Here is a 57,671-nt window from a genome sequence, read left to right as displayed (position 1 = left end):
CCTGTGGCTGCTACGGCCGCTACGCCCGCACGGCGAACCGGCGCACCCCCGCCACCCACTCCCTGTCCAGCACCCCGGTCTCCGCCAGTACGTCCAGGTGGGCGTCAACCTCCAGGATCGCCAGCATCCGGTGCAGCTCGGGCAGTTCGTCGAGCCTGCGCCTGCGGCGGGTCCACGGCAGGGCCTCGGCCACGGCGAGCGCGGTACCGGCCCCCGCACGCACTTCCCCGGCCACCGCGTCCAGCCGCTCCTCGTGATGGGCGAGGAGTTCGTCGACCCGGGTGTGCACCCCGTTCGTCACCCGGCCGTGCGCGGGAAGCAGGAGCGCGTCCGGCAACTCCCGTACCAGCCGCAGGGATTCCAGGTACGAGCGCAGCGGGAACTTCTCCGGTACGCACTCGAAGCCGATGGACGGAGTGATGTGCGGCAGTACGTGGTCCCCGGCGAACAGCAGTCCGGCCGCCGGATCCCCGAACACCACGTGGCCCCGGGTGTGCCCGGGAGTGGCGAGCGTGGTCAGCCGCCGGTCCGTGAGCGCGACGTGCTCGCCGTCGTCCAGCCAGGCATCCGGCGGGCCGACCGGCATCGCCCACTCCTCCTCAGAAACCGGCAGAGCGTCGATGCGGTCGCCCAACTCCCCTGCCCCGCAGGCCCGCAGCAGCGCCGCCTGGTGCGGGAAGGGACCGCGCGACAGGTCGAAGCCCTCGATGGAGTGCCGCTCGCCGCGCCCGATGCGGACGCGCGCGCCCATCAACTCGCGCAGCGCGAGCGCCTGGGTGTAGTGGTCCCAGTGGGCGTGCGTCACCAGGATCTGGGAGAGGTCGCCCAGCCCGTGCCCCAGGGTGTGCAGCGCCTCGTCGAGGGCCTTCTGCGTCTTGGGTCCCGCCCAGCCGGAGTCGACGAGGACCGGGCCCTGCGGGTCCTCGATCAGGTAGACGTTGACGGCGTGCAGCGCGGGATCGGGCAGCGGCAGCGGGATCCGGTGGACCCCCTCGCTCACCCGGTGGGCACCGGGCTCCGTCCAGTCCTCGGGCTGGTCCGGGAGGGCTGCCAGGGCCGGCTGGGACGGCTGGTCCGACGGAGGCTTCACCACGACGCCCACCCCGTTTCTTTCCATGGTTGCTACAGGGACTTTCGAGCGTAGTGACGATCCGCCGAAGTGGGGGATTTCCCGGGCGCGTTGAGCATCACACTGCGCAGGGCTGGACGCGGGACGGGTCGCGGCACAGTGCCCGGGAGTGGCCGGTTCCCGCACTGTGTTCGGCTGTTGAACGTTCCTGCCACGGCATCAGTCCGTCGATCTCTTGCGTGGACGCGGGAGGGAGGCGTACCGCATGCCGCGCGAGGTGGCGTACGGGAACGCTGAGTTACCGGCGGCTGTCGCCGAAGGGGCGATGGTCCACTCGTGGTCTGCGCAGAGGTGGGTAGCCGGTGTCGACGTCGGGGCGGGCGTCGGGCTTGGAGGTCAGCGCGCCACCGCCGGGGAATGAGGTCAGACACACCGGGCATCTTCGGGCGACGGGCGTCGCGCGCGGCCGTTCTCACAAATTGTTCTGGGAGACTTCGCGGTCGGACCTCACGCCCGTTCGGTGTCGGTTCCCGGTGTCGGTTGCGCTGATGCCCGAAGTCTCCTGCGCACGAGCGTAGGAGACCGGACCGGCGGTCGAGCCCGGCTGTTTGGCTGACGGTCGTGCGGTACATCGTCCACATCGCCTGAGGGCAGCTGTGCACCCCTTCCGCCCTCAGTAGCAGCACGACTGTTTGCAGGTACATCCCCCCCGCCCCCACCGTCCGGGCGCCACCCGCCGGTCGAGGTGGCAGAACAGGACGACCGCTGCCCCATAGGCCTCAGAGTTCAAGGCGGCGATCTTCACGGGCCTGTCACACCGACCTCATCGGCGTCGCCGCACAACTTGCCGACCGTCACCACAATCCCGCGCTGCGGCAGACGGCCGGCAAGGCTGGCCTGGAACGCACCGCACACCATCCGGCGATCAGATGATCCGAATGAAGTGGTCTAGTGCATTAGCTCGATGTGGGGATGCTCCGGTGCGGCCGGGCAGACGTAGAGCTGTTGGTCGTAGCCGCTGCCGATCTGGACCGCCGTGGGCGTCACGGGGTCGAAGTCGGCAGGTGGGTTGTCCGGTTCTCGGTGTGCGAACCAGGGGCAGTCCTTCCCGTTCCTTTCGAATGAGGCGATGGTCAGCAACGCGTCCATCTCGGTACCGCATTCGGGGCAAGGGCGCGGGTGCGGGTCGGTGGCATTCCAGCGGGGCCGGCCGCCGAGCTTCCAGCCGGGTGCGGCGGACAGGGCGTCGTCGTAGAACCCTTGCGGGGACGCCTCGTGGTCCGAGCCTTCCTCGGTGATCTCCCACGGGCTCCAGTTCTCGATCTGTCCCTGGAGTTCCTTGCTCAGTTCCCGGTGGTCCGGGTACTCGGTGACCTGCTCCGGGTTGAGCAGGCACGGTTTCGGCAGGTAGCCGTCGAACTGCGTCGCGGGCGGGTCGGGCGGTGTCGGTCACCGTAGGCGGCAAGACCTACACCGGTCTGTACGGTTCCACCGACCAGTCCGAACGCCTCTTCTACGGCGACACCACCATGCACAACGGCCCCCTCGGCCTGTCCGCAAAGACCGATCCCAGCGGGGACATGGGATTCAACCGGGAGCCCGGGGGCACCCTGACCTCCATGACGACCGGAGGCAAGGCGTACTACTACCTCACCGACGCACTCGGCTCCGTCATCGCGACGGCAGACGAGACCGGCGCAAAGGTCAACGAGTACCGCTACAGCCCCGCGGCGTCGACGGCACCTTCCCCCAACAAGCCCCGCAGCCCTACCGCTACGCGGGCGGCTACCAGGACCCGACCGGGCTGTACCACTACGGGGCCCGCTACTACGACCCGCGCATCGGGCGCTTCACCAGTCCCGATCCGTCCGGCCAGGAGAAAAACCCCTACCTCTACGCCGAAGGCGACCCCGTCAACCGGATCGACCCCAAGGGAACATTGAGCATAGCGGGGGCACTCAAGGGTGCCACGAAAGCTGTGGGCCTCTATTGCGCAGAAGCTGTCGGTGCCCTCGCGAACGGCCAATACGGGAAAGCTGCCGCCATTGGGGCAGGAATGGCCGCTGGTGCACTCACGGAATCCGCTTGCGTAACTGTTGCCGTTGCCGCTGGAGCGCCCACGGGCGGGATCGGTGGTGCCGCAGTGGGAGCTGCGTGTTTCAAGGTGGGGGACTATGTGGGTGACAAGGCCGAGGAAGAAGGAATGGACGCCTGGGGCTAAATAATTGGGCCGGGGGAGCGCGATTTCGCGCTTCCCCGGCCAACCAGCCGCCCCAGTCGGAGAATCTAATACTCGGAGGGTGACATGGAAAGCAATACTCTTGCGGCGTTGACCGGGGCGTCCGGTGCAATTATCGCCACAATTGTCGTGGTTATAGGCATCGCGGCGGCTTTATATGTTCGACTTAAGAAGTAAGGGGTGGGATATTGCGAATTTCGATCTTGTCGGGCTTGCTTACACTGCCACCAGAAGACCTTTCTGGTGGCAGTTTCGCAACGCCCCACTGGAGAGGATAAGCCATGATCATTGGAAGTGGAATCAACAGTGCGGGCCCTTACGGGACGGCAGTGTTCATTGGATGCATCATCATTCTGATTGTTCTCATTCTTTGGAACAGGTCACGAAAGAAATGAAACTAACCTGTGGGGGAAGTCAGAAGGTTTCCCCACAGGCCCCACAGGCCGGAAGCGAATAAATCGGAGAATGTGGCAGCGAGAAGAAGCGAGGATTGGAGGAGCAAGTGGACTCAACAATAATCATTGTTGCCGTATTCGTCGTGATCGCGCTGCTCGGTTTTCGATACTGGGTTAGGTCGGCGTACGTAGAGAAGCGCCGTCGCGGACGGAACAGGTAGGCGGTCCACACTGGGTGCCATCGCGCATGCCGGTCACCGATTCCACCCCAGGCTCGGTGAGCGGTATGCAGAAGCGCATGGGCTTGGTGCTCGGCAGGAGTGAGTCCCAAGCGGCACGGTCTGCTCCCGAGCTGGGCGACGGCCGGAAGTTCGGGAGGTCAGCTTCCGATGGCTGCCACGACGGACGTTCCTACTACGACCCGCGCATCGGACGCTTCACCAGCCCCGATCCCTCCGGCCAGGAGAAGAATTCCTACCGCCCGAACGCGACCCGGTCATCCGGATCGACCTGACGGGGCTGGTTCCCTGGGCCAAATTCGGCGAGGCCTGCCTGAAAGGCGGAACACGGGCTCTGGTTGTTGGCATACTTACAGGAACTGCGGAAACGGGTATCGGTGCGGTGGCCGAATTCGAGGGAGGATGCGCCCTCGGTGCCGGAATCGAAGCAATCGGAGAATGCGGCGGCGAGGAAAATGGGAAAAGCCTCAGTGATACTTCTGACATCATGGCCATGGTGAAAGTTGCAAAGTCTCTCTTCTGAGGTTCTCTAATTTCTGGTGGGGCGATTTCCTATGCCGTGGCGGCGCGAGGTCGACGCGATCCTGCACGCCGGATACGTCGGCCAGGAGGGCCGCTGGTCCACCGCCGCCCTCCTCACGGCCGGGGGGAGTCGCGCCGCGTCACGGTGCGGGTCGCCGAACGGCAGCTGTCGTACTGGGACACCGGTCGCGGTCGGTGGACCCGGGCCGGGGGCCGCCGGAAGGTGTACGTCGGCGCCTCGTCCCGCGACATTCGGCTGACGGCGCACGTGGACTGCTGAGGCCGCGCGTACCCGGGTACCCGCACCACCGCGTTCCCGCCCGAAACGCCACGGGTCCCGGCGCACCACTGACGTGCCGGGGCCCGTGGTTCCTTCTCGGGGGGGGGGGGGAGCGGTACGGGCTCGGGGGAGGAGTACGGGGGGCAGGTCGGGTCCCTTCGCGCCGTACGCTTCCGTGCTCCCGTATGTACGTTTCGTGCGGGTCCTCCGTGTCGACGTTCAGGCGCCGCGAGCACTCCCGCGACTGATCGCACCGGCCCACCGGCCCACCGAAGGCCCACGGATGGCCTACCGTGTGGGCCGTGAACAGGCAGCACCGGGAGCACGTCCCCAGCCGCACCCCCGGCACCCCACGCACCCCCGGCACCCCGCTGAGCACCGGCGACCTCGGCCCGCCCCGGATACTCATGGCCGTGGCCACCCTGGTCGCGGTCACGCTGGCCGCCGTGGGCAGCTGGGCGTACCTGCGGGCGGGCGGCAGCGCCACCGACGTGGTGCGCGACCTCGCCGTCGGACTCGCGTACGCGGGCGGCGGTCTCGTCGCCTGGTGGCACCGGCCCGCCAACCGCACCGGCCCCCTGATGGTCGCCGAGGGCATCGCCTGGTTCCTCGGCAACCTCCAGGGCACCGGAGTGCCCGCCCTGTTCGCGCTCGGCGCCTGGTGGGAGGCGCTCAACATGGCCGTCCTCCTCCACCTCGTCCTCAGCTTCCCCGACGGCCGCCTCGGCTCCACCCTCGCCCGTCGCCTCACCTGGTTCTCGTACGGACTCGTCGCCGTCGGCGGCCTGCTGCGCACCCTGACCTACGACCCGGCGCGCGTCGCCGTCGAAGCGACGTACCTCTCCTGCACCGGCTGCGGCCCCAACCTCCTGCACATCCCCGCCCTCGCCGACCTCTTCACCCCCTTCGACACCGTCTACCGGTCGCTCGGCTGGGTGCTGTCCCTGGTGCTCGTCTTCGCGATCGTCCGCCGCTGGCAGCACGCGTCCGTCGCCCGCCGCCGGGCCCTGCTGCCCGCCTGGATCGCGATCGCCATCGCCTCCGCCTTCCTGCTCTGGGACCTGCTGCTCCTGCTGCTGCCCGCACCCCCGTCCGGCACCTTCCAGGACGCCGTCTTCCTGCTCTCCGACCTCGCCCAGGTCGCCGTCCCGGTCGCCTTCCTCACCGGGCTGCTCCGGATGCGCCTGCAGCGCGCCGAGGTCAGCGACCTCGTCATCGACCTGGGCACCGACCCCGACCAGGACCGGCTGCGCGAGGTCCTCGGCCGGGTCCTCGGCGACCCCGGGCTGCGGCTCGGCCTGTGGCAGGAGGAGAAGGGCGCCTACGTGGACGGGGCGGGCCAGACCGTGGGCGGCGAGGGCGCCGGGCGGGCCCAGGCTGGACGTATCCAGGGACCCGGACGCACCCAGGGACCCGGACGTACCCGCGTCGACTCCTCCCGGGGCACCCCTCTCGCCCTCCTCCAGCACGACCCCGCACTCGACGAGGACCCCGAACTCCTCGAAGCGGTCGGCGCCGCGCTGCGTCTCGCCCTGGAGAACCTGTCGCTGCGCAGCCAGGCCAAGGAGGTCACCTCACGGATCGTCCGCGCCGCCGACGCCGAACGCGGCCGGCTGGAACGCGACCTGCACGACGGCGCGCAGACCCGCCTCGTCTTCGCCCTGATGGCACTGCGCCGCCTCGACAAGGGCCTGGCCGGCCACCCGGACGCGTCCCTGCGGCACTCCGTCGCGGAGGTCGAGGAGAGCCTCAAGCTGGCCCTCGAAGAACTGCGCGGCATCGCCCACGGCATCCACCCCGCCGTCCTCACCCGCGAGGGTCTCGGCCCCGCACTCACCGCGCTCGCCCAGCAGGCCGCCCTGCCCGTCGTGGTCGCCGCCGAACCCAGGCGCTACGACCCGGTCGTCGAATCCACCGCGTACTTCACCGTCTGCGAAGCACTCGCCAACGCGGCCAAGCACGCCCGCGCCCGGGCGGTCAGCGTCTCCGCCAGGTACGACGCGGGCCGCCTCGTCGTCGAGACCGTCGACGACGGCATCGGCGGCGCCGACACCGCGCACGGCAGCGGACTGCGGGGGCTGGCGGACCGGCTGGCCGCGGTGGACGGGATACTGCACGTGGACTCTCCCGCAGGTGGCGGGACCAGAATCAGGGCGGAGCTCCCGTGCGGGTGATAGTGGCAGAGGACTCGGCGCTGCTCAGACAGGGCATCGTACGACTCCTCACCGACGCGGGCTTCGAGGTCCCCGCCGCACTCGGCGACACCGGGCAGCTGCCCGCCCTCGTCGCCGAACACCGCCCCGACGCGGTGCTCCTCGACATCCGGATGCCGCCCACCCACACCGACGAGGGCCTGGTCGCCGCCGCCAGGATCCGGGGCAGCCACCCCGGCACCGGAGTGCTGCTGCTCTCCCAGTACGTGGAGACGACCGACACCGTACGGGCGCTCGCCCAGGATCCGCGCGGCTTCGGCTACCTGCTCAAGGAGCGGGTCGCCGACATCGACGAACTGGGCGGTGCACTCAAGCGCGTCGCGGCGGGCGAGAGCGTCCTGGACCCCGAAGTGGTGACCCGGCTCCTGGACACCCCGCGCGCCCCGGGCCCGCTCGACGACCTCACCGCACGCGAACGCGAGGTGCTGGGGCTGATGGCGGAGGGCCGGAGCAACGACGCCATCGCGTCCACCCTGGTCATCGGCGGCAAGACGGTCGAGACCCACGTCCGCAACATCTTCGCCAAGCTGGCGCTGGAGACCGATCTCCACGATCACCGCAGGGTCAAGGCCGTACTCACTTACCTTCGGGCCTGACCCGCCTGACCCGCCTGGCCTGACCCGGCTGAAGTGGTCGGACAGCCCGCACGCGCACGCGCATGCGGACCGCCCGCAAGAAGCACCGGAAACCGTTCCGGGACGACGCTTCCCCCGTGTACCCCCGTACTTCCCCCGTCGTCGTCCCCGGAACGGTGCCGGTGAGAACAACCATATGCAGGCCCGAGGGGACCCACATCAGGGCCAGCCCTGAGATCCGGAATCCCTGCGTCCTGCTGGTGTCAATGCGCCCCGTGAGTCACACGGACCCCAGGTCAGCGCTGATCCAGCGCTCCGGGCGCATCGTGAAGACCGACGGCGTCCCGTGCTCCTTCCACGAGAAGTCGACGTACGCCTCGACCTTGTCGGCCGGGAGGTAGCGCGCGGACATTTCGTACAGGTCCTCGCGGGTGCCGGGCCGCTCCTCCACCGGACCCTCCACGGACACGTACCGGATCGTCGGCTCCAGCCGGTCGGCCATGATCGTGAACCGCCCCGCCGCCCGGATCAGCTCCGCCTTCCTGGAGTCGGTCCCGGTCAGGACCCACAGGTCGCCGCCGGGCGCGTACTGGTACCAGATGGGCACGTTCAGCGGTGCCCTGCCGGGGCCCGCGTCCACGGCGAGGGCGCCGATGAACGGCTCGGCCAGGAAGCTCTCGCGGTCCGCGCGGGAGAGTGCCATGGGGTGTGCTCCTTCGAGAGGGGGAGTAGTGAGCCGAGAGTCTCGGCCGAGTGCGTGCGTACGGGTGTGACGAGAGGTCCAACACCACGTCCCTTCCCACGATTCCCGTACAAACACGTCCAGTTGGGCGGGACGGTCAGGGCGGTCCTGGCCTGCGGCCTCAGTGCGCCGCCACCACGATCACGTGGTCGTACCGGGTGAGATCCGGGCCGCGCAGCACCGAGGGCTCCGTGACGTCGCCGCCCCGGACCGGGGCGCGCCCGTTCGGGTGCATTCCCGACGGGTGCGTTCCCGGGGCCGGTTCAGTAGGCCGCCGTACGGGTGAACCGCCCGGCCACCGCCAGATCCGCCTCGATCCGCTCCGCCGCCGCCCGCAGCTCCGGCAGCACCACCGTCCGGCACTCCTCGGCGCTGCGGCGGCTGCTGTGCATGGCGACGTTGACGGCCGCCACCGCACGGCCCGTACGGTCGCGCACCGGTACGGCGATGGAGCGCAGCCCTTCCTCCAACTCCCCGTCGGTGAGGGCGAACTGCTCCTCGCGCACCTTCTCCAGGAGCGCGGCGAGCTCGTCCGTGGAGGTCACCGTGCGGCGGGTCAGCGCCTGCGGCGCGAGGCCGGACAGTCGCTCGGCGCGCTCGTCCGCGGGCAGGTCGGCCAGCAGGACCCGGCCCATCGAGGTGGCGTACGCGGGGAACCGGGTGCCCACCGTGATGTTGACGTTCATGATGCGGCTGGTCGCGATCCGCGCGGTGTACTGGATCTCCCCGCCGGTCAGCACGGACAGGGACGCCGAGTCGTGCACCCGCCGCGACAGGTCCGCCAGATGCGGCTCCGCGAGCTGCGGCAGCGTACGGCGCGACAGCGGCGGGAATCCGAGCGCGAGCACCTGCGGCGTCAGCCGGAACAGCCCGCCCTCGGACGCCACGTACCCCAGGTGCCCGAACGTGATCAGCGCCCGGCGCGCCGTCGCCCTGGCCAGACCGCACGCCTCGGCGACACCCGTCAGGGTCAGCTCGGGCGCACTCTCGCCGAACGCCGTCAGGACCGTCAGCCCCCGGGCGAGCGACTCCACGAACCCGGCACCCAGCTCCTGCTTCGACGCGGTGGTCCAACTCGCCAGCGGCGAGGCCGACTTGGCGGTTTCTGCGGCGGGTGCCGTGCGCAGCTCCCGCTCCATCGCGGCGACCGCCTCGCGCAGCCGGGGCAGCATCGCCTCGCGCAGCGAAGCCGCACCGTGCCGACTGGTGTGGCTGACCACGCTCACCGCGCACACCGGCCGCCCGCCGGGGTCCCGTACCGGCAGGGCCAGCGCGACCAGACCCGGTTCGATCAACTGGTCGTCCAGCGCCCACCCCTGCTCCCCGGCGGCCCGGACGCGGTCCGTGAAGTGCGCCTCGTCCGGGGTGTCCGTCCGCGGCGGTACGGCGGGGAAGGCCAGCCCTTGCGGATCGGCGGTGCGCCGCTCCCGCCAGCGGTCCCACGCGGCACCGTCCCAGTCGGCGGCGAACAGGGCGCCGGGCGCGGTCCGTTCGGCGGGCAGCAGGTCACCGATGCGGAAGCTCAGCGACATCGCCCGGCGGCGCGTCGACTGGTGGACGAAGCGGATGCCGTCCCGGTCGGGCACGGCCAGTGACACCGACTCGTCGAGCGCGTCCGCCAGGCGCTCGGCGTGCGGGCCGAGCAGGGCGGGGACGCGGATCGACGCGAGGTAGGCGTTGCCGAGCTCCATCAGGCGCGGGGCGAGCACGGCGTCCCGGCCCTCCAGCCGGAGGTGGCCCATCCGGGCCAGGGTCCCGGTGACGCGGTCGACGGTGGAGCGGGCGAGGCCGGTGGACCGTACGAGATCTCCCAGGCTCAGCCGGCCGCCCGCTTCGGTGATCCCGCGCAGCACGTCGAGACCGCGCAGCAGCGGGCCGACGGCCTCGGCGGGCGGGTCGGCGGTGGCGCCAGGGGCGGACGCGGTGGGCGCGGTGGTGGTGCTGTTCATGTCGGGCATCGGCTCTCCGTGGGGCAAGTCAGGGGCAACCGTAGCCGGGCAACGGCCGGGCATTGACAGGCCGGACGGGTCGAAGCACACTCATGCCGAGTCAAGTGTGAACTCTAGTTCATCAGGCGAACAGCCTGGGGTCAGGAATTCCTTCATGGACAAGGTCAGGGCCACTGCCGCCGAAGCAGTCGCCGACATCCCCTCCGGAGCCTCGCTCGCCGTCGGCGGCTTCGGCCTCAGCGGCGTACCGAACGTGCTGATCCAGGCACTCCACGAGAGCGGGCCCGACGGCCTGAGCGTGGTCTCCAACAACTGCGGCGTCGACGGCGGCGGCCTCGGACTGCTCCTCGCGGCAGGCCGCATCGTCCGCGTCACCGGTTCGTACGTCGGCGACAACAAGGAGTTCGCCCGGCAGTACCTCGGCGGCGAACTGGAGGTCGAGCTCGTCCCGCAGGGCACCCTCGCCGAACGGCTGCGCGCGGGCGGCGCCGGTATCCCCGCCTTCTTCACCCCCGCCGGAGTCGGCACCCAGGTCGCCGACGGCGGACTGCCCTGGCGCTACGGGACGGACGGCGGCGTCGCCCTGTCCTCCCCGGCGAAGGAGGTCCGCACCTTCGACGGCCGGGAGTACGTCATGGAGCGCGGCATCCGCACCGACTTCGCACTCGTCCGCGCCGCCAAGGGGGACCGGCACGGCAACCTCGTCTTCCACCGCTCCGCCCGCAATTTCAACCCGCTCGCCGCCACGGCCGGCCGCATCACCGTGGCCGAGGTCGAGGAACTCGTCGAACCGGGCGAGCTGGACCCCGACTCCGTGCACGTACCCGGTGTCTTCGTCCAGCGGGTCGTCGAACTGACCCCGCGGCAGGCGGCCGACAAGTCGATAGAACGGCGCATGACCTCCGCGCCCACCACGGAAGGCACGGTGCGCGCCTGATGGCCTGGACCCGAGCGGAAATGGCCGCCCGCGCGGCAGCCGAACTCACCGACGGCAGCTACGTCAACCTCGGCATCGGACTGCCCACGCTGGTCCCCAGCTTCCTGCCCGGAGGCGTCGACGTCGTCCTGCACTCCGAGAACGGACTCCTCGGCGTCGGCCCGTATCCCACCGAGGACCAGGTCGACCCCGACCTCATCAATGCGGGCAAGGAGACCGTCACCGTCCTTCCCGGCGCCTCCTTCTTCGACTCCGCCCTCTCCTTCGGCATGATCCGGGGCGGCCACATCGACACCGCGATCCTCGGCGCCATGCAGGTCTCGGCGGGCGGCGACCTCGCCAACTGGTCCATCCCCGGAAAGATGATCAAGGGCATGGGCGGGGCGATGGACCTCGTCCACGGCGCCCGCCGCGTCATCGTCCTCACCGACCACACCGCCAAGGACGGCACCCCCAAGATCGTGGCGGAGTGCACCCTGCCGCTCACCGGCAAACGCTGTGTGCACCGCATCATCACCGACCTCGGCGTACTGGACGTCACCGACGCCGGACTCGTCCTGGTCGAGACGGCGCCGGGAGTCGGCGCCGCGGAACTCATCGAGAAGACCGGGGCGCCGGTCGCCCTGGGAGAGGTGGCGGGCCGATGAACGGGCTTCGTGGCGTGCGGGGGGCGCGGGGGGTGCGTGACGTGCGTGGCGTGCGTGACGTGTACGTGGTCGACGCCGTGCGTACGCCGGTCGGCAAGTACGGCGGCGCACTGGCCGGGGTCCGACCCGACGACCTGGCGGCCACCGTGCTGCGCCAACTCCTCGCCCGTACCCCTGACTTGGACCCGACAAGGATCGACGACGTCTTCTACGGCAACGCCAACGGCGCGGGCGAGGAGAACCGCGACGTCGCCCGCATGGCCGTGCTCCTCGCCGGGCTCCCGGTGTCCGTGCCCGGCGTCACCGTCAACCGGCTCTGCGGCTCCGGCATGGAGGCCGTGATCCAGGCCGCCCGCGCCATCGCCGTCGGCGACGCCTCGATCGCGGTGGCGGGCGGCGTCGAGTCGATGAGCCGCGCCCCCTGGGTGCTGCCCAAGCCGGAACGCGCGTTCCCCGCCGGGCACCAGCAGCTGCACTCCACGACCCTCGGCTGGCGGATGACCAACCCGCGCATGCCCGAGGAGTGGACCGTTGCCCTCGGTGAGGGCGCCGAACTCGTCGCCGAGCGGTACGGCATCAGCCGCGAGGACCAGGACGCCTTCGCCCTGACGAGCCATCAAAAGGCCGCAGCCGCTTGGCGCGACGGTCTGTACGAGGGTGAAGTCGTGCCCGTCCCGGGAGTGGACCTCGCCCGCGACGAGTGCATCCGCGAGTCCTCGACCCCCGAAACCCTGGCCGAGCTGGGGCCGGTCTTCCGCAAGGACGGCACCGTCACGGCGGGCAACTCCTCCCCGCTCAACGACGGCGCCGCGGCGCTCCTGCTCGTCGACGAGGACGGCCTGCGCGCCACCGGCCGCGAACCGCTCGCCCGGATCGGTGCGAGTGCCGTCACCGGCATCGAGCCCCAGTACTTCGGGGCCGGCCCGGTGGAGGCCGTCGCGCGCGCCCTGAAGAAGGCCGGCCGCGACCTCGCCGACCTGGGTGTCGTCGAACTCAACGAGGCCTTCGCCGCACAGGCCCTGGCCTGCCTGTCCCAGTGGCCGGGACTGGACCCCGGCGTGGTCAACCCACGCGGCGGCGCCCTGGCCATCGGCCACCCGCTGGGCGCCTCGGGAGCTCGCATCACCGGAGCCGTCGCCCACCAGCTCGCCGCCGCGGGCTCCGGAACCGGACTCGCCACCCTGTGTATCGGCGTCGGCCAGGGCCTCGCACTCGTACTGGAGAGGTGACCAACACCCCATGCCCACACCGGAACTGACGCAGCAACAGATCAGCGCGGAGATAGCCGACCGGCACTCCGCCGTGGCCAAGGCGGTCGCGGCCGGCGCCCCCGTCCCGCACCACCCGCCGCGCGACTTCACCCCGTACCGCAGCAGCGTCCTGCGCCACCCCAGGCAGCCGCTCGTGACCCTCACCGGGGGTGGCGACCCGGAGGCCGCCGAACTGCACGGCCCCGTCTTCGGCGTCACCGACGTCACCGAGCTCGACGCCGACCTCACCCGGCAGCACCAGGGCGAACCGCTCGGCGAACGCATCACCGTCAGCGGCCGGGTCCTCGACCGCGACGGCCGACCGGTACGCGGCCAGCTCGTCGAGCTCTGGCAGGCCAACGCCTCCGGACGGTACGCCCACCAGCGCGACCAGCATCCGGCCCCGCTCGACCCCAACTTCACCGGCGTGGGCCGCTGCCTGACGGATGATCAGGGCCACTACGCCTTCACGACCGTCAAGCCCGGCGCCTACCCGTGGCGCAACCACCTGGGCGCCTGGCGCCCCGCCCACCTCCACTTCTCGCTCTTCGGCACCGCCTTCACCCAGCGGCTGATCACCCAGATGTACTTCCCCGGCGACCCGCTCTTCCCTTACGACCCGATCCTCCAGTCCGTCACCGACCAGGCCGCCCGGGACCGTCTGGTGGCCACCTACGACCACACGCTCTCCCGCCCCGAGTTCTCGCTCGGCTACCGCTGGGACATCACCCTCGACGGCCCGGCCGCCACCCTGCCCGACCCCGAGGAGGACCACTGATGCCCGTGACCCCTGTGACCCCTGTGACCCCCATGACCCCTGTGACTCCCGTGGCCTCCGTGCACCCGCCCACGCCGTCGCAGACGGTCGGCCCGTTCTACGGCTACGCGCTGCCCTTCGCAGGGGGCGGCGACATCGCCCCGGCCGGACACCCGGACACGGTCACCGTGCACGGCCACGTCTACGACGGCGACGGTACGCCCGTCCCCGACGCGGTCGTCGAGACCTGGCAGGCGGCCCCCGACGGCTCGCTCGCCGGACGGCCCGGATCGCTCCGCCGCGACCCCGTGACCGGCGGCTTCCTCGGCCGCAACGGCGTCGACTTCACCGGCTTCGGACGGGTGGCGACGGACGCCGACGGCCACTGGGCGGTCCGCACACTGCCCCCGCCCGCCCACCTCCCGTACCTCTCTGTCTGTGTGTTCGCGCGCGGGCTGATGCACCACCTCTACACCCGCGCCTATTTCGCCGACGACCCGGCCGGGATCACCGACGAGGCCTTCGCCGGGCTGTCGGACGAGCGCAGGGCGACCCTGCTCGCCCGCCGCCAGGAGGCGGACGGCGCGCGGTGCTTCGACATCCGGCTCCAGGGGGAGAGGGAGACGGTCTTCCTTGACTTCCGCTGAGACTTCCGCCGAGTACGACGTCGGCCTCTTCGCCCCGGTGGCGGCGGGCAGCCCCGCCGAGACGGCCACCGGCGACACCGCATTCCTCCAGGCCATGCTCGACGCCGAGGCGGCACTGACCCGGGCACAGGCCCGGCTCGGCGCCGCCCCCGCGAGCGCGGCATCGGCGGTCACGACCGCCGCCGACGCGGGCCGCCCCCGCTACAACGTCCGCGCCCTCGCGCTACGGGCCAGGGCGGGCGGCAACCCGGTCATCCCCCTGGTCGCGGACCTCACGGAGGAAGTGGCCGAACTGTCGCCCGCGGACGCCGAGTTCGTCCACCGGGGAGCCACCAGTCAGGACATCCTGGACACGGCCCTGATGCTGCTCGCGGCCCGCACGCTGGACCTGCTGACCGCCGACCTGGAACGCACGGCCGCCACCCTCGCGCACCTGGCGGCCGCACACCGCACCACCCCCATGCCCGGCCGCACGCTCACTCAGCACGCGGTCCCCACCACCTTCGGCCTGAAGGCGGCGGGCTGGCGGGCACTGGTACTGGACGCGCACGAACGGCTCACAGCCGTACGGGAGACCCTGCCGGCCCAACTGGGGGGCGCGGCGGGAACACTGGCCGCGTTCGGCGCGAGTGCGGGGCCGGGGTCGGGGTCGGGGTCATGGACCGGGTCGGGGGAGGACGGCGGCGCGGATCCCACCGAGTATCCGCTGCGGCTCGCGGCGGCCTTTGCCCGCGAACTCGGTCTCGCCGAGCCCGAGTTGCCCTGGCACGTCCTGCGTACCCCGGTCGCCGACCTGGCGGGCGCCCTCGCCTTCACCGCAGGGGCGCTCGGCAAGATCGCCGCCGATGTGCTGGTCCTCTCCCGTACGGAGATCGGCGAACTGGCCGAGGGTGCGGGCGGCGGCTCCTCCGCGATGCCGCACAAGAGCAACCCGGTCAGGGCCACCCTGATCGCCGCCACCGCCCGCCAGGTCCCGGCCCTGGCCGCCGTACTGTACGGATCCCTCGCCGCCGAGGACGAACGCCCGGCGGGCGCCTGGCACGCGGAGTGGCAGCCCCTGCGCGACGCCCTCCGGCTCACCGGCGGGGCGGCCCGTGACGCGGCGGAACTCGTGGCCGGTCTGGTCGTACGTCCCGACCGCATGCGCGAGAACCTGGCCCGTACCGGCGGCCTGATCGCATCGGAACACCTGAGCGCCGCTCTCGCTCCGCTGCTCGGCCACGCCCGCGCCAAGGACCTGCTGTCCAGGGCCTCCCGGTACGCGGCCACCCACGGCACGGACCTGGCGGAAGCCCTGCACCAGCAGCCGGAGGCAGCCACTCTGCCGCCCCTCGATCGCCTCCACGAACTCCTGACCCCCGAAACCCACCTGGGCTCCGCCCCACCCCTGACCGACCGAGCCCTCACCCGCCCCCTCGCCAAACCGCGCGACTGAGACCCGGACCCCCAGACCCCCACCCCCCAGACCTCTGACACCGTCAGGACCCCCGATGACCCACCCCCTCCTTCACCACCGCGCCGACGGTCCCGTCGGCGCCCCGCCCCTCCTCCTCGGTCCCTCCCTCGGTACCTCGCTCTCCGTCTGGCAGCCTCAAGTCCCCGCCCTGGCAACCCGCTTCAGGGTCGTCCGCTGGGACCTTCCCGGGCACGGGGCTTCCCCCGCAGACCTCGTCCGCGAGGGTGCCACCGTCGCCGATCTCGCCCGCCTTGTCCTGGCCCTCGCCGACTCGCTGGCCATCAACCGGTTCTCGTACGCGGGCATCTCCCTCGGCGGTGCCGTGGGCAGCTGGCTGGCCGTGCACCACCCGGAGCGGATCGAGGCGCTCGCCCTCGTCTGCACCGCCGCCAGCTTCGGCACGCCCGAGGTGTGGGCGGACCGGGCCGACGCGGTCCGGCGCGAGGGGACAGGCCCCTTGGCGGAGTCGGCGCCCGCGCGTTGGTTCACCCCCGGTTTCGGAGGCGCCCCCGGCTCGGACGCCGTCTCCGTCGTGGCCCTGCGCGCCGACCACCGGGCCGCCGACCCCGCCGCGTACGCCGCCTGCTGCGACGCCCTCGGCGCCTTCGACCTGCGCGCGGAGCTCGGCAAGATCACCGCCCCGACCCTCGTCGTGGCCGGCCGCGAGGACCGGGCCACCCCGCCCGCCGACGCCCGCCTCCTCGCCGACGGCATCCCCGACGCCGCCCTCACCGAGATCCCGCGCGCCGGGCACCTCGCGAACGTGGAGCGTCCCGCACCCGTACTCGCCGCCCTCCAGGGCCACTTCACCGCCCCCGACCACCCCACCACCGGCACCTACGCCACCGGCATGGCCGTACGCCGACAGGTCCTCGGTGACGCCCACGTCGACCGGGCGGTCGACCGCACCACCCCCTTCACCGCCCGCTTCCAGGACTTCATCACCCGCTACGCCTGGGGCGAGATCTGGACCGGCGACACCCTCGACCGCCGCACCCGCAGCTGCATCACCCTCACCGCACTCGTCGCGGGCGGCCACCACGACGAACTCGCCATGCACGTAAGGGCCGCGGTCCGCAACGGACTCAGCCACGAGGAGATCGGCGAAGTGCTCCTCCAGTCGGCCGTCTACTGCGGCGTCCCGGCGGCCAACGCGGCCTTCGGCATCGCGAACAGCGTCCTGAAGGAACTCAACGACCCCGTGACCGTAAGCGACCCCGTGACCGAAACGGATGACTGACCCCATGCACACCACAGTCGGCATCATCGGCGGCGGCCCCGCCGGACTCCTGCTCGCCCGCCTCCTGCACCGCGCGGGCATCGACAGCGTCGTCCTGGAGAGCCGCGACCGCACCTACGTCGAACAGCGCCAGCGCGCCGGAATCCTCGAACAGGGCACCATCGACATCCTCCGGGCAGCGGGCGCGGGCGCGCGCATGGACCGCGAGGGCATGCCCCACGACGGCATCGAGCTGCGCTTCGACGGCCGCGCCCACCGGCTGGACTTCCCCGCCCTCACCGGCGGCCGCCGGGTCATGGTGTACGCCCAGACCGAAGTGGTGAAGGACCTCATCGCCCTCCAACTGGCCGACGGCGGACCGCTGTTCTTCGAAGCGCAGGTCACCTCGGTCGAAGGCGCGGACTCCGACCGGCCGACCGTCCGCTACCTCCACGAGGGCCGCGAGCAGACCCTCACCTGTGACTACGTCGTCGGCTGCGACGGCTTCCACGGAGTGACAGCGCGCGCGATACCGGACTCGGCGCGCACCACGTACGAGCGCACGTACCCCTACTCCTGGCTCGGCATCCTCGCCGACGCCCGCCCCGTCTACGACGAGCTGATCTACGCGCACCACGACCGGGGCTTCGCCCTCGCCAGCATGCGTTCGCCCACCGTCAGCCGCCTCTACCTCCAGGTGCCCAACGGCACCGACCCCGCCGACTGGTCCGAGACACGGATCTGGGACGAGCTGGACGCCCGCTTCGCGACCACCGCGGACCCCGGCTGGAAGCTGGAGCGGGGGCCGGTTACGTCCAAGTCGGTTCTGCCGATGAGGAGTTACGTGTCCGAGCCGATGCGGTACGGGCGGGTCTTCCTCGCGGGGGACGCCGCGCACATCGTCCCGCCGACGGGGGCCAAGGGACTCAACCTCGCGGCGGCCGACGTGGTCCGGCTGGCCCAGGCCTTCACCCGGCTGCGTGCCACCGGTTCCCCGGACCTGCTCGACGCGTACTCCGACGCGGCGCTGCGGCGGGTGTGGCGGGCCGAGCACTTCTCGTACTTCATGACGACGACGCTGCACGTGGACCCGCAGCAGTCCCCGTTCCAGACCCGGCTCCAGCTCTCGCAGCTGGACCGGATCGCTTCCTCGCGGCACGCGGCGGCCGAACTGGCGGAGAACTACGCGGGGTTGCCGTTCGTGGAGTGAGGTGGGGCGGGCTGAGGTGGGGTGGGGCGCCGCGCGGAGTGTGCGTCTTCCCGCCTCAGGCCAGCAGCCGCAGCGCCCGCTCCGCCCGCCCCACCCGCACCGTCTGACCCCACGTCAGCTCCAGCGCATCCGTCTCCATGCCGTCGCCGAACGCCACCATACGGTCGGACTCCACCGTCAGCCGAAGCCCGGCGTCCCCGTCGAGCACCCCTTCCACCAGGGAGGTTCCGGTGCCGGGGGAGGGCCAGGCCTCCCGTACGAACCACATCAGACGCGGGTCGGACGGGCCCGGCAGCGGCAGGTCCGAACCCCGCTCCAGCCACAGCGAGCGCAGCCACCCGGTGGCGCCCGTACCCGTGCCTACCAGGACTCCGGACGAGGCCTGGGCCTCGGTTACGGCCCGGCCGGAGTCCGGCCCGATGCGATAGCGGGCGGTCTGGTGGGACGGCGGGCCGAGGTAGATCTCGTTGAGGGCCAGCAGCCGCTGGGTGTCGTCCGCGACCGCCTCCACCATCGTCAGCTCGTCGGCGGACGCCCCCGCGCCCACCGCCGACCGCAGCAGCTTCGCCGCGTCGGCCGCCCGGTGCCGCACCAGCACGCCGGGGTTGCGGCCGGGGTCGGTGTCGATGCCCAACACCGGTTGCCCGTCGAGGTACTTGGCGGTGTTGGCGACCAGCCCGTCCTGCCCGACCACCACCACGACGTCCTCGGGACCGAACAGGAACCGGTCCAGGTCCGCCCGCTCCACCCGCGCCTGCCGCCACTGCAACGGCACCGCACCCGCCACCTCCGCCAGCGCCCGCCGCATCCGCCGGTGCCGCTCCTCGACCTCGTCGATGCCGCGCCCCCGCGAGGACAGGAAGAACTCGGCCTGCCCGCGCGTGCCGTGCCGCGCGAGCAACTCCTCGTACTCACTGGTGCGATGGACCAGCACGGCGCGCGGCGCGAGGCTCACGAGACCTCGCCGCCGCCCCTGCCCAGCCTGGCGAGCAGCCCGGTCAGTACGTCGGGCGACAGGGTCAGGCTCTCGATGCGCGGCACGTTCTCCGCGAGCCGGGTGGTGGCCAGGGCGTGCAGCGTGGCGGGGGAGACCTCGCCGTGCACCCGCAGCCAGGCGGCCTGTGCCTGGGCGCGCGCCTCGCCGACCTCCCGCGCGGCCTCGGCCTCGGCGCGGGCGAGCCGTACCGTACGGGCGGCCTCCGCCTCGGCCTGGACCCCGTCGGCGGCGGCCAGCTCCTCGGCCTCGCGGCGGGCGTTGATGCCGCGCTGGTCGACCAACTGCTCCTCCTGCCGGGCCAGTTCGATCTTGCTGGCGAGCTCGTTCTCCGCAATGGCCCGCTCCCGCTCCACCGCGACGGCCCGCCGCTGGTAGGTCGCCCGGTCCGCCTCCTGCTGGATCTGCTCGCGCGCCGGAGTGCGCAGCGCCCGCTCCACGTCGGCCTCGGGACGGATCGCGACCACCCGCACCGCGACCACCTCGATGCCGGTGGCCGGCAGCCTCGGCTCCGCCGCGAGACCGGACGCGATCCGTTCCCGTACCGCAGCCACCCCGTCCACCAGCGCCTCGGCCAGCGGGATCCGGGCCAGCGTGTCCAGGGAGTGCTGCTGTGCGGTCTCGGTGAGCAGGGTCGCCAGCTGCTCCAGCGGGGAACCGCGCCAGGCGCCGGTGTCCGGGTCCACGGAGAAGTCGAGCCGGGCGGCGGCAACGGCGGGATCGCTGATCCGGTACGTCACCGTGGCCTGGAGGGCGACGTCCTGGAAGTCGGATGTACGGGCCCGGAAGGCCATCGCCAACTCCCGGTCGCTGACCGGCACTTCGGAGAGCGCGGCGGTCAGCGACCGGAACCAGAAGCTGAGCCCCGGACCGTCGTGCACCAGTTTGCCGTGCCGGTGGTGACGGACGTGCGCGGTCGGCGCGGAACGCAGGTGGCGCCAGCCCAGACGGCGGGTGATGTCGGCCATGAGGAAGCCCTCCTCTTTCTCGTCATAGCGACGATAAGGGGAGGGCTCCTTATCGTCAAGAGGACGAGATCGGAGTCGGGGGCAGGGGGAGCGCTAGGAGACGAGCGGCCGGACCCCCTCCGCCACGAACCGCACGAACCTCTCCGGGTCGGGCTCGTCCCCGGTCGGCTGGAGCACCACCGAGTCCGCCCCCGCGTCCGCCAGTTCCCGTACCGCACGGGCCACCGCCTCTGCGTCCCCGGCCACCCCGAGGTCGAGCGACAACTTCCGCCGGTCGGCGGCCAGTTCGCCCCGTACCCGGTCCTCGGCGCCGGGCCCGGTCGCGGCCAGCAGATAGACCACGACCTTGTGCGGGGCATCCGCCGCCCGCCCCGCCGCCGCCCGCCCCTCCTCGATCAGCCGGCGCGCCTCCCGTACCCCCTCGGACGAGGTCGACGCGTCCAGGACCGTGCCGTCCGCCGCCTCACCGGTCAGCCGCAGCGTCCTCGGCCCGACACCCCCGGCGAACACCGGCGGCGCCGTGTGCGGCGGCCAGTCCAGTGCCACCTTGTCGAGGCGTACGTACTCCCCGTCCGACGACACCTGTTCTCCGCGCAGCAGTGCCCGCATCGCCGTCAGGTACTCGCGCAGCAGCGTCAGCGGCGACGCGGGCCGCGCTCCCACCTGGCCCATCCAGTCCTGCACCCCGTGCCCGACGGCGAGCGTCACCCGGCCAGGGAACAACCGGTACAGCGTGGCCGCCTCCATCGACGCCAACGCCACGTTGCGCAGCGGCACCGGCAGCAGCCCCACACCCACGTGCAGCCGCTCCGTCCACGCCAGCGCGGCGGACGCGGCGGCGATGCCGCTCTCCAGGAAGCAGTCCTCCCAGAGCCACAGCTCGTCGATTCCCGCTTCATCCGCCACCCGCACCAGCGGACGCAGCTTCTCAGGGGCCAACTGGGGGCGGAACACCACGCCGAGAGTAGTCATGGGCCCCATTCCTACCCGCCGACTCCCGCCCCGGCAACCAGCGTTGACGCCCGGCCCCCACCACTCCCCAATGGACCCCTTCTCAGCGACAGCGCAACTGCTCCCCGGTCATGGGCGCCCCCTCCACCATGCTCCGGTCGTACGTCACCTGGGTCACGCCACGTCCCTCCGTGCCCACGGACACCTGGAACACCTTGCCGTGCCCGGCCACCGGGCGGAGCTGCGCACCGGGCAGCGCCGCGGCCAGCGTGGCGGCGTACCGCTCGGAGGCCGGATCGTACGTGATCACCGTAGGCCCGTCGGCCCTCACCGACGGCACCTGAGCCTTCGTCACCACGAAGCCGTTGCGGCTCAGCGCCTCCGCCACATCGGGGTCGTCCACCCGCACCGGCAGCTTGCCCGGCTCCATCGCGACCGGCACCGCCTGTAGCGTGATCTCCTGGGTCATCGGCCTGCCCTCCCGCAGTGCGGCGAACAGCCGGGCCGCCCGGGCGTCGTCCCACAGCAGCGTGGAGCCCCAGTCGGTCACCCGGTGGTCGAAGGCGGTCATCGGCACGGTCGCGAACTCCATCTGCTCCGGGGTGAGTTCGCGCATGCGCCAGCCGAGCGCGAACAGGGTCGCCAGGTCGGTGCCGGTGTCCGTGCGCAGCTTCGGCGCCAGCGTGCCCGCCGCCTGCACCAGGGCGACCGGACTGCGGAACGTACCCGCCCGCGACAATCGCTCGACCATGCCGAGCAGCAGCCGCTGCTGACGTCGCACCCGCCCCAGGTCACCGGGCGGGGACACCTTCCTGGCCCGCGCGTACCGCAGCGCATTGCGGCCGTTCAGCAGGTGCGCGCCGGGCGCCAGCCGCAGCCCGGACTTCGGATCCGTCAGCGGGCGGTCGGTGCACACTTCCGCGCCACCGAGCCCGTCGACGGCTGCGGCGAAGTCGGCGAAGTCGGTCTGCAGGTAGTGGTCGACGCGGACTCCGGTGGCCTGCTCCACGGTACGTACGGCCAGGTCGGGCCCGCCGTGCTGGAACGCGGCGTTGATCTTTCCGGAGTGCTGCGGATGGTCGTGCGGGGCGAACCGTACGTAGGAGTCGCGCGGGATGGACACCACGCTCAGCCGCTTCCCGTCCTCGGCCAGGTGCACCAGCATCATCACGTCCGTGCAGTCGCACCCCTTCCCGCCGACGTGCAAGTCCTGGATCTGCTGACGCGTCAGCCCGGCCCGCCGGTCGATCCCCACTACGAGCAGGTTCGTGCCGGACGCCGACCGTGCCGAGGGCGGCAGGGTGCTGACGTGGTCGAGCTCGTACGGCGCCGGGGCCTGCGCGTCCGAGGGGAAGGGGGCAACCCCGAGCGAAGCGGTGAGCGAGGCCACGAGCACCGCGGCGAGCGCGAGTCGGCGGGGGGCGGGCAGCCCGGAGCGTGAACGGCTGGACGGCAAGGGGGACCTCCAGGAAGCAGTCCGAAGCAGGGCCGGGAGCGCGGTGCAAATGCGGACAAAGCGTAACGAATTTCCAGAAGACTAACGCAGCCCGCCGAAAAGCGATTGCGATCCGGGTGATCACCGACCTACCCTCCGCGCCATGCTTCCCGAGGTGAAGAGTGACGAGAAGTGGGACGAGGTCGTCCCCGACCAGACGGTCATGCGACGCGCCGTCAAGGACCTGCTCGCAGGACTGAACCTCCCCGGACCGGGCGCACCTCCGCGCCCCGGCTCCTCGGGACCCGTCCCGTCCGGCACCGACCTCGCCGCAGCGTCTCTCACCCCCTACCCCGGTGGCTCGATGCCCGTCTACGCGGTCGGCGCCGACCACGTACTCAAGCTGTTCCCCACCTGCGACGCGGCCGACGGGATCACCGAGGCCCGCGTCCTGGCCCACCTCCAAGGCAGGCTGCCCGTCCGCACCCCGGACCTGTACGCCACCGGCCCGTACGGCCAGGGCTGGCGGTACGTCCTGATGGCCCAACTCCCCGGCGAGGACCTCTCCCTGGCCTGGCCCCGGATCCCCCGGGCCGACCGCGAGCGCATCGTCGCCGAGGCCGGCGAGGCGCTCGCCGCCCTGCACGCGCTCGACCCCGCCCCGCTCGCCGACGTCCTGGGGCCCGGCGACTGGAACGCCTTCCTCGCCCGGCAGCGGGCGGGCGCCGTCGAGCGGCAGCGCTCCCGGGGGCTGCCCGAGGAGTGGATCGCGCGGATCCCCGCCTTCCTCGACTCCGTCACCCTGCCGGTCGCCGCGCCCGGCGCCCTGCTGCACACCGAACTGATGCGCCAGCACCTCGTCGTGGACCCCGAGACCTGGCGGCTCACCGGGCTCTTCGACTTCGAGCCCGCCATGATCGGCGACCCGGCGTACGACATGGTCGCGATCGGCCTGTTCCTGACCCGGGGCGAGCCGGGACTGATGGCCCGCTTCCAGAAGGCGTACGGCCGCGACTTCGATCCGCACCAACTCCTCGCATACGCCCTACTGCACGTCTACTCGAACTTCACCTGGTACTTCCGCGAACTCCCCGCACCGTCCGAACAGACCTGGGAATCCGTCGCGGAAGCCTGGTTCGGCGCCGTCTGAGAAGGTCGTCCGGGATCTCGGACCGGCCGTCGCGGTCCTGCTGGAGCCGGGGGAACCTGGGGCTGCGCACCACGCTCGCCGGGCGGCGCACGGCCCTGCGCCCGTCCCGCGAACAGGCCGGCATCGGCCTGCCGACCACCCATGAGCCGCCCTCGCTGCCGTCCGTGCTCCGCGCCCTGGGCCACCACCGTGAAACGGGGACAGAACCAGAACCCGAGCCCGACCCCGGACGGCGGGCCGAGCCCTCGCCGCTGCCCGCCGCCCCCTGACCGACACCCCGGTCACGCCCCAGGCCGATGATCCGGTCGGCGCGTTCGACGACATCGAGGTCGTGCTCGATGACGAGCATCGCGATGCCGCTTGACCCCGCGCCGGACACCCGCCCGGAAACTTTTGGGTAGCCCTACGGATTGTTTGGTTCCACCTGCACCCCCGATGCTCTGGGGAGTTCGACGGCGGCTCGTCCACCACCACACCTCGGACGCCTGCTCAGGCGACCGGATGTGCCGTGGAGCCTCCCCCCAGAGGAGCAAAGCCGTCGAGCACGGGCATGACCGCACGGGGGCATCTGCGGTCATGCCCACCCCTCGCTGCGGGAACGGCCGAGCACCGACTTGACGGTCGTCGGCCGCATGGCACGGTTTCGGATCGCGGTGGCTCCATCGGGCTGCCGCGTCCTGTTTCCGGCCTGCCCCGCAGGCAGGGGTTGCTCCGTGGTTGCCGGGCCGGCGCGGTCCGGACAGTCGTCGAGGAGGAATCCGTATGAGATCCCACGCTGTGGGCCTGCGCGCTGTCGCCGCAGGGTTTGCGAGTGTTGCCCTGCTGATCGGGGCGGGCACGGCAGTAGGCGCAACCCCCGCCCCCTCGGGGGAGGGAGTGATCGTCGGCGCGGACCGCGCCGACGTGGTGAAGGACTCCTACATCGTCACCCTGAACACGTCGGTCGGCCGCAGTGAGGTCGGGCGGCACGCACGGGACCTGACGGCCGGGCACGGCGGCACGCTGGGCCACGTGTACACCGAGGCTCTGCGCGGCTTCTCCGTCCGTCTGCCCGAGGCCGCCGCCAAGCGGCTCGCCGCGAACCCGGCGGTGGCGCGGGTGGAGGCGGACGGCACAGCGAGGGCCTCCGAGACGCAGACCAATCCGACCTGGGGCCTGGACCGCGTCGATCAGCGGGACCTGCCGCTGGACAAGAAGTACACCTACCCGAGTACCGCCTCGAACGTCACCGCGTACGTCCTGGACACCGGCATCCGCCTCACCCATCAGGACTTCGGCGGGCGGGCCGCCAGCGGCTACGACTTCGTCGACAACGACTCCAACGCCTCCGACTGTCATGGTCATGGCACCCACGTCGCGGGCACCGTCGGGGGCACCGCATACGGGGTCGCCAAGGGCATCAAACTGGTGAGCGTCCGCATCCTCGACTGCGCTGGATCGGGCTACGACTCCGACATCATTGCCGCAGTCGACTGGGTGACCCGGACCGCGGCCAAGCCCGCCGTAGCGAACATGAGCATCGACGGCTCCAAGACCCAGTCGATGAACGACGCCATCGCCCAGTCGATCGCTTCCGGCATCACCTACGCGGTCGCGGCCGGCAATGGCACCACCGACGCCTGCACCCGCTCCCCTGCGTCAACGCCGACCGCGATCACGGCTGGTGCGACGACCAGCAACGACGCCCGCGCCTCGTTCTCCAACTACGGCTCGTGCCTGGACGTATTCGCCCCAGGGGTGAGCATCACCTCGGCCTCCCACACCAGCGACACGGCGACAACGGTCATGAACGGCACGTCGATGGCCTCCCCGCACGTGGCCGGCGCGGCCGCCCTGGTCCTGGCGGCCAACCCGTCCTGGTCTCCGGCGCAGGTCCGCGACAGGCTCGTTGCCGACGCCACCGCCAACAAGGTCACCGACGCCAAAACCGGCTCCCCGAACAAGCTGCTCCACGTCAGCGGTGGCACCACTCCACCGCCGACCGGCCCGAAGTTCGAAAACACGGCCGACTACCAGATCAGTGACCACACCACCGTCAACTCGCCGGTCACCGTCTCGGGGGTCAGCGGGAACGCACCGGCGGCCCTGGCGGTGAGCGTGGACATCCGCCACACCTACCGCGGTGACCTGCGTGTCGAGCTCATTGCCCCCGACGGCAGCGCTTACCGCCTGAAGGACTACAACGGCGACGACGGCGCGGACAACGTCCAGGGCACCTACACCGTCAACGCCTCCAGCGAGATGGCCAACGGCACCTGGAACCTGCGCGTGACCGACAACGCGACCCGGGACACCGGCTACATCAACGCCTGGTCCCTCCAGTTCTGACCCGTTGATTGATCCGGCAGACCGGCTCCGTACTGCCGTCTGCCCCCTTCACGGCCCGTCCCGATAGCCATGGGAGGCGCTGCCCCAGCGCAGCGCATCGGGACGGGCACACAGCACGGGCTGCCGGGCCAAGAATCATCCCGGCGGCCCGTGCACCCTCCCAGAGGTAAAGATTCGCAACCATAACGGTTCTATCACCATAGAATTTACGGCTCGATTTTCCATTCGACCTACGATTTCCTGTTTTAGGGCTAGCGGGACACCGCACCACTCTTGAGGGGCAGCGCGATGAGCGCCAGGCAGACGAAGAAGCAGACACCGCACCGGAAGGGCAAGGGACGGCACAGCAGGACGATGAGCGCGGGCCGCATCACGGCCGCCTGCGCCGCCGCGGCGCTCGCGACGACCGCGGTCGTGTGGATGCAGAGCGACGAGCAGGCCGCGCGGGCCACGCAGCCGGGCACGGCCAAGGTGCCCTCCCTGACCCTGGTCAACGGCAAGCTGTCCTACACGCCGGACGCCTCCAACAACCGCATCCCCGACTTCTCGTCGGCCGGCTACAGAGGCGGCGGCGTAGCCCTGCCCGCCGCCGCGGTCGTCGGACGCGTCGATGCACGCAGCAACAGCAGCAGCGGTGACGACACCCCCCGCATCCAGGCCGCCCTCGACAGCGCCGCGAAGCTGAAGCCGTCGGCTGCCGGTGTGCGGGGCGCGGTCCTCCTGGGACCGGGGAAGTTCCGTGTCACCGCCTCGCTGAAGCTGGCGGACGGGGTCGTGCTGCGCGGCTCCGGCACCGACGTCGCAAAGGGAGGGACCCTCCTCCTTGCTACGGGAGCCCCGGGCTCGCTGGTCACCATCGGCGGTGACGGTGCCTACACCCGGACGGGGCAGCGGGTGACGATCGCGGGCGACGTGCCTGTCGGCGCCGCCAAGGTCACTCTTGAGGACGGCTCCTCCTTCAAGGCGGGCGAGCGGATCGTGGTCCAGCGCCCTACCACTCAGGAGTGGATCAACGCGATCGGCATGAACAAGATCCCCGGCGGCGAGTCCTGGAAGCCGAACTCCGGCATCCTCGCGGTACGCACCGTCATGGGCGTCGCCGGGAAGACCCTCACCCTCGACGCCCCGATCACGACCGCGATCGAGAAGAAGTACGGTGGCGGCACCGCCTGGCACTACACACTCGAAGGCCAGGTCACCAACGCGGGCGTGGAGAATCTGGCCGCGGACGCGAAGGAGTTCACCCTCCACGCCGATTACGATCGGCCCGAGGGCGGCAAGAACAAGGAAGCCGGCGCTTTCGCCTCCCGCCTGGTGACGATCGGCGCCGCACGGGACGTGTGGGTCAAGGACGTGAAGCTGACCCGCTTCGGCTCCGGGTTCTACGTCAACGACAACGCCAGCCGCGTCACCATCGAGCGGGCCGCTGACTTGAACATGGTGGTCCCCGACGGCCTGGCCCCGCCGCCCGCGTTCATGGTCGGCGGACAGCAGGTCCTCGTCCGCGACACCACCGTCACCGGTGACCGCGTCCACGCCTGGACCACCCAGGCCTTCGCCGCAGGCCCCAACGTCTTCACCCGCTCCACCGCCACCTCCCCCTCCGGCAGCGGCCAGATCGACGCCGGCCCGCACATGCGCTGGGCCTCGGGCACCCTCTACGACCAGCTGACCATCAACAGCACCGACAGCGCGTTCATCGCGGCCAACGCCTGGGACGGCGGCACCGGCCACGGCTGGCAGGGCGCCAACAACATGTTCTGGAACACCAAGGCCGCGAAGTACGCCATCCTGACGCCGCCCACCGCCAACAACTGGGCCTACGGCATCACCGGCAAGCAGGTCGACGGCAAGCACGACTACCAGCTCCCGACTCCGCCCGCGCTCGGGACCATCGTCAGCCCCGGCAAGCCGGTAGCCCCCGCCAGCCTCTACGAGCAGCAGCTCTCAGACCGCCACTGACCCCGACGCACCGTACGGGCCCCGCGGGGGCGGGTCCGTACGGCACTGCGGCAGAACCCCGCGCGCGTATCTGCCCGGAACACCCAGGAGAGCCACCCTCTCGTGCACGCACCACGGCCCACCACTGTCCACACCCCCCTGATCGGACGCACAGCCCAGCTCGCCACGCTGTCCCGGGCGGCAGCCCAGCCGCCGAGCATCATCGTCATCACCGGAGAGGCCGGAATCGGCAAGACGCGTCTCGTCCAGGAACTGCTGCGGGACCCGGCGCTGGAGAGCCTCCCGCACCTGATCGGGCAGTGCTCCGAGATGGTGGAAACTCCCGTCCTGGGACCGGTCATCGCCGCGCTGCACCAGCTCCCGGCCAGTGCGCTGCGCGAGGTTCCCGCACTCGCGGGAGCCTTGAGACGTCTCCTGCCCGACCTCGCCGGCTCTCTGCCGCAGGCGCTTCCGGTCATCACCTACGCGCCGGCCGAGACATACCGCCTCTACGGAGCCATCCATGCACTGCTCCGCTCCATAGACCCGGCGGTCCTGGTCCTGGAGGACGTCCACTGGGCCGACGCGGGCACCCGCAAGTTCCTGCGGGTCCTGGCCACCGGCCTCCCCGCCAACCTGAGGGTCATACTCACCGACCGGGACGACGCTCCTCATGCCGCAAGGCACCGTGCACCGGCCTCGTGGCTGTCCGGTGCACAGGTCCACGAAGTCCGGCTGTCTCCTTTGACGGCGGCAGAGACGGGGGAGCTGGCCGCCCAGCTGACGGGCGCGGACCACACGTCCCAGGACTGCGCCGAGCGTCTGCACCGCCGCACCGCCGGTATCCCCTTCGCCATCGAGGAAGTCGTCAGGCTGATCACCGACGACGTCGGCACCACCCTGGACGCCGACGGCCCGATCATCCTGCCCGCCCCGGTACGGCGCGTGCTCCTGGAACGTCTGGCCCTCCTCCCGGGACAGACGCGCGACGTCATTGCCGCTGCCGCTGTGACAGCACGTCCCGTCACCGTCGATCTGCTCGCCGACCTCACCGGCCTGAGCGAACCCGACACCCGCCGGGCCGTCACCATGGCGCTTGAGCACGGCGTCCTGCACCCCGCCGCGGGCGGGACCCTCGACTTCCGCCACTCCCTGGCCCGCCAAGCGGCCTACGAAGCCATCTGCGAGTTCGAACGCGGCCCACTGCACCTGCGCGCCGCCAAGGCCGTCCTCCAGCACATCTCGCCGCCACCGCTCGCCGAGATCGCGCACCATTACCAGCAGGCCGGCCGCGCCAAGTCCTACCTGCGCTACACCGAAGCCGCCGGCGACCGCGCCACGGCGCAGGGCGACACCACCACCGCCACCCGCCACTACCTCACGGCGCTGAGCGACCACCCCTCCGCCACCGCCCGGATCCGGCTCGGCCTCAAACTCGGCAACGCCGCCCTCTCGGCGATGCCCGACGACGCCATCATCCCCGCCCTGCGCGGGACGCTGACCGAGGACGACCCGCCCCGCGCCGCAGCCGGTGAGCTACGCCTCTACCTGGGCACCCTCATGTGCAACCAGGCGGGCCTGGGAGTCGCGGGCATGGACGAGATCGCCCTGGCCGCCGACGAACTCACCGACACCGCACCCGAACTCGCCGCCCGCGCCATGTCCACGATCGCCTTCCCCTCCGTCCAGGGATGGCCCCTCGCCCAACACCTGGAATGGCTGGAGCGCGCCGAAGCCCTCATCCCGCGCATCACGGACCCCGTCCAGCGCACCGCCGTCGCCGTCAACCGGGCCACCGTCCTGATGTTCACCGGCGACCCGCAAGCCTGGAACGCGGCAGCCGCCCTCCCCAAGGCCCCCGCACCGGCCGCCGAGGAAGTCCAGCTCGCCCGCGCACGCGTCAACCTCGCCCACGCCACCACCGCACTCGGCTACCCCGCGACCGCACGCGACCACCTCGCCCAGGCGGACGAGCTCCTGGGACGCAACGGCATCCCCTACCTCCAGGCACTCGCCGAAACCGCCCACCTCCTCCTCGCCTGGACCACCAGCCACTGGGAAGGACTCGCCGAGCGCGCCCAGCGCGCCGTCCACCTCTACTCCGAGATCCGCGACCTCGCCGCCGAGTCCCTCCTCGTCCGCGGCCTGCTCACCCTCCATCAGCAGGGCGACACCGCCACCGCACGCCAAGACCTCACGAACGCCGCCCGCACCTCCCAGCTCGACACCGGCATCGTCCTGCCCGCCTCCGCGGCAGCCCTCGCACGCATCCACCTCGCCGCCGGCCGCCCCGACCACGCACACGCCGCCACCACGCTCACCCTCGACGACATCCGCCGCACAGGAGGATGGATCTGGGCCACCGACCTCGCCCCCACCGCCGTCGAAGCCCTCATCCGAACCGGCCGGCACCCCCAAGCCCAGCAGCTCGTCGAAGACTTCGCCCACGGCATCGAGGGTCGACACGCCCCGGCCGCCACCGCCGCCCTCCTCACCTGTCGTGCCCACCTCGCGGAAGCCGACCAGCGTCCGGACGCCGCCATCCCACTTTTCGTACAGGCCGCCCGTGCCTGGACCGAGACCGGCCGGCCTCTCGAAACAGGACACGCCCTCCAGGGCGCCGCCCGCTGCAGCCTGCCCGCCGACCGCCAACGGGGACAGGAACTCAGCGAGCAGGCGATGGACACGTACCGGCGCATCGGCGCCAAATGGGACCTCGCCAACTGCCGCCGCACGCTGCGCCGCCAAGGGCTGACCCACGTCAGCAAACGCGGCCCCGTGGGATACGGCGACGGCCTCTCACCCCGCGAGCAGCAGATAGCCCTCCTCGCCGCTCAAGGCCATTCCAACCGCACCATCGCCGAGGAGCTGCACGTCTCGCCACGGACCGTCGAGCACCACGTCGCCAACGCCCTGCGCAAACTCGGAATCAGCAGCAGAACCCAACTCGCCGCCGCGCTGACACCACGCCCCTGAACCCAGGGTGCCCACCCTCGGGGCCGCTGACAGGGCCAGCGGCAGGGTTTGCGCATCGATGGATGGAGCCACCCGCGCACCGCACGGTCAGTCCTGTGCCTGCGGCAGGGAGGCGTCGGAGAGGTCGGCACCGGTAGCAGCATCGCGCTGGGAGTAGCCAACGCCGTGCCAGTCCAGGCACATGACGGTCGCGTCGTCCTCCAGGTGGCCGTCGTTGGCGTCGACGATCTCCCCGATGACGGAGCGGGCGGCTTCTCGGGGATGCAGGGAACGGGTGCGGAGGATCAGTTCGGACAGGTCAAGGGCGGCGGCGTTCCGTTCCAGCATGCCGTCCGTCAGCATCACCAGCCGGTCGCCCGGCTGCAGATCCAGCGACTGCACCCGGTAGGAGTGGACGGGCAGCATGCCGAACGGAAGGTCGATTTTTGGAACGAGCTGCGTCACTTCCCCGTCCCGTAGGCGCAGCGGCCAGGGGTGTCCGGCGTTGATGAACTCGGTGCTGCCGTCGAGCAGGCTGATCCGCAGCAGCTGACCGGTGACGTAACCTCCGTCGCGACCGTGCTCCCGCACGGCCCGGTCCGCCTCGACGGCCTGTTCCTCCAGGCTCGCGCCCGCCCGCCGGGCCCGGCGCAGGGCACCCACCACGAGGGTGGCCAGCAGTGCGGCGGCGACATCGTGCCCCATGGCGTCGGTGACGGACAGCTGGACCGCGTCCCGGTCGATCACGTAGTCGAAGGTGTCGCCCCCGACGTGGTCGGCCGGCTCCAGCGCTCCGGCTAGCCCGAACTGCGCCGCCTCGCACGCCAGCGACCCGGGCAGCAGCCGGTGCTGGATCTCTGCTGCCAGGCTCAGCGGGACCGTGCGCCTGCCCCACTGGTACACGTCCGTGAAGGGCCGGTTCGCGATCACGATGTACGCCAGCGCGTGCGCCGTCTCGCCGATCTCCCGCATCGACTCCGGGCCCGGTTCGGCGGGCAGGAACAGCTCAAGCAGCCCGATGGCATCCCCTCGGTTCGTCACCGGAGCGACGATCCACCACAGGCCCTCGCCCGTGACCTGCGTCCTCGGCTGCTGGCTTCGGATCACGTCGTCGTAGAGCGTGCCGCGCAGAGCGATGCGCTGGGCCGTCTTCCCCGTTTCGACGCTGTCCGCGGCACCCAGCCGTACTACCGAGCTGCCGGTGAAGTCGGTGATCAGGAAGGACACCGCCGCTGCCCCCAGGCGGTCCTTGAGAATGCCGGCCACTACATCCAGTGACTCCACAGGCGGCGCGGACTCCGCCGCCTCCAATATGCCTGTCAGTGCCCTCTCCTCGCCCCGAAGGCTCTCGCCTGCGAGAGGACGAGGGGTCCGCCGTCCGCCACCGTCCGTCTCCCCTGAGGGCACGGGTCCTCCTCGCGCTCGACGCCGTCTCAGGACCCCGCCCGGAAGATGCCCGCCCGGCCGACGTCACACCAGCACTGGACGGGTCCGGGCCCTATTGCACCACGGGCCCCGGCGCAGCCTCAGAGGGGTTCCCCGCAGTGCGGCCCTCGGCACCGGCCCGGTCCCCTCCGCCCGTAAAGTCGCCACTCTCATCGAGCGCGCCGACTTTCGTCCGCAAGCTGTTCAGCCGGCGGAAGTGGTCACCTCGCTGTCCGCTCCGCCGGCACGGCGGTATGCGGCGTTGAGGCGCTGGGCCTCTTCGAGTTGGTCTTCGAGGATGACGATGCGGCACGCGGCCTCGATCGGAGTGCCCCGGTCGACGAGTTCGCGGGCGCGGGCGGCGATGCGCAGTTGATAGCGGGAGTAGCGGCGATGGCCGCCCGCGGAGCGCAACGGGGTGATGAGTCGGGCCTCGCCGATGGCCCGTAGGAAGCCCTGGGTGGCTCCGATCATCTCGGCGGCCCGGCCCATCGTGTAGGCGGGGTAGTCGTCGTCGTCGAGACGGTCGAACGAGTCATCTGCTGTCATTTGCACCTCTCTGGAACACTGTCGGGAACGCGCTGGAGGGGCCCGGATGCCATGTGGCACCCGGGCCCCGAAGGAACTGCTACACCATCTGCCGGCCCTGGTACTGCGCCGGCTCTCTGTTTCCGCCGACCCGACGTCGATGCTGTCGGGGATGCGGGGATCGCGGTTGCTTGACCGGAGACCACCTCACTATCGATGTCCTGCGGTACCCGGGCTTCAGCCGTTACCCGGGCGATCCTGATGGCGCTGGTGTTCCTCCGTTCTTTCCCTCTGGATGAACTGCCTTGTTCGTACTGCTGTGATGCGAATGCCGAACTTCCCGGTGCGCGCGTCCGCAGCCGACGCCTTCACCGAGGTACTGCTCACTGACTGCACTGCTGGGTACTGCCACTGCGGATACTTCGCTACTGCTCATGGCGGCCCCTGATCACTGCGGGCCACCCGGTCCGGTCGTCAGCCCCGTCGCCGTCCTGCAACCGCTCTGGCTTCGAAGCTCCACCACCGCACCGCACTGCGTACTGCAACTACTCGTACTACTGCCCGCCAGTTCGTCTCTGCCGGGCCTTGTTGATCTCGGCTACGAGAGAAACCATAACCAGACGACCGCCCAATGTCTACTGCGGCTGGCATAGATTTTCGCGTGCGAGGAGGAGAGGTGGTCGGAGCCCGCCGTAGGAGAGACGCGCGGCGTCCGGCAGCATCCAGGGGTACCCCCCGGTGCCCCCTCCGAAGCGCGAGGTCTGCGCAGCGCCAGTACGACGCACACCGAAGAGGAATTGCCACGGTCGTGAGACCGAAGGGCCGTGTCACCGGCCTGGGATGTCCGGGCCGGCTGTTGACACTTACTCCGCCGTAATCCATGGCCCGAGATGGTGAATATTCCTTCTGCATAGGTCGAATGCTGGGCGTGAATTCGAACGCGAGCGGAATGCGGCAGTCGGATCGCCACGGCGCTTCCGGCGCGCGATGAGGCGTACGCACGGCGTGGGCCGTGTCCGCGCCGCCCGGTAAGGGGCTGGCGATATCGAACACAGGGGTGCGAGCAAGGGCGAAATGCGCCAGATCGTTCCGGTGTTGACCTGGGTGGACGCTATGCGTGGCTGGATCTGGGTCCTGTTTCCAGGGCATTGGCCGGTACCGGGGGATTCCGGACGGTATTTCCGCTCGATGGCAAGAGGGTCACGCGTAAAGATCCGCCCCCGTGGCCACGCCCGCCTCCCGCAGATCACACAGCGCGTATTCTCGGAGCGAATTCCGGTCGACCGACTAGTGTGAACAAGCGATGCTCAACTTGCGTCAGGTGATGGGCAGTTGCATTGTTATTGACGATCGGACATGGGCATATAGGCCCCAGCACAGAGCAGAACACCGCACTGCACGTTGAAACCTGGACTCCAGGGGGAAAACCCATGACTGTCGCTTCGGATCACCGGCTGATTCAGCACCTGCCCCATGTCCCGTTCTACTGTCCGGTACCCGCCGCCGTGCACCCCGCGGCGAAGGTGCTGAACGAGTTGACCGTCGACTGGATGCTCCGACAGCAACTCGACAGTGATCCCGAGCAGCGCCGCCGCCTTGCCCTTTGTGACTTCGGCGGCCTCACCGCGTCGACGATGCCCTATGGCAGCCTTGCACCGCTCACCCTTATGGCGAAGTTCCACGCCGTGCTCTTCTCGCTCGACGACGGCGTCTGCGACGAGGCCCGCCCGACCGCCGGACAGCTGGCGGAGCAGACCTCGCGAATAATGCGTGCCGTCGAAGCGCCTTCCGTACTCGCGCCGGGCGAGTCACGCCACGCCGCGTCCCTGCGCGAACTCCGCCGGGAATTGGAGACGTACGCCACCCCCCGCCAATTGCGCCGCTGGGTCGACGCCATGCGCGTCTACACCTCGGGCCTGGTCTGGGAGGCGCACTGCCGGCGCAGCCCGGGACTACCTTCCCTCGATGACTACGTGACCCTGTGGATGCGGGCCATCGGGATGGCTCCCTCCACGGCCATGATGGAGATCGTCGCGGGTTACTCGGTGCCCGACGAGGACCTGGAGGACCCCCGGGTACGGGCCCTCACCGAGATCACCTGGACCTTGGTCAGCTGGGACAACGACCTCTACTCGCGCAACAAGGAACTGCTGCGCGCCGATGACGACCTCAACCTCATCGACGTCCTGCGCAACGAACTCGGCTGCAGCACCCAGCAGGCACTGGAGCACGCGGTCGCGATGCGCGACCGCGTCATGATTCTCTTCCTGCGGCTGCGCGCCCAGGTACTGCGCGACGGCGGAGCCGAGGTCCGCCGCTACGTACACGACCTGGGGCAGTTCGTGCGCGGGCACCTGGACTGGGCGTCCCGCTGCCCGCGCTACACGGTTCCGGCGCCGGCCGGCGCGACGGTGCGTCCGATGAGCTGGTGGAAGCACCGCCCCGCCGACGACAGCGGCGAACCCCTGCCGCTGCCGACCATCGCCTGGTGGTGGGACCAACTGGAGGCGGAGCGGAGCACGGACCGGACCGTGGTGCCGGCCCAGCGCAGCGCCGCGTAGCCGCCGCACCGCACCCACCCGTACGCCTCGTACCGGTCACCTCAGTAGCCGCGCCACCAGGTGACCAGCTTCCGCCACGCCCGCACCGGCGCCGAACCCCGCCGCTGCGTCGGAATCACCACGCCCGGCGGTACGGAACCCGGCGCCTGCGGTACGGGCCCGGGGTGCGCGGCCGCCGGGCCCGCACCTGCCGGGACCGCACCCACCTGCGCGGGCAGCGGCTGCGCGGGCAACGGCTGGGCGGGCGCGGCCGGTGCGGAATGCGGCACCGAACCCACCTCCCAGTCCCGGCGCGGCGCACCGCGCTGCGCCGGGGCCGTGGGCCCCGCCACCTCCTGCGGCGGCCGCGGCGCGAACGTCACCGGCAGCTCGATCAGGTGCCGGGCCATCAGCGTGCTCCGCCACCGCAGGTCCTTCTCCTCGACGGCGAGCTGGATGTCCGGCAGACGCATCAGCAGGGCGTCGATGCCGGTGTCGGCGATGGCACGCCCGATGTCCTGGCCGGGGCATTCGTGCGGCCCGCCACTGAACGCCAGATGGGCCCGGTTGCCCTGCATGGAGGCCGTCGGGTCGGGGCGTACCACCGGGTCCATGTTGGCCGGGGCGATACCGACGATCAGCGCGTCACCCGCCTTGATCTTCTGCCCGCCGAGCTCGGAGTCCCCGGCCGCCCACCGGCCGAGGATGTTGGTGAACGGCGGCTCGTCCCACAGGGTCTGCTCGACCGCCTCCGGCAGTGTCATATGACCACCGCTCAGCTGTGCCCGGAAGCGCGGGTCGGTGAGCACCATGCGCACCACGTTGGCGATCAGGTTGGCGGTCGTCTCGTACGCGGCGATCAGCACCAGCCGCAGGTGCTGGGCGATCTCGTCGTCCCCGAGCGCCGCCGGGTGCTCCACCATCCAGGTCGCGAAGTCCTCCTCGGGCTCCGCGCGGCGGCGGGCGACCAGCCGGTACAGCGCCGCCATCACGTACTCGTTGCTCGCGATGGCGGTCTCGGTGCCTTTGATCATGTCGCGGGCCGCCTGCACCAGGCGCTCGTCGTACTCCTCGGGCATGCCGAGGATCTGACACATCACCATCATCGGCAGGTGCTCGGCGAAACGGCTGACCAGGTCGGCCTGCCCGTCCTCGCAGAAGTCGTTGACCAGCCGGTTACTGAACCGGTTGATGAACCGGCGCACCCCCCGGTGGTCGATCCTCGCGATGGAGTCGGTGACCGCGCCGCGCTGGCGCTCGTGCTCGGCGCCGTCCGCGAAGACGCAGATGGGCTGGTACGCGAAGATCGGCGCGAGCGGGTTGGTCATGGTGACGGTGCCGTCCTGCAGCAGCCGCCAGCGCCGCGAGTCCCGGGAGTACAGGGACGGGGTGCGGGTCATGTGGAGGTTCTCGCTGTGCCCGAGGACCAGCCAGGCGGGCACGTCACCGTTGATCAGGACGGGTGCGACCGGGCCGTGCTCGGCGCGCAGCTTCTCGTACAGCCCGTTCGGGTCCTTCTCGTGCGCGGGACCGTACATCCTGCGCAGTCCGCCGGGGCCGAACTCGCTCGCCTCGGCGTGCGCCGGGCATTCCGGCGGCGGGACGGGGGACGGGTCGAAGGGGGAGGTCAAGGCAACTCCTGGGAGAGAAAGGGGGCTCCTGGGAAAGCAGGGGGGACGCGGGGGCGTCAGGCGCGCTGCGCGGCGAGCGAGTGCAGGTAGTGCATCAGCGTCATCAGCACATCGCGGCTGGAGGCCCGCAGCCGGGCGTCGCAGTTCACCATCGGCACCTCGTCGGGCAGGTCCAGCGCGTGCCGCAGGGCCTCCATCGGGTGGCTCGGGGCGTCCGGGAAGGTGTTCACGGCGACCACGAACGGCACCCCGCGCTCCTCAAGCCGCCCGATCACGTCGAAGCTGACCTCCAGCCGGCGGGTGTCGACCAGGACCACCGCGCCGAGCGCGCCCTCGAAGAGCCCGTTCCACAGGAACCAGAAGCGCTCCTGGCCCGGGGTGCCGAAGAGGTAGAGGATCAGCTGCTCGCTGATGCTGATCCGGCCGAAGTCCATGGCGACGGTGGTGGCCGTCTTGCCCTCGATCCGGGAGTTGTCGTCCACCCCGATGCTGGCCTGGGTCATGGTCTCTTCGGTGGTCAGCGGCCGGATCTCGCTGACCGAGCCCACCATCGTCGTCTTGCCGACGCCGAAGCCGCCGACGATCACCACCTTGACCGCGGCGGTGGCAGTGGCGGGCAGTACGTCCTCGGACCGGGGACCCGCGAGGGTGTCAGAGCCTTTGAAGTCCATGCATCACCGCTTCGAGAAGGGACCGGTCGGGGAGTACGGCGCGGACGATGGGCGCGCGCGACTCGACCAGTTCGGTAGCGAGGAGGTCGGTCAGCAGCGAGGTGACCACACTGAACGGGAGCCGCAGGTACGCGGAGATCTCCGCCACCGACAGCGGAGCCCGGCAGAGCCGCAGGATCGCGGCCTGCTCGGGCTGCACCGTGGGCGAGGGGGTGGTGCGGGCTACGACCATGGTGACCAGGTCGAGCGAGGCGCGCTCGCTGCCGTCCGGGCCACCCGTGATCACGTACAGCCGTTCGGGATCCCCCTTGGCAGACTCCGGGTCGGCGGGAGCCTGTTCGTCGGGGCCGGGCAGTTTCGCCCGTCGTTCTCGGCGGGGCTGGTGCTTCATACGGTGCGCTGCCCGTCGTGCCGGGGCGGACTGGTCAGGTGGGCTCCGATCCGTACGACCAGGTCCCGCATCCGGGCACCCACCATTCCCGCGTCCACCGTCTCGTCGGCGAGGACCGCGAGGTACGCCCCGGCGCCCGCCGCCATCAGGTAGAAGAACCCGCCGTCGACCTCGATCACGACCATTCTCATCCGGCCGTCGCTGTCCGGGATCTCCGAGGCGACCGCGGCGGCCAGGCTCTGCAGCCCGGCGCAGGCCGCCGCGAGCCGGTCCGCGACGTCCGGGTCGCCGCCGTGCCTGGCGATGCGCAGTCCGTCCGCGGAGAGCACCACGATCTGGTGGATCTGCGGTACGCCGGTGGCCAGGTCCTTGAGAATCCAGTCCAAGTTGGCCCGCTGCTGGATCACTTCAGATCTCCTTTGTCCCACGTGTTGTCCAGATCGCCGTCGGCCGGTTGCGTGTGCGGACCGTCCGTCTCGGCCGGCGGATCCAGCGGCACTCCGTTGGCCGCCTTGGTGAATGCTTCGAGCCAGATGCCCGGCTCGGGTTCTTCCTTGCGTGGCTGGCCGGCTGCCGCCGCGGCTGCCGCGGCCTCAGCGGCGGCGGCGCGCTCCTGCGCCGGAAGGTTGTGCGAACCGAGGGGGGCGCGGCCCCGGCTGCGGCGCTGCGGCAGCCCGTTCTCGGTCCATTCGGTGACCACGGGGACGTCCTCCTCCATGGCCGACGTCGGCATCGCCACCGGCCGGGGCGCGGGCGCCGGGGCAGGTGCGGGTGCGGGCACGGCGGCGGGCTTCGGCGCCGCGGGGCGGGGCTTGCGCTGCGGCGCCCTGGCCTCCTCGGCCGTCATGCCCTCGCTCCGGCCGCCGCGCGGCACGGCGGAGGCGCCGATGCCGTGGGCGATGCCCGGGGCGGGCCCGGTGGTGACGATGTCGCGCGGCACGATCAGTACCGCCCGGACGCCGCCGTACGCGGACTGCCGCAGTGACACCTGGAGGTTGTACATCTGGGACAGCCGGCCGACGACGGCCATGCCGAGGCGGGGGGTGTCGCCGAGCTCGTTGAGGTCGATGCCGGCCTGGGCCTGCGCGAGCATGTTCTCGGCCCGGTTGCGGGCCTCCTCGCTGAGGCTGACGCCGCCGTCCTCGATCTCGATGGCGATGCCGGTCTGCACCTCGACCGCGGTGACGTGCACCCGGGTCTGCGGCGGCGAGTAGCGGGTGGCGTTGTCCAGCAGCTCGGCACAGGCGTGGATGAGCGGCTCGACGGCGGTGCCGATGATGGCGACCTTGGCGATCGAGTGCAGATCGACCCGGCGGTACTCCAGGATCCGCGACATGGCACCGCGCAGCACGCTGAACAGCGGTACGGCACGCGGCCACTGGCGGCTGGGGCGGGCCCCGCCGAGCACCGAGATGGAGTCGGCGAGACGGCCGATCAGGGCCGTGCCGTGGTCGATCCGCAGCAGGTCGTCGAAGACCTCGGGGTTGCGGCCGTGGTCCTCCTCCATCTGCCGCAGCTCGCTGGACTGCTGGTGGACGATGGCCTGGACGCGGCGGGCGATGTTGACGAACGCGCGCTGCGCGGACTCCCTGCGGGCCTCTTCCAGGTCGATGATGTCCAGCACCGTACGGAGCAACTCGCGCTGCGCGTACGGCAGATCGCGGTAGCGCTCGTCGGCGTCGACGATGTCGCGCATCGTCTCGGCCGGGGACTCGCCGGAGCGCAGCCGCCGGATCGCGGCCGGCATCAGTTCCTTGGCGAGCCGTACGGTCTCGTCGTCGTGCTCGGCGAGCCGCCGCTCCAGCGACGCCAGCCGCTGCGCGTGGTCGGCCCGCGCGCGCCGCAACGCCCGTCCGCGCCGCACGATTTCGGCCGTGAGGAGGGCGACGGCGACGGTCGTCACGGCGCCGCACCAGACGACGGGTATCCGGGCGGCCTCCGTGACCGCGACGGCCGCGCCTGCCGTCGCGGCGACCGTCAGGACGACGGCCAGTGCGATCGCCCGGACGAAGGGCGACTCCTGCTGGCGTGCCTGGTGCGCCGGATGCGGCTGACGGTTCTGCCGTGTCTGGGGTGCTGCCTGACGTGGGGGGGATTCAACCCGAACCATGGAGAGCCTCTGGCGGTCTTTGGGGGCGGTGGTTTTTTTAGGGGTATTCCAAACAAGTGCCATGAATGGGAACAAGTGGATGAATTCACATCAACTCGGCTCGTTGTGCGGCGAGCTTAGCCCGGCCGGGTCAGTGCGTCGGCCGGTTCCTCCAACCCCCTGCACCGATCGTCGTCCCAGGCATAGACTCACCGACTTTGCACGTTCGGCGCTCGGTTGTGCACACCGAGTCACCGGATGGGAGGAATATGCCGGGAGTTCAGGACGGTGACGCCGGGGACTTGATAGGAGGCCCGGGGTGGGCGGGAAACACGAAACCGGCCCGTTCGCCCCTTCGAGGGGTGAACGGGCCGGTGACGGCGGTCTGTTGCGGCTCGGCCGGAGCCCGATCGGACCCGGCCGGCTACCTGCCGCGGGTCAGTATCGGCAGCAGCAGCGCCGCGGACCAGCTGAAGTTGGGCGAGTTCAGCGGATTCCCGGTGAGCGGGTCGTAGTTCTCCATGATCGGACCGTTGCCCTTCAACCCTCCCGCGCTGTCGACGAGTTGACGCGTCAGCGCGTCCGCCTCGCGGTCGTACCCGTACCGCCGCAGCCCGCCGAGCGCGAAGTACGCCTGGTCCAGCCAGACCGGGCCCCGCCAGTACCTGGTCGACTGGAAGTACGGCGAGCTCTTCGACACCGTCGGGAACGGCACCTTCGTCGCGAACTCCGCGGGGTCGTTCAGCTTCGCGCGCACCGCCGCGGCCTGCGCCTTCGACGCGCTGCCGCTCCACACCGGGATCGCGCCCTCGATGCCCCGCCCCCGCGCGGTCAGCAGCTCCTTGCTCCCGAGGGCCTTGTCGTAGAACCAGCCCGACGCCGGGTCGTACAGGTTCTCCCGTACGGCGGCGTGGGTCGCGCGGGACTTCCCGGCCCAGCGCGCGGCCTCCGCATCCTTGCCCAGTACGGCGGCGATCTTCGCCAAGTACCCCTGATCGGCGGCCAGATAGGCGTTGAGGTCCACCGACTCCTGGTTGACGGAGTAGCCGACGACCCGGCCGTCCGCACCCTTGTTGGCGACCACGGCGGCGCCCAGCGCCTTGTCGAAGCGCGGTGCGTTGTCCATGCCGCTCTCCCAGGCCGCCGCGAGCCGCTGGTCCTCCGGCGTCGCGTTCAGCGGGTCGACCGTCGCCCCGTACTCGGCGAGCCCGTTGCCGTCGTGGTCCCGGTTGCGGTACCACCACGCCTGGTACGCCGCCAGCTTCGGGTACAGCTCGCGCAGGAAACGCGTGTCGCCCGACCTGGTGAACACCTCCCACACCGACCAGGCGGCCAGCGGGGGCTTGGAGTTGCGCTCGTTCCAGTTTCCGCCGCCCTGCTTCGTGTCGTTGTAGAAGATCGCGTCCGGGATCATCCCGGCGTCCTGCGGGCGGTCGGCGGAGTCCGCCCGTATCTGGTGGTCGAACATCGACCGGATCTGCTCCTGCGCCAGGGACGGCTCGAAGCGGGCCGTGCCGACCGCCTGCTTCCAGGTGTCCCAGGACCAGACCCCGCCCGTGAACCACTTGTACGAGATGGACGGCGTGATGCCGTCGTGCCGGATCCGCCCCGCCGCGCTGCGCCAGTTGGTGACCAGCGTTTCGAGTGACTTCACGGCCGTACGGCGCTGGTCCACGGGCACCGAGCGTGTCACCGAGTCGACATAGTGACGCCAGCGGGCGTCTCCGGAGCGGGCCGCCGCGTCGGGGCGTGCGAGCGCGGACCGTACTTCCGGTGCCTCCTCGGCGCGCTCGGCGGCGGTGAAGGTGTACGACTCGGTCCAGTCGAAGGAGTGACTGCGGCCGGGCCGCAGGGTGACGGGTGCGGCGGACTCGGTGCGGTAGGTGTCCCCGTCGACCGTGGTGCGGACCGGTTCGCGGTGGGTCACCTCGAAGCGCTCGGTGCCGTCGGTGAGGTAGTCCCAGGTCTCGCGCACCTTCGCGAAGTCGACGCCGACGCCGCGCCCGGTGGCCTTCAGCGACGGGGCGTCCTTCATCGGGGCGTCCTCGGGCCGCAGCAGTGAACCGGTCCAGCCCGCACCAAGGGTGCGCGACTCGCGGCCCGTGTTGCTGACCTCGGCCCGGACGAGCGCGGTGCGCCGCGAGGAGAAGCGGAGCTCCAGCGTGAGGCGGAGTCCGCGCCCGAGGTCGTACGACTGGAGGAGCCTGCCCGGCTGCGAGGTGAAGCGGGGGGTGCCGCCTGCCGCGAGGTCCAGCTCCTTGCCCGATTCGGTGAGCCGGATGCGGCTGAAGGCGTTGCTCAGCCACCACGGGTACTCCTGCGCGATGTACAGCGGTCCGGTGAAACCGCCGTACGACGCCCGGTCGCCCGGCTTCGGAAGCGCGTAGGCGTGCCAGGCGCCCCGGTCGGCGAAGACGTTCACCGGGTTGTTGTCGCCGCCGGTGCCCGGGAGCGCCACGGTGGGGGAGCCGTGCCGGTCCAGGACGTCGGCGTAGTCGGGGCGCCCGGTGGGCTCCGGCGGGGCGGAGGAGGCGGGGGCGCTCATGGCGCCGGCGAGCAGCGTGCCGGAGAGGAGGGCCACCGCGAGGGCGTGGGGGCGGGGACGGAAGGGCATGGGCACCTTTTCTCTGAGGTTCTCTGGGGTTCTCTGGGGTGTGGACAACAGGGGTGGCGAGGGAGGGGGTGGGTGGTCAGCGCTTCGGCGGGATGCGGACGACGGCCGCGCCGCGCGGGCCCAGTCGGACCCGGAGCCCCGTCTCCGTACCGGTGAGCAGGTCGTGGCCCGGGAAGGACGGGCAGTCGACCTCCCGTTCCGAGTGGTTGAGGAGGAAGAGGTAGCGGCCGCGCAGGACCGCCTCCACCCCGTCCGGCGCCGGTTTGCCCAGGACGGGGCGCAGGCCCGCGTCGGAGAGTGCCTCATCGAGGACGCGGCCGATGCCGGAGCCCAGGTGGCAGCCGACGTAGCGGGCGTTGCCCCTGCCGTACGGGTGACGGGTGACGGCGGGCAGCCCGGCCAGCGCCCCCGAGGTGTACGCGGCGACGGTCACGGCACCCTCCGGCACCAGCCACTCGCTCCACACGGTGGCCTCGGCGTCCGTCCCCACCCGTACCGCCTCTCCGTCGGGTATCGGCCAGAACTCGTCCACGACCAGCCCGAGCACCTCGCGCAGCGGCCCCGGCGCACCCCCGTCGTGCAGATGGTCGTGCGCGTCGACGACCCCGCTGAACGGCCCGCACACCAGCCGCCCGCCGTCGCGCACGAAAGCGGCGATCCGCTCGGCGTGCTCGGTGCGCAGCAGGTAGAGGTTGGGGGCGAGGAGCAGCCGGTACGGGGACAGATCCGCGTACGGCGGTACGAAGTCCACGGTGACGCCCCGCGCGTACAGCGCCTCGTACCAGGGCCGCAGGAGATCGCGCCAGCGCATCCGCGTCGAGGGGTGGTCGGTGCCCTCCAGCGCCCACCACGACTCCCAGTCCAGCACGATCGCGACCCGGGCGGTGATCCGGCTGCCCGCCACCTCCGCGAGCCGCCCCAGCTCCGCCCCGAAGCGGACCGTCTCCCGCCAGCCCCGGGAGTCGGTGCCCCGGTGCGGCAGCAGCGCGCTGTGGAACTTCTCCGCGCCGGCCCGGGACTGCCGCCACTGGAAGTACATGATCCCGTCGGCACCCCTGGCGAGGGCCTGGAGGGACCAGAGGCGTTGTAGGCCAGGGGGTTTGGGAGTGTTCACCGGACGCCAGCTGACCGCCGACGCGGCCTGCTCCAGCAGCAGCCACGGCTGACCACCCTTGAGGGAACGCATCAGGTCGTAATTGAGGGCGGCGTTCACATGGGCGCGCGGATCGGCCGGGTCGGGGTAGGCGTCGTCCGAGACGACGTCCTCGTGCCGCGCCCATTCCCAGTAGTCCAGGGACTCCATCATCGACATGAAGTTGGTGGTGGCGGGGATGTCGGGGGACAGCTCGCGCAGCACGGAGCGCTCGCCCCGGTGCAGCTTGAGCAGGGCGTACGAGCAGAACCGCCGCCAGTCGAGCACCTGGGTGGGATTCACCGGGCCGGGCGCGGTGCGCGGCGGTTCGATCTCGGCGAAGGAGGTGTAGTGCTGGGACCAGAAGGCCGTCCCCCAGGCGTGGTTGAGGCCTTCGACGGTGGTGTAGCGGTCCTTCAGCCACTGCCGGAAGTGGTCCGCCGAGCGCGGGCAGAAGCATTCGGTGACGTGGTCGCCGTACTCGTTGTGGATGTGCCAGAGGGCGAGCGCCGGATGGTCGCCGTACCGCTCGGCCAGCTCGCGGACCAGGCGCAGGGCGGCCGTACGGTACGCGGGCGAGGACGGGCAGTAGTGCTGCCGCGAGCCGAACTCCAGCCGTACACCGTCGGCGGTCACCGGCAGCACTTCGGGGTGCGCGCGCACCAGCCAGGCGGGCGGGGACGCGGTCGCGGTGGCCAGGTCGACCGCGATGCCGTGCGCGGCGAGCAGGTCGAGCAGCCGGTCCAGCCAGCCGAACTCCCAGCTGTCTGGGCCCGGTTGGAGCTTGGCCCAGGAGAACACGCCGACCGTCACCATGGTGACCCCGGCCTCCCGCATCAGTTTGGCGTCCTCGGCCCAGACCTCCTCGGGCCACTGCTCGGGGTTGTAGTCGCCGCCGTACTGGATCACTGCTTCACCGCCCCGCCGAGCAGGCCGGACACGAACTGCCGCTGGAAGCAGAGGAAGAGGACCATCAGCGGCAGTGTGGCGAGCAGCGAGCCGAGCATCAGCCCGGAGTAGTCGACGCGGGACAGACCGGTCAGGGTGTTGAGTGCGACGGGCACGGTGTACTTGTCCTCCGAGTTCAGCATCAGCAGCGGCCAGATGAAACTGTTCCAGGCGCTCATGAAGGTGAAGATCACCAGGGCCCCCAACTGGGGCCGTACGCACGGCAGTACCACCGTGTAGAAGGTGCGCAGCTCGCCGGAGCCGTCGATCCGCGCGGACTCCAGCAGCTCGTCGGGGAAGTCCAGGAAGCCCTGGCGCATCAGCAGGATCCCGAACGAGCTGGCCAGGAACGGCAGGATCACCGCCTGGTAGGAGTTCACCCAGCCCATGCTCGCCATCATCTGGAACAGCGGCACCAGCAGCACCTGGAACGGGATCATCATCGTCGCCAGGATCACCCCGAGCAGCAGCCCCCGCCCCCGGAACCGGAACTTCGCCAGCCCGTACCCGCACATCGCGGACACGAGCGAGCTCAGCACCGTGTGCACCAGGGCGATGCCCAGGCTGTTGAGCATCACCCGGCCGAAGCCGATGGTCTCCTCCAACCTGGTCAAATTGTCCAGAAGTTGACCGCCGGGCAGGAACGGGGGAGGGGACTGGAACAGCTCCGAGGTCGACCGGGTGGAGGCCACCGCCATCCACACGAACGGCACCAGGCTCACCACCGCCCCGGCCACCAGCACCAGCCCGGTCGCCCAGCCCGCCAGCCTGCGCACCGGAGACCTCCGCCGCGCCGCCGCCGGATCCTTGAGCACAGTGGTGGTCATCGGCGCCGCTCCCGTCCGAACAGGAAGTACTGGGCCAGCGACAGCACCGCGATGATCGCGACCACCACCCAGGCGATGGCCGCCGCATAGCCGAAGTCCAGCTGCTGGAAGCCGGTCTTGTAGAGGTAGACGACGGGGGAGAGGGTGGCGTTGTCGGGGCCGCCCCTGGTCAGCACGTAGTTCTCGTCGAAGAGCTGGAGGGTGCCGATGGTGGAGGTGACCGCGCAGAACAGGATCACCGGCCGCAGCTGCGGCACGATCACCCTGCGGTACGTGGTGAAGGCCCCGGCGCCGTCCAGCGACGCCGCCTCGTACTGCTCCTTGCCGATCGCCTGGAGCCCGGCCAGCAGGATCACCGCGTTGTAGCCGGTCCACCGCCAGGTGAGCGACCCGATCAGCGAAATGCGCGCCCAGGTGGGGTCGTTGAGCCAGTCGACGGGGGTCAGCCCGAGCAGCGTGAGGAACTGGTTCGCCAGACCGCCGTCGGTGCGCAGCAGTACCTGGAAGACGACGGCGTACGCGACGAGCGTCGTCACGGCGGGCAGGAAGTACAGCGCCCGCCAGGTGCTCCGGAAGCGCAGCCAGGACTGGTTGAGGATGCCCGCCAGGACCAGCGCGAGCGCCACCATCACCGGGACCTGGACGAGCAGGATCAGCGCGATGTTGAACAGCGACTCCAGGAACGCCGGATCGTCGAGCATCCGCCGGTACTGCTGGAACCCCACCCACACCGAGGTGCCGTCGCGCTCGGAGGTGAAGCTCTGCAGCAGGCTCGCGCCCAGCGGATAGGCGAAGAACACCGCGAACAGGACGGCGGCGGGCCCCGCGAACAGCCAGGGGACGATTCGGCGGCGCCGTCCGCGGGGCGGTGCCTCGCGCGGCGGGGGCCCCGCGGCGGGGGCGGCGGGCAGCGTGCTCGTGGGTGCGGCCATGGTGCGCTAGCCCGCGATCCGCGGCCGGCCGGTCGCGGCGGCGATCTGCCCGGCGGCCGTGTCCAGGGCCTGCTTCGGGTCCTTGCCGCGCAGCAGGATGCCGGTGATCGTCGAGTACATGATGTCGGTCGCCTTGGCGCCGTCCTTGTTGTACTCGACGGGCGGGGTGGTCGGTGCGAGGTCGGCGAACACCTTGAAGGCGCTCTGCCCGCCGAAGTACTCCTGCGGGCTGCTCAGATACGGGTCGGCGAGTGCGGGCAGATAGGCGGGGAAGAGCCCTTCCTGCTTCAGCATGGACACCTGGTTGGCGGTGTCGGCGAGCAGGAACTCGACGAAGGCCCAGGCGAGTTCGGGGTTCTTGCTCTGCGCGGGTACGGCCAGGACCGAGCCGCCGCTGTTGGAGGTGCGTACGCCCCCGGCGTCGAAGGAGGGCAGCGGCATCACCCCGAACTTCCCCTTCAGCTCGGGCATGTCGGACAGCAGGGTGCCGATCCACCAGGCGGCGGTCGGCGTGGTGGCCGCCTTGCCCTCCTTGGTGCCGGTGACCAGGCCGTCCCACTGCTTCTGGTAGTCGATCAGGCCCTTGTCGGCGAGCGTCTTGAGCAGGGTGGCGGCGCGCAGGCCCTCGGGGGAGTCGACGGCGACCTTGCCGCCCTCGTAGAAGTGCTGGCCCTGCTGCTGGAGCAGCATCGCGAAGGTGGAGTCCTCGACCGGGTCGAGGATCAGCATCTTGCGGCCGGTGCGCTTCTTGAGCTGCTCGCCCGCCGCGACGAAGTCGTCCCAGGTCCTGATCCGGTCCGCGGTGATCCCGGCCGCGCGGAAGTAGTCCTTGCGGTAGTAGAGCCCGCACGGGCCGATGTCCCAGGGCAGGGCGACCACCTTGTCCTGCGGGTTGACCACCGTCTTCCAGGCGGCCTTGTCGAAGTCCTTCCGGTGCGGTCCGGCCAGCTTGGTCAGGTCGTAGAAGCCCTGCGGGAAGGTCCCCATGTAGGTCGCCATCCGGGTGCCCTCGACGGTCAGTACGTCGGCCAGGCCCGACCCCCCGCGCAGCCCCACGGTGATCTTGTCGTAGGCGCTGTCGTAACCGATGTCGGTGATCTTGACGGTGACCCCGGGGTGCTTCTGCCGGAAACCGGCGGCCAGTCGCTCCATCGCCTTCGCCGCGACGTCCCAGGACCAGACGGTGATCGACCCCTTGAGCGCCTTGTTGTCACCCTTCTTCGCCTCCGGGACCTCCGGGGCCTTTCCGCCGCCGTTGGTTCCGGCGCCCCCGGTGGCGCAGCCGCCGAGCACGGCCGTGGCTCCGGCCGCCAGCCCGGATGCCAGAAGTGCGCGTCGTCCAGGTCGAGTTGACACCCTTGTCTCCTGCCCTCGGAATGCTTAATGCTGTATACAGAACACTGAATGACGCCTTGCTGCGTCAAGAGGTCGTACGTCAACTGCCCCTGAAAACACCGGAGTCCGCGCGATCGGACGCCCGGGACTTCACCGCACGCGGAAGGCGCGGAATGACTCCACCCGAGCAGACACCCCAGGCCCCGGCGGTCCCGCCACTGGAAGCCCCGCCCGTGGCGCACCGGCCCGTGGCGCCCCCGCCCGTGGCCCACCCGTACATCCCCAACTCCGTCCCCGCCGTGCGGCGGGCGATGCTGGACGCCGTCGGCGCGACGAGCGTCGAGGACTTCTACGCGGACATCCCCGAGGAGATCCGGCTCCACCGCCCCCTCGACCTGCCTGCCCCCCTGCGCTCCGAAGCCCAACTCACCCGCCACATAGAGCAGTTGCTGCGCCGCAACACCCCCGCCTCGCACATGCTCAGCTTCCTGGGCGGCGGCTGCTACCCGCACCACGTGCCCGCCGTCGTCGACGAGGTGATGGGCCGGTCCGAGTTCCTCACCGCGTACGCGGGCGAACCGTACGAGGACCACGGCCGCTTCCAGACGATGTGGGAGTACCAGTCGCTGATGGCCGAACTCCTCGACGTGGACGTCGTCAACGTCCCGGTGTACGACGGCTTCCAGGCCGCCGGTACCGCCCTGCGCATGGCGGGCCGCGTCACCGGCCGCCGTACGCTGCTGATCAGCGGCGACGTCGACCCGGACAAGCTGTCCAAGATCCGCGACTACGTACGCCCCGACCACGACGTGGTGCTCCTGCCCGCCGACCCGGCGACCGGCGGCACCGACCTGCCGGCCGTACGGGAGGCCCTGGCGGCCGGGGGAGTGGCGGCACTGTACGCGGAGGCCCCGAACCGGCTCGGTCTGGTCGACGAGGCGCTGCCGGAAATCGGTGAACTCGCCCACGCGGCAGGTGCGTTGTACGTCGTCGGCTGCAACCCGATCTCCCTCGGGGTGCTCGCGCCGCCCTCCTCGTACGGCGCCGACCTCACCTGCGGCGACATCCAGCCGCTCGGCATCCGGATGAGTTACGGCGGCGGCAACGCGGGCTTCATCGGCGCGCGGGACGAGGAACGGCTCGTCGCCGAGTATCCCACCCGGCTCTTCGGCCTGGTCCCCACCGACGTCGAGGGCGAGTACGGCTTCGGCGACGTCGCGTATGAGAGGACGTCCTTCGCGGTCCGCGAGGAGGGCAAGGAGTGGGTCGGCACCGCCGCCGCACTGCACGGCATCGGCGCCGGGGTCTACCTCGCCCTGATGGGACCGCAGGGCATGCGGGACATCGGCGAGACGATCCTCGCCCACACCGCGTACGCCAAGCAGCGCCTCGCCCGCATCCCCGGGGTCGAGGTCCCGCAGGCAGACGGCGTCCACTTCGCGGACTTCCCGGTGCGCTTCACCGGCGGTCGCACCGTCGACGAGATCCACGCCGACCTGCTGGAACGCAACATCCACGGCGGCATCCCGCTGACCGGGGACCGGGCCCTGTACTGCGTCACCGAAGTCCACACCAAGGCCGACATCGACGAACTGGCCGACGCCCTGGAGGAGATCGTCAAGTGAGCGCCCACTCCGCAGCAGGCCCGGTCTCCGCCGAGGACGCCCGGATCGCCCCCAAGCCCGCACTCCGCCGCTTCCACCAGGCGTCCTGGGACGAGAAGCTCATCTTCGAACTGGGCTCGCCCGGCGAGCGGGGCGTCCTCGTACCGCCCGTCGACCCGGCGGTCACCGAGGCCATCGGCGGCGCCCCGGTCGAGGTCCCGGCCGCGCTCCGCCGACGTACCCCGCCCGCACTCCCCGAGATCGGCCAGCAGCAGGTCCTGCGCCACTACCTCCGGCTCTCCCAGGAAACCCTGGGCGCCGACCTCAACGTCGATGTGGGCCAGGGCACTTGCACCATGAAGTACAGCCCCAAGGTCAACGACCGCTTCGTCACCGACGAACGCGTCGCGGGACTGCACCCCCAGCAGGACCCCGCCACCGTCCAAGGGGTCCTGGAGATCCTGCACCGCCTGGAGGGACTCCTGTGCGAGGTCTCCGGCATGGACAGGGTCTCCCTCCAGCCGGGCGCCGGATCCGCCGCGATCTACGCCAACGTCTCCATGATCAGGGCCTACTTCGCCGACCGGGGCGAGGGCGGACAGCGCGACGAGATCATCACCACGATCTTCTCCCACCCCTCCAACGCGGCCTGCGCCAAGACCGCCGGCTTCAAGGTGATCACCCTCCACCCGGACGCCGACGGCTACCCCGACATCGAGGCCCTGAAGGCCGCCGTGGGCCCGCGCACGGCCGCCCTCCTCATCACCAACCCCGAGGACACGGGCATCTACAACCCCCGCATCGCGGAGTTCGTCCGCATCGTCCACGAGGCCGGGGGCCTGTGCGCGTACGACCAGGCCAACGCCAACGGCATCCTCGGCATCACCCGGGCCCGCGAAGCCGGCTTCGACCTGTGCCACTTCAACCTGCACAAGACGTTCTCCACCCCGCACGCGTGCGGCGGCCCGGCGGCGGGCGCCTGCGGAGTGACCGAGGCACTCGCCCCCTACCTCCCGCGCCCCACCGTCGAGTACGACGGCGAGAGCTACCGGCTGGACGTCGAACGCCCGCACTCGGTCGGCAAGATCCGCCCGCACCACGGCGTCGTGCCCAACCTCGTCCGTGCATACGCCTGGATCATGTCGATGGGCGCCGAAGGACTGCGCGAGGTGGCGGAGACCGCCGTCCTCAACAACAACTACCTCCTCCACCTGGTACGGCAGATCCCGGGCGCCTCCGTGCCGTACGCGACCGGCCGCCCGCGCGTCGAGCAGGTCCGCTACAGCTGGGAGCGGCTGCACGCCGACACCGGCATCCACAGCGAACAACTCGGCCTCCGCGCCGCCGACTTCGGCACCCACTACTGGACCAGCCACCACCCCTACCTGGTCCCCGAACCGATGACCCTGGAGCCCACCGAGTCCTACTCCAGGGCGGACCTGGACGAGTACGCGGCGATCCTCGCGGAGGTCGCGCGCGAAGCCTACGAGGACCCGGAAACGGTCCGCACCGCCCCGCACCGCTCGACCATCCACCGGGTCCGGCCCGAGGCACTGGACGACCCGGCGCGCTGGTCGCCGAGCTGGCGTACGTATCGCCGCAAGGTCGCGGACGTAAATGCGGGCGCGGGCGCGGACGGAACGTGATCGGCCTGGTGGTCAACCCGGTCGCCGGACTGGGCGGCCGGGTGGGCCTGGACGGCAGCGACGGTCCGGCCACCCAGCACCGCGCCCTGGCCCTGGGCGCGGTGCCGCACGCGGCCGACCGGGCGACGACAGCACTCCTCGAACTGGCCGCACGGATGGGGGAGTTGGAGATCACGACGGCCTTCGGCCCGATGGGCGAGCATGCGGTACGGGCCGCGGGCCTGGTGCCGCGAGTGGTGTACGGGGGCGGAGCGGACCCGGTCCGCCCCGGGGCGACCGGGCCGCACCACACCACCGAAGCCGTACGGGCCCTTGCCGCCCACGGGGTCGGACTCATCCTGTTCGCCGGGGGCGACGGGACGGCGCGCGACGTGCTCGCGGCGCGTGACGCGCTCGGCGTCCCCGGCACCCCCGTGCTCGGCATCCCCACCGGCGTCAAAATGCACTCCGCCGTGTTCGCCGTGAACGCCCGAGCCGCAGGGGAAGTCGCGGCCGGGTGGCTCAACGGCGGTACGGCGACCGCGATACGGGACGCCGAAGTCATGGACCGCGACGAGGCCGGGCTGCGCACCGGCCGGCTCTCCTCCCGGCTCTACGGCTGGCTCCCGGTGCCGTACGTCCCCGTCCGCATCCAGCAGCGCAAGGCGGGCAGCACCGCCGCGTCCCCCGACGCGGTCAACGGCATCGCCGCCGAACTCGCCTCCCGGCCCGCCCCCGGCGACCTCCTCGCCCTCGGCCCCGGCACGACCACACGTGCGGTGGCCGCCGCGCTGGGCGTGGACGTCCCGCTCACCGGAGTGAGCGTCCTGCGCCACGAACCCCCCGCCCGGCCGAACCGGGCCGATCGGTCTCCGTACTGCCTCCTGGCCACCCGCCTCTCCGCCGACCGGCTCCTCGGCCACCTCTCCTCCCGCCCCGCCCACATCGCCCTCTCGCCCGTCGGCGGGCAGGGGTTCCTGCTCGGGCGGGGCAATCAGCAGATCTCCCCGGAGGTGGTGCGGGCCGTCGGCGTCGACCGGCTGCTCGTCCTCTGTACGGAGTCCAAGCTGGCCGCGCTGCACGGGCGGCCGCTCCTCGTCGACACCGGGGACGACGACCTGGACGCCGAACTCTCCGGATACCGCAGGGTGATCACCGGCAGCGGCCGCAGCGCCCTGTACCGCGTCACCTGCTGACCGCCGTCCCACCCCACCCCACCTCATCCCATCCCCACCCACCTCAGGGAGCCCACATGATCGACCTCACCGGCAAGCGCGCCCTCGTCACCGGCGGCGGCGCCGGCATCGGGCGGGCCACCGCCGTCCTGCTCGGCGAACTCGGTGCCCGGGTCGTCGTAGCCGACATCGACGTGGACGGCGGCGAGGCGGCGGCCAAGGAAGCGGGCGGCGTCTTCGTGCGCTGCGACGTGTCGCAACGTACCGACTGCGAATCGGCCGTACGGACCGCACAGCACGAACTCGGCGGTGTGGACGTGCTGTTCAACAACGCGGGCATCATCAGGCGGTCCACCGTCTGCGAGATCACCGACGACGACTGGGACCTCGTGATGGCCGTCAACATCCGCTCGATCATGCTGATGTCGCGCCTGGTGATACCGGGGATGGCCGCACAGGGCGGCGGCTCCATCGTCAACACCGGGTCCGGATGGGGGATGTCGGGCGGCGGACGTGCCGTCTCGTACTGCGCGTCGAAGGGCGCCGTGGTCAACATGACCCGCGCCATGGCCATCGACCACGGCCCCGACCGCATCCGTGTCAACTGCGTCTGCCCCGGCGACACCGCCACCGGCATGCTCGCCGAGGAGGCCCGCCAGCTCGGCGAACCGGCCGAGGACTTCTACGTGGACGCCGCCGACCGGCCGCTCGGGCGCATCGGCCAGCCGCGCGACATCGCACAGACCGTCGCGTTCCTCGCCTCCGACGCCGCCGCCTTCATCAGCGGCGCGATCGTTCCGGTCGACGGCGGCGGGACCGCCTAGTACCGCCGGGGGGTGTGCGGGCAGGGCCGTGAGCGGCCGTTAATCTGGGAGAACCCCTGAGGGGTCACACGAGGGGAAGGGGTCGGCAGCCATGCCAATCGAGAACCGCCCACTGCGCGAGCAGGTCAAGGAGGAGCTGATCAAGCGCCTCGGGCGCGGGACGATCCCGACGGACGAACCCATCAACGAGGTCAGGCTGGCCGGCGAACTCGGGGTCAGCCGCACACCGTTGCGCGAGGCCCTGATCTCGCTGGAGCGCGAGGGGGTCATCACCAGCGAGCGCGGCAAGGGGTTCCGCTTCACCCCGATGAGCGCCCAGGAGTTCCGCGACCTGACCACCATCGTCGTATCCCTCGAAACGCTCGCCCTGCGGTCCAGCACGCCCGAGCAACTGGCGGCGCTGGCGCCGAAACTGCTCGCGGAGGCGCGGGCCTTCTCGGTCCCGCAGGCGCCGCACGACCTGATCGAGCAGTACGACGACGCCTGGCACGACCTGCTGCTCTCGGGCTGCACCAACCAGCGGCTGATGACCCTGATCCGGTCGTTGAAGCTGACGATGCACCGCTACGAGCAGGTCGCGCTCGGCGACCAGGACGTACTGGAGCGGTCCGCCGAGGAACACGAGCGGATCGCCGAGTTCCTGGTGCGCGGCGACGTGGAGGGCGCGGCGCGGGCCCTGGAGGAGAACTGGAACAGCGGTATGGACCGCATCCTGGAACGGCTCGCAGCCTGACGGCTGTTCTCCGCCCCGGAAACGGCTCGGTGGCCCGGTCCCGCGCACCTCAGGAGCGGGGGGACCGGACCACCGGGGAGACCGACGTCCGCGAAGCGCGACGTAGTACAGGGAGGGCGTCAGGCGATCGACGCCGAAATGATCGCCGCCACCGCGATGTTGCAGGAAGCCGTCACCCACACCGCCGGGTGCGGCTCCTGCTCGACCAGGGTCGCGCCCAGCTTGCCGGGCGTGATGACGTCGACCACCCAGAACGCGACCGCCATCATGATCAGCCCGAGGACGCCGAAAGCGGCCGTGGACAGCAGCCCCTTGCCGAAGTCGTTGTACGTCGTCCAGATCGACGTGAAGACGATGCCGCCGATGCCGAGCATGGCCGAGCTGAGCAGCAGGGCGCAGTTGCGGTTGCGGTCCTGCCAGATCTGCTTGCCCAGCTTGCCGGGGGTCAGTGCGTCCACCAGGAAAATCCCCAGGGCCAGCAGGATGACGCCGAGCGCGCCGTAGGCGGCGGCGCGGCCAATTCCGTTGACGATGTCGTCCATTGAGAAGTCAGTCTCCGCGGTGAAGGTCCGGGTAACGGTCCCGGCGAGGTTACGTGTGTTAAAGGAGACGCAAAACCTATCGCACGGGGTTCGTGCCACCGGTTTTGGCCCGGGGAACCGCCGACCGGTCACGATCCGGCCCGCCCGACGCGATCCGCCTGGGCCCACACGGTCCATACGGTCCGCTTCGGCTCGGGTCGGTCTGCTCCGCACGGCACGTTCCGGCCCGGGTCCATACGGTCCGGCTCGGTACGGTCCGGTCCGGCTCGGCGCGGCGCGGTCTGGTCCGCACCACGGCACGGCTCGGCCCAGGCCCAAACGGCCCGGTCCGGTTCGGCCCGGTCCGCCCGGCCGGTCCGGTCCGCACGGCTCGGCCCAGGCCCACACGGTCCGGTTCGGCTCGGCCCGGGCCCGCCCGCACGGCACGGTCCGGGCCCACACGGCCCAGCCCGCTCCGGTCCGGCTCGGCACGACTCCGTTCGGAACGGACCGCACGGCGTTGACCGGCTCAGGCCGGCTTGCGTGCCGCAGGGGCTGGCCTCGCGGCCGCCACCCCCGGCCACACCTCTACTCCCGCGGCTTCTCGCGAGGGCCACCTCGACAAGCTGGTCCGGATGGCCATCAAGGCGGGCGTCAAGCCGGTCGAGGCCATCCAGATGGCCACCGTCAACACCGCCGAGATGTACCGCATCGACCACCTTGTCGGCTCCCTCACCCCCGGCCGCTACGCCGACCTGTACCTGATCTTCCTGGAGATCATCGCCATCCCGGAGACGCGATCACCGACCTCGGCGTGATCAACTACCACACGCAGTCGGTGGTGGACCCGCTGCTCGGCGCCTGACGCACCACACGCCTGCCCTCCTGAACCGCCCGCCGAAGTCCCTTACGCCCGAGGAGACCCACCCATGACCCCCGAGAGCCCCCCGACCACCCCCGTCGACGCCTTCGTCGCCGGACTGCCCAAGTGCGAACTGCACCTGCACATCGAGGGCACCCTCGAACCCGGACTCAAGTTCGCGCTCGCCCAGCGCAACGGACTCCGGCTGCCGTACGCCGACGAGGCCGCCCTCCGTGCCGCGTACGCCTTCCACGACCTGCCCTCCTTCCTCGACGTGTACTACGAGGGCATGACCGTGCTCCGCACCGAGCAGGACTTCTACGACCTGGCCGCCGCCTACGCCGCCAAGGCCCACGCGCAGAACGTCCGTTACGCGGAGATCTTCTTCGACCCGCAGGCGCACACCGGCCGGGGCGTCTCCTTCGACACCGTCGTACGGGGCCTCACCCGCGCACTGGACGACGCACGCCGCGACACCGGCTTCCGCGGCCACCTGATCATGTGCTTTCTGCGCGACTTCCAGGCCGAGTTCGCGATGGCGACGCTCGTCCAGGCACTCCCGTACAAGGAGTGGATCGTCGGCGTCGGCCTCGACTCGGACGAGAAGGGCAACCCGCCGGTCAAGTTCGCCGAGGTCTTCGCACGGGCCCGCGAGGAGGGCTTCCGGCTCACCATGCACTGCGACATCGACCAGGAGAACACCACCGAGCACATCCGCCAGGCCCTCGACGTCATCGGTGTCGACCGCATCGACCACGGCACCAACGCCATCGAGGACCCGAAGTTGGTCGAGGAGCTCCTCCGCCGCGGCATCGGCCTCACCACCTGCCCGATCTCCAACGGCGTCGTCACCGAAGGCATGAAGGCCACCGAGATCAAGCAGCTCTTCGACCTCGGCGTCAAGGTCACCGTGAACTCCGACGACCCCGCCTACTTCCCGGGTTACGTCGCGGAGAACCTCGCCGCACTGCGCGCCGAACTCGGCCTCACCGATGCCGAACTGGTGCAGCTGGAGCGCAACGCCGTCGAGATCTCCTGGGCCCCGTCCGCCGTCAAGGACTCCTTGCTGGCCGAACTGGACGCGTACGGCGCCTGATTCAGGCCGTTCCACCCCACAGGCTCCGTCAGCCCCTTCAACTCGCATCACTACCCAGGGAGTTGGCGGGGCTGCGGTGTGTCACGATGGTGCCGCCCTGCCCATGGGGGCAGGCGTGACCACAGGGGGGCCTGTATGTATCTGCGCACGAACTCGACCCGGCTCGTGAGATCGCGCAGAGCCGTGGCCGGAGCGGGACTCACGGCCGGAGCTCTGCTGCTGTCGCTGCTGGGAGTCCAAGCGGGTCCCGCCCGGGCCGCCGAGCCCGCCCCGCAGCTCAACGTCCAGCGGACCACCGGCCTGCGGGACGGTGACATCACCACCTTCCGCATCACCGGCGGACCCGCCAAGCAGTACGTGTGGGTGAAGGAGTGCGGCGCCCGCGCGGCAGAGGCGACCTGCGACGACAACACCCGGCGGCAGTTCCGGGTGCTCCCGGACGGCACGTACCGCCCCTCGCCGAAGAAGCTCTACGCCCAACTGGAGACCCCGTCGGGGAAGGTCGACTGCCGGACCCGGACCCGGACCGCCGCCGAGCCGTGCGAACTGGCCATGTTCGACAACGACGGCAACCTCCTCACCTCGACGCCCCTGCACTTCCTGCCGGACGCCCTGCTGGAGGCGGCACCGACCTTCCGCATCACCCCGAACCGGAACCTGACGCACGGCCAGAAGGTCACCGTGACCGGGCGCGGCTACGAGCCGCAGTACCACTTCCTGGTGGTCCAGTGCATCGCGGGCGCGCTCGGCTACACGGACTGCACCAGCGGCCCCCGCCCGCCCGCCACCGACGACAAGGGTCGCCTCAAGCGCGAGGTCACCGTACAGGCGGGCTTCCGCACCCGGTCGGGCCGTGACGTCGACTGCCGCCCGAAGGGTGCCTGCGAGCTGGTGGCGTTTGCCTCGCGGGTACGTGGCCCGGAGAGCGTGCGCGCCGCCCTGCGCTTCGACCCGGCGCAGCCGCTCCCGGCCTCGTAGGAGGGCATACGGGAAGGGGGGGGGGGGGGGGGGGGGGGGGGGGGGGGGGGGGGACCCCCCCACCCCCCCCCCCCCCCCCCCCCCCCCACACCCAAAACCCTCCCACCCCACCCACCCACACC

46 protein-coding genes and 1 pseudogene are annotated in these 57,671 nt (G+C 71.0%); 25 read left to right on the top strand and 22 right to left on the bottom strand.

What is annotated here, in order from left to right; all coding sequences use genetic code 11:
• Nucleotides 1–19: 19 nt before the first annotated feature.
• The 3 genes and pseudogenes from ACZ5PB_RS00235 to ACZ5PB_RS00225 form a co-directional block, all read right to left on the bottom strand.
• Nucleotides 20–1,117, bottom strand: a complete 1,098-nt coding sequence (locus tag ACZ5PB_RS00235) for an MBL fold metallo-hydrolase (protein ID WP_468686453.1) — start codon at nucleotides 1,115–1,117, stop codon at nucleotides 20–22.
• A gap of 527 nt (nucleotides 1,118–1,644) precedes the next feature.
• Nucleotides 1,645–1,883: pseudogene (locus ACZ5PB_RS00230) on the bottom strand (nitroreductase family protein); the annotation flags it as partial.
• A 134-nt stretch (nucleotides 1,884–2,017) separates the two neighbouring features.
• On the bottom strand, nucleotides 2,018–2,218 hold the full coding sequence (locus ACZ5PB_RS00225; protein ID WP_468686452.1) for a hypothetical protein: 201 nt from the start codon (nucleotides 2,216–2,218) through the stop codon (nucleotides 2,018–2,020).
• A gap of 436 nt (nucleotides 2,219–2,654) precedes the next feature.
• On the opposite strand from ACZ5PB_RS00225, the gene ACZ5PB_RS00220 reads away from it, so the two are divergent.
• The 4 genes from ACZ5PB_RS00220 (at nucleotide 2,655) to ACZ5PB_RS00205 (ending at nucleotide 7,553) form a co-directional block, all read left to right on the top strand.
• Nucleotides 2,655–3,290 (top strand): RHS repeat-associated core domain-containing protein, encoded by a 636-nt coding sequence (locus ACZ5PB_RS00220; RefSeq protein WP_468688194.1) that lies wholly within the window; start codon nucleotides 2,655–2,657, stop codon nucleotides 3,288–3,290.
• Nucleotides 3,291–4,501: 1,211 nt separating this feature from the next.
• On the top strand, nucleotides 4,502–4,744 hold the full coding sequence (locus ACZ5PB_RS00215; RefSeq protein ID WP_468686450.1) for a fibronectin type III-like domain-contianing protein: 243 nt from the start codon (nucleotides 4,502–4,504) through the stop codon (nucleotides 4,742–4,744).
• Between the two features lie 302 nt (nucleotides 4,745–5,046).
• A complete protein-coding gene (locus tag ACZ5PB_RS00210) occupies nucleotides 5,047–6,918 on the top strand; it encodes a sensor histidine kinase (RefSeq protein ID WP_468686448.1) in 1,872 nt (623 codons plus the stop codon).
• Nucleotides 6,915–7,553 (top strand): LuxR C-terminal-related transcriptional regulator, encoded by a 639-nt coding sequence (locus ACZ5PB_RS00205; RefSeq protein WP_468688192.1) that lies wholly within the window; start codon nucleotides 6,915–6,917, stop codon nucleotides 7,551–7,553. Before ACZ5PB_RS00210 ends, ACZ5PB_RS00205 begins: the two co-directional genes overlap by 4 nt.
• A gap of 259 nt (nucleotides 7,554–7,812) precedes the next feature.
• On the opposite strand, the gene ACZ5PB_RS00200 is transcribed toward ACZ5PB_RS00205, so the two are convergent.
• Entirely contained in the window at nucleotides 7,813–8,235 is a 423-nt protein-coding gene (locus ACZ5PB_RS00200) for a pyridoxamine 5'-phosphate oxidase family protein (RefSeq protein ID WP_468686447.1), read from the bottom strand.
• A 302-nt stretch (nucleotides 8,236–8,537) separates the two neighbouring features.
• A complete protein-coding gene (locus ACZ5PB_RS00195; RefSeq protein ID WP_468686446.1) occupies nucleotides 8,538–10,232 on the bottom strand; it encodes an IclR family transcriptional regulator domain-containing protein in 1,695 nt (564 codons plus the stop codon).
• Nucleotides 10,233–10,377: 145 nt separating this feature from the next.
• Here ACZ5PB_RS00195 and ACZ5PB_RS00190 point away from each other — a divergent pair, with 145 nt between their 5' ends.
• From ACZ5PB_RS00190 to ACZ5PB_RS00155, 8 genes are read left to right on the top strand one after another with little or no spacing between them, the layout of a single operon-like run.
• A complete protein-coding gene (locus ACZ5PB_RS00190) occupies nucleotides 10,378–11,160 on the top strand; it encodes a CoA transferase subunit A (RefSeq protein ID WP_468686444.1) in 783 nt (260 codons plus the stop codon).
• A complete protein-coding gene (locus ACZ5PB_RS00185) occupies nucleotides 11,160–11,807 on the top strand; it encodes a 3-oxoacid CoA-transferase subunit B (protein ID WP_468686442.1) in 648 nt (215 codons plus the stop codon). The genes ACZ5PB_RS00190 and ACZ5PB_RS00185 overlap by 1 nt, the downstream gene beginning before the upstream one ends.
• Nucleotides 11,804–13,036, top strand: coding sequence for a thiolase family protein (locus tag ACZ5PB_RS00180; RefSeq protein WP_468686439.1), 1,233 nt, complete (start codon nucleotides 11,804–11,806; stop codon nucleotides 13,034–13,036). The genes ACZ5PB_RS00185 and ACZ5PB_RS00180 overlap by 4 nt, the downstream gene beginning before the upstream one ends.
• Nucleotides 13,037–13,046: 10 nt before the next feature.
• On the top strand, nucleotides 13,047–13,835 hold the full coding sequence (gene pcaH, locus ACZ5PB_RS00175; RefSeq protein WP_468686438.1) for a protocatechuate 3,4-dioxygenase subunit beta: 789 nt from the start codon (nucleotides 13,047–13,049) through the stop codon (nucleotides 13,833–13,835).
• A gap of 32 nt (nucleotides 13,836–13,867) precedes the next feature.
• Nucleotides 13,868–14,461 (top strand): protocatechuate 3,4-dioxygenase subunit alpha, encoded by a 594-nt coding sequence (gene pcaG, locus ACZ5PB_RS00170; protein ID WP_468686437.1) that lies wholly within the window; start codon nucleotides 13,868–13,870, stop codon nucleotides 14,459–14,461.
• Nucleotides 14,448–15,896: a 3-carboxy-cis,cis-muconate cycloisomerase gene (pcaB, locus tag ACZ5PB_RS00165; protein WP_468686436.1), complete on the top strand. Its 1,449-nt coding sequence runs from the start codon at nucleotides 14,448–14,450 to the stop codon at nucleotides 15,894–15,896. The genes pcaG and pcaB overlap by 14 nt, the downstream gene beginning before the upstream one ends.
• Nucleotides 15,897–15,951: 55 nt before the next feature.
• Nucleotides 15,952–17,157, top strand: a complete 1,206-nt coding sequence (gene pcaDC / locus ACZ5PB_RS00160; protein ID WP_468686434.1) for a bifunctional 3-oxoadipate enol-lactonase/4-carboxymuconolactone decarboxylase PcaDC — start codon at nucleotides 15,952–15,954, stop codon at nucleotides 17,155–17,157.
• 4 nt (nucleotides 17,158–17,161) lie between these two features.
• Nucleotides 17,162–18,346, top strand: coding sequence for a 4-hydroxybenzoate 3-monooxygenase (locus ACZ5PB_RS00155; RefSeq protein ID WP_468686433.1), 1,185 nt, complete (start codon nucleotides 17,162–17,164; stop codon nucleotides 18,344–18,346).
• 55 nt (nucleotides 18,347–18,401) lie between these two features.
• On the opposite strand, the gene ACZ5PB_RS00150 is transcribed toward ACZ5PB_RS00155, so the two are convergent.
• From ACZ5PB_RS00150 to ACZ5PB_RS00135, 4 genes are all read right to left on the bottom strand, one after another.
• Nucleotides 18,402–19,301, bottom strand: a complete 900-nt coding sequence (locus ACZ5PB_RS00150; protein WP_468686431.1) for a diacylglycerol kinase catalytic domain-containing protein — start codon at nucleotides 19,299–19,301, stop codon at nucleotides 18,402–18,404.
• Nucleotides 19,298–20,308 carry an SPFH domain-containing protein gene (locus tag ACZ5PB_RS00145; protein WP_468686429.1) on the bottom strand — a complete coding sequence of 337 codons (1,011 nt, stop codon included), beginning with the start codon at nucleotides 20,306–20,308 and terminating at the stop codon, nucleotides 19,298–19,300. Before ACZ5PB_RS00145 ends, ACZ5PB_RS00150 begins: the two co-directional genes overlap by 4 nt.
• Nucleotides 20,309–20,401: 93 nt before the next feature.
• Nucleotides 20,402–21,280 (bottom strand): LLM class flavin-dependent oxidoreductase, encoded by an 879-nt coding sequence (locus ACZ5PB_RS00140; protein ID WP_468686427.1) that lies wholly within the window; start codon nucleotides 21,278–21,280, stop codon nucleotides 20,402–20,404.
• Between the two features lie 82 nt (nucleotides 21,281–21,362).
• Nucleotides 21,363–22,715 (bottom strand): LCP family protein, encoded by a 1,353-nt coding sequence (locus tag ACZ5PB_RS00135; protein ID WP_468686426.1) that lies wholly within the window; start codon nucleotides 22,713–22,715, stop codon nucleotides 21,363–21,365.
• Nucleotides 22,716–22,857: 142 nt separating this feature from the next.
• Between ACZ5PB_RS00135 and ACZ5PB_RS00130 the strand changes: the two genes are divergently transcribed.
• The 4 genes from ACZ5PB_RS00130 (at nucleotide 22,858) to ACZ5PB_RS00115 (ending at nucleotide 31,089) form a co-directional block, all read left to right on the top strand.
• Complete coding sequence (locus tag ACZ5PB_RS00130) at nucleotides 22,858–23,844, top strand: phosphotransferase family protein (RefSeq protein ID WP_468686425.1); 987 nt, start codon at nucleotides 22,858–22,860, stop codon at nucleotides 23,842–23,844.
• 762 nt (nucleotides 23,845–24,606) lie between these two features.
• A complete protein-coding gene (locus ACZ5PB_RS00125; RefSeq protein ID WP_468686424.1) occupies nucleotides 24,607–26,172 on the top strand; it encodes a S8 family peptidase in 1,566 nt (521 codons plus the stop codon).
• 288 nt (nucleotides 26,173–26,460) lie between these two features.
• The gene (locus ACZ5PB_RS00120; protein WP_468686423.1) at nucleotides 26,461–28,134 is read left to right on the top strand and encodes a pectate lyase family protein; all 1,674 of its coding nucleotides are present in this window, start codon (nucleotides 26,461–26,463) and stop codon (nucleotides 28,132–28,134) included.
• 102 nt (nucleotides 28,135–28,236) lie between these two features.
• A complete protein-coding gene (locus ACZ5PB_RS00115; protein WP_468686422.1) occupies nucleotides 28,237–31,089 on the top strand; it encodes an ATP-binding protein in 2,853 nt (950 codons plus the stop codon).
• 87 nt (nucleotides 31,090–31,176) lie between these two features.
• Here the strand turns inward: ACZ5PB_RS00115 and ACZ5PB_RS00110 are convergent, their stop codons facing one another.
• The gene (locus ACZ5PB_RS00110; RefSeq protein ID WP_468688188.1) at nucleotides 31,177–32,391 is read right to left on the bottom strand and encodes a PP2C family protein-serine/threonine phosphatase; all 1,215 of its coding nucleotides are present in this window, start codon (nucleotides 32,389–32,391) and stop codon (nucleotides 31,177–31,179) included.
• Between the two features lie 306 nt (nucleotides 32,392–32,697).
• Nucleotides 32,698–33,042, bottom strand: coding sequence for a MerR family transcriptional regulator (locus tag ACZ5PB_RS00105; protein WP_468686421.1), 345 nt, complete (start codon nucleotides 33,040–33,042; stop codon nucleotides 32,698–32,700).
• 1,409 nt (nucleotides 33,043–34,451) lie between these two features.
• Between ACZ5PB_RS00105 and ACZ5PB_RS00100 the strand changes: the two genes are divergently transcribed.
• The gene (locus ACZ5PB_RS00100; RefSeq protein ID WP_468686420.1) at nucleotides 34,452–35,582 is read left to right on the top strand and encodes a terpene synthase family protein; all 1,131 of its coding nucleotides are present in this window, start codon (nucleotides 34,452–34,454) and stop codon (nucleotides 35,580–35,582) included.
• A gap of 41 nt (nucleotides 35,583–35,623) precedes the next feature.
• On the opposite strand, the gene ACZ5PB_RS00095 is transcribed toward ACZ5PB_RS00100, so the two are convergent.
• The 10 genes from ACZ5PB_RS00095 to ACZ5PB_RS00050 form a co-directional block, all read right to left on the bottom strand.
• Nucleotides 35,624–37,192: a cytochrome P450 gene (locus tag ACZ5PB_RS00095; RefSeq protein ID WP_468686419.1), complete on the bottom strand. Its 1,569-nt coding sequence runs from the start codon at nucleotides 37,190–37,192 to the stop codon at nucleotides 35,624–35,626.
• A gap of 56 nt (nucleotides 37,193–37,248) precedes the next feature.
• Entirely contained in the window at nucleotides 37,249–37,863 is a 615-nt protein-coding gene (locus ACZ5PB_RS00090) for a GTP-binding protein (RefSeq protein ID WP_468686418.1), read from the bottom strand.
• Entirely contained in the window at nucleotides 37,844–38,254 is a 411-nt protein-coding gene (locus ACZ5PB_RS00085; RefSeq protein ID WP_468686417.1) for a DUF742 domain-containing protein, read from the bottom strand. The genes ACZ5PB_RS00090 and ACZ5PB_RS00085 overlap by 20 nt, the downstream gene beginning before the upstream one ends.
• Entirely contained in the window at nucleotides 38,251–38,661 is a 411-nt protein-coding gene (locus tag ACZ5PB_RS00080; RefSeq protein ID WP_384353316.1) for a roadblock/LC7 domain-containing protein, read from the bottom strand. The genes ACZ5PB_RS00085 and ACZ5PB_RS00080 overlap by 4 nt, the downstream gene beginning before the upstream one ends.
• The gene (locus tag ACZ5PB_RS00075; protein WP_468686416.1) at nucleotides 38,658–40,364 is read right to left on the bottom strand and encodes an ATP-binding protein; all 1,707 of its coding nucleotides are present in this window, start codon (nucleotides 40,362–40,364) and stop codon (nucleotides 38,658–38,660) included. The genes ACZ5PB_RS00080 and ACZ5PB_RS00075 overlap by 4 nt, the downstream gene beginning before the upstream one ends.
• 403 nt (nucleotides 40,365–40,767) lie before the next feature.
• Nucleotides 40,768–42,957, bottom strand: a complete 2,190-nt coding sequence (locus ACZ5PB_RS00070) for an MGH1-like glycoside hydrolase domain-containing protein (protein WP_468686415.1) — start codon at nucleotides 42,955–42,957, stop codon at nucleotides 40,768–40,770.
• A gap of 76 nt (nucleotides 42,958–43,033) precedes the next feature.
• On the bottom strand, nucleotides 43,034–44,998 hold the full coding sequence (locus tag ACZ5PB_RS00065) for a beta-galactosidase (protein ID WP_468686414.1): 1,965 nt from the start codon (nucleotides 44,996–44,998) through the stop codon (nucleotides 43,034–43,036).
• Complete coding sequence (locus tag ACZ5PB_RS00060; protein ID WP_468686413.1) at nucleotides 44,995–45,864, bottom strand: carbohydrate ABC transporter permease; 870 nt, start codon at nucleotides 45,862–45,864, stop codon at nucleotides 44,995–44,997. Before ACZ5PB_RS00060 ends, ACZ5PB_RS00065 begins: the two co-directional genes overlap by 4 nt.
• Nucleotides 45,861–46,796: a carbohydrate ABC transporter permease gene (locus tag ACZ5PB_RS00055; RefSeq protein ID WP_468686412.1), complete on the bottom strand. Its 936-nt coding sequence runs from the start codon at nucleotides 46,794–46,796 to the stop codon at nucleotides 45,861–45,863. The genes ACZ5PB_RS00060 and ACZ5PB_RS00055 overlap by 4 nt, the downstream gene beginning before the upstream one ends.
• 6 nt (nucleotides 46,797–46,802) lie before the next feature.
• Nucleotides 46,803–48,152: an ABC transporter substrate-binding protein gene (locus ACZ5PB_RS00050; RefSeq protein ID WP_468686411.1), complete on the bottom strand. Its 1,350-nt coding sequence runs from the start codon at nucleotides 48,150–48,152 to the stop codon at nucleotides 46,803–46,805.
• 152 nt (nucleotides 48,153–48,304) lie between these two features.
• Here ACZ5PB_RS00050 and gcvPA point away from each other — a divergent pair, with 152 nt between their 5' ends.
• The 5 genes from gcvPA to ACZ5PB_RS00025 all read left to right on the top strand — a co-directional run bounded on the left by gcvPA (nucleotide 48,305) and on the right by ACZ5PB_RS00025 (nucleotide 54,092).
• A complete protein-coding gene (gene gcvPA, locus ACZ5PB_RS00045) occupies nucleotides 48,305–49,756 on the top strand; it encodes an aminomethyl-transferring glycine dehydrogenase subunit GcvPA (RefSeq protein ID WP_468686410.1) in 1,452 nt (483 codons plus the stop codon).
• Complete coding sequence (gene gcvPB / locus ACZ5PB_RS00040) at nucleotides 49,753–51,381, top strand: aminomethyl-transferring glycine dehydrogenase subunit GcvPB (RefSeq protein WP_468686409.1); 1,629 nt, start codon at nucleotides 49,753–49,755, stop codon at nucleotides 51,379–51,381. Before gcvPA ends, gcvPB begins: the two co-directional genes overlap by 4 nt.
• On the top strand, nucleotides 51,378–52,556 hold the full coding sequence (locus ACZ5PB_RS00035) for an ATP-NAD kinase family protein (RefSeq protein ID WP_468686408.1): 1,179 nt from the start codon (nucleotides 51,378–51,380) through the stop codon (nucleotides 52,554–52,556). Before gcvPB ends, ACZ5PB_RS00035 begins: the two co-directional genes overlap by 4 nt.
• Before the next feature lie 56 nt (nucleotides 52,557–52,612).
• Complete coding sequence (locus ACZ5PB_RS00030; protein ID WP_468686407.1) at nucleotides 52,613–53,359, top strand: SDR family NAD(P)-dependent oxidoreductase; 747 nt, start codon at nucleotides 52,613–52,615, stop codon at nucleotides 53,357–53,359.
• Nucleotides 53,360–53,450: 91 nt separating this feature from the next.
• Nucleotides 53,451–54,092 (top strand): GntR family transcriptional regulator, encoded by a 642-nt coding sequence (locus ACZ5PB_RS00025; RefSeq protein ID WP_468686406.1) that lies wholly within the window; start codon nucleotides 53,451–53,453, stop codon nucleotides 54,090–54,092.
• Nucleotides 54,093–54,211: 119 nt separating this feature from the next.
• Here the strand turns inward: ACZ5PB_RS00025 and ACZ5PB_RS00020 are convergent, their stop codons facing one another.
• Nucleotides 54,212–54,634 (bottom strand): DUF350 domain-containing protein, encoded by a 423-nt coding sequence (locus ACZ5PB_RS00020; RefSeq protein ID WP_468686405.1) that lies wholly within the window; start codon nucleotides 54,632–54,634, stop codon nucleotides 54,212–54,214.
• Between the two features lie 614 nt (nucleotides 54,635–55,248).
• On the opposite strand from ACZ5PB_RS00020, the gene ACZ5PB_RS00015 reads away from it, so the two are divergent.
• The 3 genes from ACZ5PB_RS00015 to ACZ5PB_RS00005 all read left to right on the top strand — a co-directional run bounded on the left by ACZ5PB_RS00015 (nucleotide 55,249) and on the right by ACZ5PB_RS00005 (nucleotide 57,549).
• Complete coding sequence (locus ACZ5PB_RS00015) at nucleotides 55,249–55,431, top strand: amidohydrolase family protein (protein WP_468686404.1); 183 nt, start codon at nucleotides 55,249–55,251, stop codon at nucleotides 55,429–55,431.
• Nucleotides 55,432–55,542: 111 nt separating this feature from the next.
• Nucleotides 55,543–56,571, top strand: coding sequence for an adenosine deaminase (locus ACZ5PB_RS00010; RefSeq protein ID WP_468686403.1), 1,029 nt, complete (start codon nucleotides 55,543–55,545; stop codon nucleotides 56,569–56,571).
• A 165-nt stretch (nucleotides 56,572–56,736) separates the two neighbouring features.
• Complete coding sequence (locus ACZ5PB_RS00005) at nucleotides 56,737–57,549, top strand: neocarzinostatin apoprotein domain-containing protein (RefSeq protein WP_468686401.1); 813 nt, start codon at nucleotides 56,737–56,739, stop codon at nucleotides 57,547–57,549.
• Nucleotides 57,550–57,671: the final 122 nt, after the last annotated feature.

The organism is Streptomyces sp. NPDC032721, assembly GCF_055579625.1.
The sequence above is the reverse complement of the archived record's forward strand: the minus strand, read 5'-3'. Positions and strand labels throughout refer to the sequence as shown.

Coding starts and splice junctions, on each gene's coding strand:
- ACZ5PB_RS00015 (WP_468686404.1), top strand. CDS start 55,249: ATGGCCATCAAGGCGGGCGTCAAGCCGGTCGAGGCCATCCAGATGGCC.
- ACZ5PB_RS00075 (WP_468686416.1), bottom strand. CDS start 40,364: ATGGTTCGGGTTGAATCCCCCCCACGTCAGGCAGCACCCCAGACACGG.
- ACZ5PB_RS00145 (WP_468686429.1), bottom strand. CDS start 20,308: ATGGCCGACATCACCCGCCGTCTGGGCTGGCGCCACCTGCGTTCCGCG.
- ACZ5PB_RS00235 (WP_468686453.1), bottom strand. CDS start 1,117: ATGGAAAGAAACGGGGTGGGCGTCGTGGTGAAGCCTCCGTCGGACCAG.
- ACZ5PB_RS00225 (WP_468686452.1), bottom strand. CDS start 2,218: ATGGACGCGTTGCTGACCATCGCCTCATTCGAAAGGAACGGGAAGGAC.
- ACZ5PB_RS00180 (WP_468686439.1), top strand. CDS start 11,804: ATGAACGGGCTTCGTGGCGTGCGGGGGGCGCGGGGGGTGCGTGACGTG.
- ACZ5PB_RS00060 (WP_468686413.1), bottom strand. CDS start 45,864: ATGACCACCACTGTGCTCAAGGATCCGGCGGCGGCGCGGCGGAGGTCT.
- ACZ5PB_RS00185 (WP_468686442.1), top strand. CDS start 11,160: ATGGCCTGGACCCGAGCGGAAATGGCCGCCCGCGCGGCAGCCGAACTC.
- ACZ5PB_RS00130 (WP_468686425.1), top strand. CDS start 22,858: ATGCTTCCCGAGGTGAAGAGTGACGAGAAGTGGGACGAGGTCGTCCCC.
- pcaG (WP_468686437.1), top strand. CDS start 13,868: ATGACCCCTGTGACTCCCGTGGCCTCCGTGCACCCGCCCACGCCGTCG.
- ACZ5PB_RS00125 (WP_468686424.1), top strand. CDS start 24,607: ATGAGATCCCACGCTGTGGGCCTGCGCGCTGTCGCCGCAGGGTTTGCG.
- ACZ5PB_RS00195 (WP_468686446.1), bottom strand. CDS start 10,232: ATGCCCGACATGAACAGCACCACCACCGCGCCCACCGCGTCCGCCCCT.
- ACZ5PB_RS00090 (WP_468686418.1), bottom strand. CDS start 37,863: ATGGACTTCAAAGGCTCTGACACCCTCGCGGGTCCCCGGTCCGAGGAC.
- gcvPA (WP_468686410.1), top strand. CDS start 48,305: ATGACTCCACCCGAGCAGACACCCCAGGCCCCGGCGGTCCCGCCACTG.
- ACZ5PB_RS00140 (WP_468686427.1), bottom strand. CDS start 21,280: ATGACTACTCTCGGCGTGGTGTTCCGCCCCCAGTTGGCCCCTGAGAAG.
- pcaH (WP_468686438.1), top strand. CDS start 13,047: ATGCCCACACCGGAACTGACGCAGCAACAGATCAGCGCGGAGATAGCC.
- ACZ5PB_RS00200 (WP_468686447.1), bottom strand. CDS start 8,235: ATGGCACTCTCCCGCGCGGACCGCGAGAGCTTCCTGGCCGAGCCGTTC.
- ACZ5PB_RS00155 (WP_468686433.1), top strand. CDS start 17,162: ATGCACACCACAGTCGGCATCATCGGCGGCGGCCCCGCCGGACTCCTG.
- ACZ5PB_RS00025 (WP_468686406.1), top strand. CDS start 53,451: ATGCCAATCGAGAACCGCCCACTGCGCGAGCAGGTCAAGGAGGAGCTG.
- ACZ5PB_RS00085 (WP_468686417.1), bottom strand. CDS start 38,254: ATGAAGCACCAGCCCCGCCGAGAACGACGGGCGAAACTGCCCGGCCCC.
- ACZ5PB_RS00030 (WP_468686407.1), top strand. CDS start 52,613: ATGATCGACCTCACCGGCAAGCGCGCCCTCGTCACCGGCGGCGGCGCC.
- ACZ5PB_RS00105 (WP_468686421.1), bottom strand. CDS start 33,042: ATGACAGCAGATGACTCGTTCGACCGTCTCGACGACGACGACTACCCC.
- ACZ5PB_RS00120 (WP_468686423.1), top strand. CDS start 26,461: ATGAGCGCCAGGCAGACGAAGAAGCAGACACCGCACCGGAAGGGCAAG.
- ACZ5PB_RS00055 (WP_468686412.1), bottom strand. CDS start 46,796: ATGGCCGCACCCACGAGCACGCTGCCCGCCGCCCCCGCCGCGGGGCCC.
- ACZ5PB_RS00020 (WP_468686405.1), bottom strand. CDS start 54,634: ATGGACGACATCGTCAACGGAATTGGCCGCGCCGCCGCCTACGGCGCG.
- ACZ5PB_RS00070 (WP_468686415.1), bottom strand. CDS start 42,957: ATGCCCTTCCGTCCCCGCCCCCACGCCCTCGCGGTGGCCCTCCTCTCC.
- ACZ5PB_RS00100 (WP_468686420.1), top strand. CDS start 34,452: ATGACTGTCGCTTCGGATCACCGGCTGATTCAGCACCTGCCCCATGTC.
- ACZ5PB_RS00190 (WP_468686444.1), top strand. CDS start 10,378: ATGGACAAGGTCAGGGCCACTGCCGCCGAAGCAGTCGCCGACATCCCC.
- ACZ5PB_RS00010 (WP_468686403.1), top strand. CDS start 55,543: ATGACCCCCGAGAGCCCCCCGACCACCCCCGTCGACGCCTTCGTCGCC.
- pcaDC (WP_468686434.1), top strand. CDS start 15,952: ATGACCCACCCCCTCCTTCACCACCGCGCCGACGGTCCCGTCGGCGCC.